At 39.8% G+C, this 57391-nt stretch carries 59 protein-coding genes and 5 tRNA genes (1 of these 64 cut by a window edge); 46 read left to right on the forward strand and 18 right to left on the reverse strand.

Annotation, left to right across the window (positions count from 1 at the left end; translation table 11 throughout):
- Nucleotides 1-495: 495 nt before the first annotated feature.
- The 3 genes from CQA63_RS05450 to gltX form a co-directional block, all read right to left on the reverse strand.
- On the reverse strand, nt 496-1359 hold the full coding sequence (locus CQA63_RS05450) for an ankyrin repeat domain-containing protein (RefSeq protein WP_115511839.1): 864 nt from the start codon (nt 1357-1359) through the stop codon (nt 496-498).
- 77 nt (nt 1360-1436) lie between these two features.
- Complete coding sequence (locus CQA63_RS05455; protein ID WP_104700023.1) at nt 1437-1646, reverse strand: TOBE domain-containing protein; 210 nt, start codon at nt 1644-1646, stop codon at nt 1437-1439.
- 49 nt (nt 1647-1695) lie between these two features.
- Nucleotides 1696-3087 carry a glutamate--tRNA ligase gene (gene gltX, locus CQA63_RS05460; protein WP_104700022.1) on the reverse strand — a complete coding sequence of 464 codons (1392 nt, stop codon included), beginning with the start codon at nt 3085-3087 and terminating at the stop codon, nt 1696-1698.
- Nucleotides 3088-3217: 130 nt separating this feature from the next.
- Here gltX and murG point away from each other — a divergent pair, with 130 nt between their 5' ends.
- The gene (gene murG / locus CQA63_RS05465) at nt 3218-4261 is read left to right on the forward strand and encodes an undecaprenyldiphospho-muramoylpentapeptide beta-N-acetylglucosaminyltransferase (protein ID WP_104700021.1); all 1044 of its coding nucleotides are present in this window, start codon (nt 3218-3220) and stop codon (nt 4259-4261) included.
- A 15-nt stretch (nt 4262-4276) separates the two neighbouring features.
- Here the strand turns inward: murG and CQA63_RS05470 are convergent, their stop codons facing one another.
- On the reverse strand, nt 4277-5383 hold the full coding sequence (locus CQA63_RS05470) for a CapA family protein (RefSeq protein WP_158655476.1): 1107 nt from the start codon (nt 5381-5383) through the stop codon (nt 4277-4279).
- Nucleotides 5384-5454: 71 nt separating this feature from the next.
- On the opposite strand from CQA63_RS05470, the gene CQA63_RS05475 reads away from it, so the two are divergent.
- From CQA63_RS05475 to CQA63_RS05500, 6 genes are all read left to right on the forward strand, one after another.
- Nucleotides 5455-5530, forward strand: a tRNA-Glu gene (locus tag CQA63_RS05475).
- Nucleotides 5531-5563: 33 nt separating this feature from the next.
- A complete protein-coding gene (locus CQA63_RS05480; RefSeq protein ID WP_104700019.1) occupies nt 5564-6319 on the forward strand; it encodes an exodeoxyribonuclease III in 756 nt (251 codons plus the stop codon).
- An 18-nt stretch (nt 6320-6337) separates the two neighbouring features.
- A complete protein-coding gene (locus tag CQA63_RS05485; protein ID WP_104700018.1) occupies nt 6338-6958 on the forward strand; it encodes a uracil-DNA glycosylase family protein in 621 nt (206 codons plus the stop codon).
- Nucleotides 6955-8208, forward strand: coding sequence for a hypothetical protein (locus CQA63_RS05490; protein WP_104700017.1), 1254 nt, complete (start codon nt 6955-6957; stop codon nt 8206-8208). The genes CQA63_RS05485 and CQA63_RS05490 overlap by 4 nt, the downstream gene beginning before the upstream one ends.
- Complete coding sequence (locus tag CQA63_RS05495; RefSeq protein ID WP_244916276.1) at nt 8180-8590, forward strand: YkgJ family cysteine cluster protein; 411 nt, start codon at nt 8180-8182, stop codon at nt 8588-8590. Before CQA63_RS05490 ends, CQA63_RS05495 begins: the two co-directional genes overlap by 29 nt.
- Entirely contained in the window at nt 8587-9876 is a 1290-nt protein-coding gene (locus CQA63_RS05500) for a tetratricopeptide repeat protein (RefSeq protein WP_104700016.1), read from the forward strand. Before CQA63_RS05495 ends, CQA63_RS05500 begins: the two co-directional genes overlap by 4 nt.
- Here the strand turns inward: CQA63_RS05500 and CQA63_RS05505 are convergent.
- Nucleotides 9873-11900, reverse strand: a complete 2028-nt coding sequence (locus tag CQA63_RS05505; protein WP_104700015.1) for an ATP-dependent helicase — start codon at nt 11898-11900, stop codon at nt 9873-9875. The two genes, CQA63_RS05500 and CQA63_RS05505, sit on opposite strands and share 4 nt — an antisense overlap.
- 12 nt (nt 11901-11912) lie before the next feature.
- Nucleotides 11913-12338 carry a flagellar assembly protein FliW gene (gene fliW / locus CQA63_RS05510; protein ID WP_104700014.1) on the reverse strand — a complete coding sequence of 142 codons (426 nt, stop codon included), beginning with the start codon at nt 12336-12338 and terminating at the stop codon, nt 11913-11915.
- Nucleotides 12339-12420: 82 nt separating this feature from the next.
- Here fliW and CQA63_RS05515 point away from each other — a divergent pair, with 82 nt between their 5' ends.
- Nucleotides 12421-15087, forward strand: coding sequence for a valine--tRNA ligase (locus tag CQA63_RS05515; RefSeq protein WP_104700013.1), 2667 nt, complete (start codon nt 12421-12423; stop codon nt 15085-15087).
- A gap of 19 nt (nt 15088-15106) precedes the next feature.
- The gene (locus CQA63_RS05520) at nt 15107-15763 is read left to right on the forward strand and encodes a rhodanese-like domain-containing protein (protein WP_104700012.1); all 657 of its coding nucleotides are present in this window, start codon (nt 15107-15109) and stop codon (nt 15761-15763) included.
- 20 nt (nt 15764-15783) lie between these two features.
- Here the strand turns inward: CQA63_RS05520 and CQA63_RS05525 are convergent, their stop codons facing one another.
- Complete coding sequence (locus CQA63_RS05525; protein ID WP_104700011.1) at nt 15784-16197, reverse strand: Fur family transcriptional regulator; 414 nt, start codon at nt 16195-16197, stop codon at nt 15784-15786.
- 150 nt (nt 16198-16347) lie between these two features.
- On the opposite strand from CQA63_RS05525, the gene ffh reads away from it, so the two are divergent.
- The 6 genes from ffh to rplS all read left to right on the forward strand — a co-directional run bounded on the left by ffh (nt 16348) and on the right by rplS (nt 19908).
- A complete protein-coding gene (gene ffh, locus CQA63_RS05530; protein ID WP_104700010.1) occupies nt 16348-17691 on the forward strand; it encodes a signal recognition particle protein in 1344 nt (447 codons plus the stop codon).
- A gap of 72 nt (nt 17692-17763) precedes the next feature.
- A complete protein-coding gene (gene rpsP, locus CQA63_RS05535; RefSeq protein WP_104700009.1) occupies nt 17764-17994 on the forward strand; it encodes a 30S ribosomal protein S16 in 231 nt (76 codons plus the stop codon).
- Between the two features lie 30 nt (nt 17995-18024).
- Nucleotides 18025-18264, forward strand: a complete 240-nt coding sequence (locus CQA63_RS05540; protein WP_104700008.1) for a KH domain-containing protein — start codon at nt 18025-18027, stop codon at nt 18262-18264.
- A gap of 64 nt (nt 18265-18328) precedes the next feature.
- A complete protein-coding gene (rimM, locus tag CQA63_RS05545; protein ID WP_244916275.1) occupies nt 18329-18844 on the forward strand; it encodes a ribosome maturation factor RimM in 516 nt (171 codons plus the stop codon).
- Between the two features lie 3 nt (nt 18845-18847).
- Nucleotides 18848-19549 (forward strand): tRNA (guanosine(37)-N1)-methyltransferase TrmD, encoded by a 702-nt coding sequence (gene trmD / locus CQA63_RS05550; protein WP_104700025.1) that lies wholly within the window; start codon nt 18848-18850, stop codon nt 19547-19549.
- 2 nt (nt 19550-19551) lie between these two features.
- Complete coding sequence (gene rplS, locus CQA63_RS05555) at nt 19552-19908, forward strand: 50S ribosomal protein L19 (protein WP_104700006.1); 357 nt, start codon at nt 19552-19554, stop codon at nt 19906-19908.
- Between the two features lie 110 nt (nt 19909-20018).
- Here rplS and CQA63_RS05560 read toward each other — a convergent pair whose 3' ends face one another.
- From CQA63_RS05560 to CQA63_RS05585, 6 genes are all read right to left on the reverse strand, one after another.
- Complete coding sequence (locus CQA63_RS05560) at nt 20019-22040, reverse strand: motility associated factor glycosyltransferase family protein (protein WP_104700005.1); 2022 nt, start codon at nt 22038-22040, stop codon at nt 20019-20021.
- Nucleotides 22041-22096: 56 nt separating this feature from the next.
- Nucleotides 22097-23146, reverse strand: a complete 1050-nt coding sequence (locus CQA63_RS05565; RefSeq protein WP_104700004.1) for a M24 family metallopeptidase — start codon at nt 23144-23146, stop codon at nt 22097-22099.
- Nucleotides 23143-23625 (reverse strand): type II 3-dehydroquinate dehydratase, encoded by a 483-nt coding sequence (gene aroQ / locus CQA63_RS05570; protein ID WP_104700003.1) that lies wholly within the window; start codon nt 23623-23625, stop codon nt 23143-23145. Before aroQ ends, CQA63_RS05565 begins: the two co-directional genes overlap by 4 nt.
- Before the next feature lie 103 nt (nt 23626-23728).
- Nucleotides 23729-24067, reverse strand: a complete 339-nt coding sequence (locus CQA63_RS05575) for a dihydroneopterin aldolase (RefSeq protein ID WP_104700002.1) — start codon at nt 24065-24067, stop codon at nt 23729-23731.
- A complete protein-coding gene (gene plsY, locus CQA63_RS05580) occupies nt 24064-24738 on the reverse strand; it encodes a glycerol-3-phosphate 1-O-acyltransferase PlsY (RefSeq protein ID WP_104700001.1) in 675 nt (224 codons plus the stop codon). The genes CQA63_RS05575 and plsY overlap by 4 nt, the downstream gene beginning before the upstream one ends.
- Before the next feature lie 39 nt (nt 24739-24777).
- Nucleotides 24778-25107 carry a rhodanese-like domain-containing protein gene (locus tag CQA63_RS05585; RefSeq protein WP_104700000.1) on the reverse strand — a complete coding sequence of 110 codons (330 nt, stop codon included), beginning with the start codon at nt 25105-25107 and terminating at the stop codon, nt 24778-24780.
- Between the two features lie 100 nt (nt 25108-25207).
- On the opposite strand from CQA63_RS05585, the gene CQA63_RS05590 reads away from it, so the two are divergent.
- Nucleotides 25208-25891 (forward strand): glycosyltransferase family 2 protein, encoded by a 684-nt coding sequence (locus CQA63_RS05590; RefSeq protein ID WP_170128379.1) that lies wholly within the window; start codon nt 25208-25210, stop codon nt 25889-25891.
- Here CQA63_RS05590 and CQA63_RS10405 read toward each other — a convergent pair.
- Nucleotides 25888-26016, reverse strand: coding sequence for a hypothetical protein (locus CQA63_RS10405; RefSeq protein ID WP_267891926.1), 129 nt, complete (start codon nt 26014-26016; stop codon nt 25888-25890). The genes CQA63_RS05590 and CQA63_RS10405 overlap by 4 nt on opposite strands.
- Nucleotides 26017-26070: 54 nt before the next feature.
- Between CQA63_RS10405 and CQA63_RS05595 the strand changes: the two genes are divergently transcribed.
- The 7 genes from CQA63_RS05595 to CQA63_RS05625 are packed head-to-tail and all read left to right on the forward strand — an operon-like array spanning nt 26071 to nt 33631.
- The gene (locus tag CQA63_RS05595; RefSeq protein ID WP_104699998.1) at nt 26071-27240 is read left to right on the forward strand and encodes an EpsG family protein; all 1170 of its coding nucleotides are present in this window, start codon (nt 26071-26073) and stop codon (nt 27238-27240) included.
- 9 nt (nt 27241-27249) lie between these two features.
- The gene (locus CQA63_RS05600) at nt 27250-27996 is read left to right on the forward strand and encodes a GumC domain-containing protein (protein ID WP_104699997.1); all 747 of its coding nucleotides are present in this window, start codon (nt 27250-27252) and stop codon (nt 27994-27996) included.
- Complete coding sequence (locus CQA63_RS05605; RefSeq protein WP_104699996.1) at nt 27993-29090, forward strand: glycosyltransferase family 8 protein; 1098 nt, start codon at nt 27993-27995, stop codon at nt 29088-29090. The genes CQA63_RS05600 and CQA63_RS05605 overlap by 4 nt, the downstream gene beginning before the upstream one ends.
- The gene (locus tag CQA63_RS05610) at nt 29083-31491 is read left to right on the forward strand and encodes a glycosyltransferase (protein ID WP_104699995.1); all 2409 of its coding nucleotides are present in this window, start codon (nt 29083-29085) and stop codon (nt 31489-31491) included. The genes CQA63_RS05605 and CQA63_RS05610 overlap by 8 nt, the downstream gene beginning before the upstream one ends.
- A 16-nt stretch (nt 31492-31507) precedes the next feature.
- The gene (locus CQA63_RS10055; protein ID WP_211305731.1) at nt 31508-32350 is read left to right on the forward strand and encodes an FkbM family methyltransferase; all 843 of its coding nucleotides are present in this window, start codon (nt 31508-31510) and stop codon (nt 32348-32350) included.
- On the forward strand, nt 32331-32717 hold the full coding sequence (locus tag CQA63_RS09825) for an FkbM family methyltransferase (RefSeq protein ID WP_104699691.1): 387 nt from the start codon (nt 32331-32333) through the stop codon (nt 32715-32717). Before CQA63_RS10055 ends, CQA63_RS09825 begins: the two co-directional genes overlap by 20 nt.
- A complete protein-coding gene (locus tag CQA63_RS05625; RefSeq protein ID WP_158655455.1) occupies nt 32714-33631 on the forward strand; it encodes a glycosyltransferase family 2 protein in 918 nt (305 codons plus the stop codon). Before CQA63_RS09825 ends, CQA63_RS05625 begins: the two co-directional genes overlap by 4 nt.
- Here CQA63_RS05625 and CQA63_RS05630 read toward each other — a convergent pair.
- Entirely contained in the window at nt 33615-34346 is a 732-nt protein-coding gene (locus CQA63_RS05630) for a carbonic anhydrase (RefSeq protein ID WP_233706583.1), read from the reverse strand. The genes CQA63_RS05625 and CQA63_RS05630 overlap by 17 nt on opposite strands.
- A gap of 622 nt (nt 34347-34968) precedes the next feature.
- Nucleotides 34969-36036 carry a polyphosphate kinase 2 gene (gene ppk2 / locus CQA63_RS05635; RefSeq protein WP_104699694.1) on the reverse strand — a complete coding sequence of 356 codons (1068 nt, stop codon included), beginning with the start codon at nt 36034-36036 and terminating at the stop codon, nt 34969-34971.
- A 100-nt stretch (nt 36037-36136) separates the two neighbouring features.
- Here ppk2 and CQA63_RS05640 point away from each other — a divergent pair, with 100 nt between their 5' ends.
- From CQA63_RS05640 to CQA63_RS05745, 22 genes are all read left to right on the forward strand, one after another.
- Nucleotides 36137-36673: a CinA family protein gene (locus CQA63_RS05640; protein ID WP_233706584.1), complete on the forward strand. Its 537-nt coding sequence runs from the start codon at nt 36137-36139 to the stop codon at nt 36671-36673.
- Between the two features lie 82 nt (nt 36674-36755).
- Nucleotides 36756-36831 (forward strand) — tRNA-Lys (locus tag CQA63_RS05645).
- A 13-nt stretch (nt 36832-36844) separates the two neighbouring features.
- A tRNA-Glu gene (locus CQA63_RS05650) sits at nt 36845-36919 on the forward strand.
- A 36-nt stretch (nt 36920-36955) separates the two neighbouring features.
- Nucleotides 36956-37031 (forward strand) — tRNA-Val (locus CQA63_RS05655).
- Nucleotides 37032-37076: 45 nt separating this feature from the next.
- Nucleotides 37077-37153: transfer RNA gene (locus CQA63_RS05660), tRNA-Asp, on the forward strand.
- Between the two features lie 227 nt (nt 37154-37380).
- Complete coding sequence (gene pyrH / locus CQA63_RS05665) at nt 37381-38091, forward strand: UMP kinase (RefSeq protein WP_104699695.1); 711 nt, start codon at nt 37381-37383, stop codon at nt 38089-38091.
- Between the two features lie 78 nt (nt 38092-38169).
- Nucleotides 38170-38394: a DNA-directed RNA polymerase subunit omega gene (locus tag CQA63_RS05670; RefSeq protein ID WP_104699696.1), complete on the forward strand. Its 225-nt coding sequence runs from the start codon at nt 38170-38172 to the stop codon at nt 38392-38394.
- A gap of 9 nt (nt 38395-38403) precedes the next feature.
- Complete coding sequence (locus tag CQA63_RS05675) at nt 38404-40554, forward strand: RelA/SpoT family protein (RefSeq protein ID WP_104699697.1); 2151 nt, start codon at nt 38404-38406, stop codon at nt 40552-40554.
- Between the two features lie 12 nt (nt 40555-40566).
- Nucleotides 40567-41775 (forward strand): tyrosine--tRNA ligase, encoded by a 1209-nt coding sequence (gene tyrS, locus CQA63_RS05680; RefSeq protein ID WP_104699698.1) that lies wholly within the window; start codon nt 40567-40569, stop codon nt 41773-41775.
- 10 nt (nt 41776-41785) lie between these two features.
- A complete protein-coding gene (locus tag CQA63_RS05685; RefSeq protein ID WP_104699699.1) occupies nt 41786-42871 on the forward strand; it encodes a nitronate monooxygenase in 1086 nt (361 codons plus the stop codon).
- A gap of 8 nt (nt 42872-42879) precedes the next feature.
- The gene (locus CQA63_RS05690) at nt 42880-44022 is read left to right on the forward strand and encodes an N-acetylmuramoyl-L-alanine amidase (protein WP_199770688.1); all 1143 of its coding nucleotides are present in this window, start codon (nt 42880-42882) and stop codon (nt 44020-44022) included.
- A 15-nt stretch (nt 44023-44037) separates the two neighbouring features.
- Nucleotides 44038-44895: a hypothetical protein gene (locus CQA63_RS05695; RefSeq protein WP_104699700.1), complete on the forward strand. Its 858-nt coding sequence runs from the start codon at nt 44038-44040 to the stop codon at nt 44893-44895.
- Between the two features lie 2 nt (nt 44896-44897).
- Nucleotides 44898-45617, forward strand: a complete 720-nt coding sequence (hisA, locus tag CQA63_RS05700; RefSeq protein WP_104699701.1) for a 1-(5-phosphoribosyl)-5-[(5-phosphoribosylamino)methylideneamino]imidazole-4-carboxamide isomerase — start codon at nt 44898-44900, stop codon at nt 45615-45617.
- Nucleotides 45618-45715: 98 nt separating this feature from the next.
- Nucleotides 45716-46093 carry a chemotaxis response regulator CheY gene (locus tag CQA63_RS05705; protein WP_104699730.1) on the forward strand — a complete coding sequence of 126 codons (378 nt, stop codon included), beginning with the start codon at nt 45716-45718 and terminating at the stop codon, nt 46091-46093.
- Nucleotides 46094-46105: 12 nt separating this feature from the next.
- The gene (locus tag CQA63_RS05710) at nt 46106-47077 is read left to right on the forward strand and encodes a 50S ribosomal protein L11 methyltransferase (RefSeq protein ID WP_104699702.1); all 972 of its coding nucleotides are present in this window, start codon (nt 46106-46108) and stop codon (nt 47075-47077) included.
- 13 nt (nt 47078-47090) lie between these two features.
- Nucleotides 47091-48995 (forward strand): ATP-dependent zinc metalloprotease FtsH, encoded by a 1905-nt coding sequence (ftsH, locus tag CQA63_RS05715; RefSeq protein ID WP_104699703.1) that lies wholly within the window; start codon nt 47091-47093, stop codon nt 48993-48995.
- Nucleotides 48996-49004: 9 nt separating this feature from the next.
- Nucleotides 49005-49646: a phosphatidylserine decarboxylase gene (locus tag CQA63_RS05720; RefSeq protein WP_104699704.1), complete on the forward strand. Its 642-nt coding sequence runs from the start codon at nt 49005-49007 to the stop codon at nt 49644-49646.
- Nucleotides 49636-50364, forward strand: coding sequence for a CDP-diacylglycerol--serine O-phosphatidyltransferase (gene pssA / locus CQA63_RS05725; protein ID WP_104699705.1), 729 nt, complete (start codon nt 49636-49638; stop codon nt 50362-50364). Before CQA63_RS05720 ends, pssA begins: the two co-directional genes overlap by 11 nt.
- Before the next feature lie 55 nt (nt 50365-50419).
- The gene (locus tag CQA63_RS05730) at nt 50420-51385 is read left to right on the forward strand and encodes a chemotaxis protein (protein ID WP_104699706.1); all 966 of its coding nucleotides are present in this window, start codon (nt 50420-50422) and stop codon (nt 51383-51385) included.
- Nucleotide 51386: 1 nt separating this feature from the next.
- A complete protein-coding gene (nspC, locus tag CQA63_RS05735) occupies nt 51387-52601 on the forward strand; it encodes a carboxynorspermidine decarboxylase (protein WP_104699707.1) in 1215 nt (404 codons plus the stop codon).
- Nucleotides 52602-53591, forward strand: coding sequence for a tRNA dihydrouridine synthase (locus CQA63_RS05740; protein WP_104699708.1), 990 nt, complete (start codon nt 52602-52604; stop codon nt 53589-53591). It abuts the gene before it with no gap.
- Nucleotides 53588-54295 carry a tetratricopeptide repeat protein gene (locus CQA63_RS05745; protein WP_104699709.1) on the forward strand — a complete coding sequence of 236 codons (708 nt, stop codon included), beginning with the start codon at nt 53588-53590 and terminating at the stop codon, nt 54293-54295. Before CQA63_RS05740 ends, CQA63_RS05745 begins: the two co-directional genes overlap by 4 nt.
- A gap of 35 nt (nt 54296-54330) precedes the next feature.
- On the opposite strand, the gene CQA63_RS10410 is transcribed toward CQA63_RS05745, so the two are convergent.
- Complete coding sequence (locus tag CQA63_RS10410; protein WP_280524193.1) at nt 54331-54462, reverse strand: hypothetical protein; 132 nt, start codon at nt 54460-54462, stop codon at nt 54331-54333.
- A gap of 592 nt (nt 54463-55054) precedes the next feature.
- Here CQA63_RS10410 and CQA63_RS05750 point away from each other — a divergent pair.
- Nucleotides 55055-56041, forward strand: a complete 987-nt coding sequence (locus CQA63_RS05750) for a cytochrome-c peroxidase (protein WP_233706585.1) — start codon at nt 55055-55057, stop codon at nt 56039-56041.
- Nucleotides 56042-56553: 512 nt separating this feature from the next.
- On the opposite strand, the gene glmS is transcribed toward CQA63_RS05750, so the two are convergent.
- Nucleotides 56554-57391, reverse strand: the 3' end of a protein-coding gene (gene glmS / locus CQA63_RS05755; RefSeq protein WP_104699711.1) for a glutamine--fructose-6-phosphate transaminase (isomerizing). 959 nt of this gene lie beyond the right edge of the window; the window shows 838 of its 1797 coding nt (coding positions 960-1797); its start codon lies off the right edge, out of view; its stop codon occupies nt 56554-56556.

Genomic DNA, 57391 nt, shown 5'->3' on the forward strand with positions numbered 1-57391 from the left:
CCAAGAGAATGTAGAAATCGCTGCTGCAAGTGCTCAAATCAGTGAGAGAGTAGATAAGGTAGCTAAAGATATATTAGATGATGTGAATAAGAAGAAATTCTAAGAAGATTTACTCAAAAACTCTATTACTTTATTAGCTTTAGATTCTGCATAGCAGGTAAGAAACTCTCTGTAGGGTTGGTAGAAAGTCTGCCACTTTGTCATATCTTTGGGCTTTATGCCCGAAGAATTGCTTAAAGAACACTACAGACTTTCTTGGTGTGTTAGCTTTTGTAGTAATATAAGGTGGAGACAAAGCATTCACACTGCAACCCCCAAGCGGTAGCTAAGTTTGTTAGCTCTAGCCCTTTGCAAAAAACACAAAACATCCCAGCCTGAATTACTCATCGTTAAAAGCAATTCTTCACCTCCTAGTAGTGGGAAAGATATAGCAATAAACTGCCTACATAGGGAATCTGAAGAATCTTCTATCCTTTGTAGTGGAGGTTAGGCCTGTTATTTGGAGTTGAGTTTATTGAGGCGGTTGCGATTGGCTTGAGAGACTTTCGCACCTAATTCAATGAGTTTTTTTGCACTTTGGAGTTGGGGTTTTTGGTTTTTTGTATTGAGTGCCCAATCAAGGGGTGTTTGACCTGATTTGAGGGAATCAACAGGGAGATGTTTGTGCGTGATGAGATATTCTAAAAGTGCTACATTGCCATCACGTGCAGCGATATGTAAAATCTTGCCTCCAGCAAAGCGGTAGAGAAAGCTCTCATCAAAGTGGAGCATAAGCTCTAAAATATATATATCACCAAAGGTAATAATGCCATTTGTTAAGGGGTATTTGGGGTTATTGTATTCTGCCCCCTTTTTAAGAAGTGCCCAAAACATACTATAGCGATGATACATCGCAGAGAGATCAAGCGCGCTTACTCCATGCACATCATAAATGCTATCTCCTAACTTAAAGGCTCTAAGTGGTATGTAAATATCAGAAATCACGCGGTTAATATCATAAAAGGGCTTTTTGGTAGAAAACATATCACTCTTATCAGAATCTGCCAAAATAAGCTCAAAAACCTTTGAAGCATTAAAAACAATTGCCGCCATAAGGGGCGTGATAATAAAACGTGGAGTTTGGGTAGTGTAGAATAAAAAGTATGCACAACATTGCTCATTTGCCTTTAAAAGCGTGTAAGTGTGTGTATCATCTTCAATGATAGCCTTGATAAGCTTTTGTTCGATGAGGCAATGGGCTATGGCTTTTTCACCTTTGTATTGGGATTTTGAGCCAATCCCTTTAAGAAACTCCACTTGCTGGCAGTCTATTTGCAGGAGAGATTCTAGGCTTTGCTCTAAGGTGGGGGGATTTCGCATATCCCATTGTGTATTAAAATAGTATCCAAAAGCAATATTGCATATACATATGCTTAGAAGAATACTCTTAAGCACATTTACTCCACACCTACCATGACCGAAGTCGCTTTGATGATAGCATAAGCACTTTTGCCGACTTCGAGTCCTAGCTCATCAATAGATTCTAAAGAAATAGTTGCAGAAATAATATTACCTCCACCAATATCAAGCTTAATGATTGCATTTACTGCGCCTTTTTGTATCGCTATAATCTTGCCCTTGATTTGGTTACGCGCACTGATTTTCATAACCTCTCCTTGAATTTTGGAAGTTTTCGCTTATTGTGTAGTATGTTTTTTAATGATTGTTATATAGCGTTAAAAAAGTATTGACCCTTCTTAGGCTCTCTTCTCTGCCAAGTGCGATGAGTGTCTCACATACGCCAATACCCCCGCTTTTACCCAATAGCGCACACCGAAGAGATGGCATAAGCTTGCCAATTTTAATACCTTTTTGCGCACTATAATCATGGAGATATGATTCCATATTTGGCACACTCTTCCATGCAGTGCTATTTGCTTCATTAAAGAGTTCTTTAAGTGTATGCACCGCCTCTATATCTAGCTTAAGGCGCATTTTCTCATCATATTCACAGGGGGCATTGGTTATTTCTAAAAGCTTTTGGGCAAATTCTACCAGTGTAGAGCAGCGCTCTTTTAGCGCAGGGTAGAGAATCTCCCGCGCAGTTTCACTTAAACTTGGTGCATGATATGCACTTAGCATATCCTCAAGCTTGGCATTATCCATTTGCCTTATGTAATGTGCATTAAGCCATAAAAATTTATCTTGATTATAAGCACTAGGGGAGCTATTAAGCCCAGAGGGATTAAAGAGTGAGAGCATTTCATCAAGTGAGAAAATTTCCTTATCTCCGCTACTCCAGCCCAAACGCACAAGAAAGTTTAAAATCGCCTCTGGCAAATACCCCATATCTTTATAATCCATAACATTCATCGCTCCATCGCGCTTGCTTAGCTTTTTCCCTTGAGGATTGAGTATCATAGGGACATGGAAGAAGCGAGGGATTTCAAAGCCTAGCGCATTATAAACGATAATTTGTTTTGGTGTGTTGCTTAGGTGGTCATCACCCCGAATAACATCACTTACCCCCATAAGGGCATCATCGATAGCGACAACAAAATTATAAGTAGGTGTGCCATCGCTTCGTGCGATAATAAAGTCATCAAGCTCCTTAGCCCCTATGCGAATCTCCCCCTTAATGCCATCTTTAAAGCATACATAGCCATCCAGCGGGGCTTTGATACGTACTACAGGCTCTCTATCGCTTGGAGGAGTACCCTGAAAGTCTCTATAGCGATTATCATAACGTGGGGTTTGCTTTTTTGCTTCTTGCTCTGTGCGTAATGCCTGAAGCTCCTCCTTGCTCATATAGCAGTAATATGCCTTTTTCTCCTCTAAAAGCTTTTGTATGTATTGTTTATAGAGGGGGAATCGCTGGCTTTGATACACAACTTCCCCATCATAATCTAAGCCCACCCATGCAAATGCCTCTAAGATAGCTTTTGTGGCTTCTTTAGAGTTACGCGCTAAATCTGTATCTTCGATACGTAATAAAAACTTCCCCCCATTTGCACGTGCATAAAGATAATTAAAAAGTGCCGTACGTAAGCCACCAATATGTAAATACCCCGTGGGTGAGGGCGCAAAACGCGTAACAATATGAGCCATTGTATCCCTTTGTGAAATGTGAGTTAAATGTGCGAGTATATAGAATCTTAACTTAATAGCCTTTTATGGGATTGCTAAAATATCGTTTTTCTACATTACAATAATGCAAACTTCAACCAAAGGGGAGCGTATGTATGCAATTACAGGCGGGGGCACGGGGGGGCATTTAGCCATAGCTAAGGCTCTAGCTCAAGCCCTGTGCAAAGATCATAAAAGTGTGATTTATATTGGCTCAAATCTTGGGCAAGATAGAGCATGGTTTGAGCATTCCCCCCTTTTTAGGCAGTGCTATTTTTTAGATTCTATAGGTGTGGTGAATAAAAGAGGTTTAAGCAAAGTAAAGGCTTTGTGTAAGCAGTTGGTTTGTGTGCTCAAAGCAAGGAAGATTCTTAAAAGCAATCAAGTCAAATGTGTTATTAGCGTGGGGGGCTTTAGCGCAGGAGGGGCAAGTATAGCAGCTATTCTTTCTCACATACCGCTTTTTATCCATGAGCAAAATGCCATTAAAGGCAAGCTTAATGCAATCCTTAGCCCATTTGCAAAGGCAGTGTTTGGCAGCTTTGAGGGCAGTGGGAAGCATTTTGTCCGCACTTCATATCCTGTACGTGATGAGTTTTTTAAATATGCTCGTGTGAGGGATGGCATTACCCAAGTGCTATTTTTGGGCGGTTCTCAAGGAGCAAAGGGCATTAATGATTTTGCCTTAAAGCTCTCTCCTCAATTACTGCAAAAAGGCATAAAAGTGGCTCACCAATGTGGAGAGAGGGATTATGAGCGAGTGAGGGGAGCATATCAGGCAATGTCTCTTTTAGATAAGGTTACGCTTTTTGCCTTTGATGGCGAGATTGTTAAACATTTAGAGAGGGCAGATATATGTATAGCGCGCTCAGGCGCTTCAAGTCTATGGGAGATGAGCGCAAATGGGCTTATTGGGGTGTTTGTGCCCTATCCTTATGCGGCAAAAGATCATCAATACTACAATGCCTTAAGTTTTGCTAAAGAGGGTTTGGGGCTAGTGATAAGAGAATCTGAACTTGATAGCACAGAGGTGCTGGCATTTTTAGAATCTATGCAGGGTGATAAGCTTAAAGAGTGCTCTCAAAAGGTTATGTCAAAAATCAAGCCAAATGGGGCAGAAGAGATTTTAGGGCATATTTATGCGTATGTGCGATAAACCAGCGCGATTAAGCTATTGGCTTAAAGAAGCGCTATATGTGTTCATTCGCTCTAAGATTCTCCGTTTTGCCTCGCCTTGTGCGATGATAGGCTGGTAGTTATTTTTATGTCTCTCTCCGCTAATAAGCACGGGGATAAAGCTATGTAATTCGCTCCATTTGGGTAATGTAGCAAATTTTTGCACTTTTTGATTATGAATAAAAATTGTATCTTTGCTTAGGGTTTTGAGTTGGCTCTGCTTTGCCCCAAAGGCAAAGCGCACTTGATAGATAATGCTATCTTTATCAGGAGGGTTTTTAGCCCCTCCATATACGAAGTTCCCTAAGCTATAGACAATCTTTTTACCTTTATATTCTTCTATGCCTTGCAAAACATGCGGGTGATGCCCTATGACAAGATCTGCCCCACAATCAATGGCATATCTCCCAAGCTCTTTTTGAATCCCATTGGGATAGTGCTTTCTCTCTTCTCCCCAATGAAAGCTAAAGATAATAATATCTGCGCCCCTATTGCGGAGTGCTTCTATCTCATTTTTGACTTGGGTTTTAATGGCAAGATTCCAACCACGATGCCCTGCCATACCAATTTTTTTACCCCTTATCTCATATATGCTTAAAATACCCTCCCCGCTATAGTGAATCTGTGCATTTTGCAAATGAAGTTGCGTATCCTTAAAGCCCTGCATACCATAATCTCTGGTGTGATTGTTGGCGATATTGACTGCCTCTATGCTGCCAAGTTTGAGAATCTCCACATAGCTAGGATCTCCCTTAAAGGCAAAGGGTTTGATAAGTCTATCTTTATCGTGTGTTGTGAGTGGTCCCTCAAGATTGGCTAAAGTCATATCATCATTTTGTAAAATCTCTTTTACCTCTGCAAAGAAGTAGCCATAGTCTTTATTGATTTTATGTGCAAAATACCAATTAAGCGTCTCTCCTTGGCTTCCATAATAATCCCCAAGTATGTTATCCCCTATAAAACTAAGCGTGAGTATATCGCCATCTTGTGCTTTTTCTACTTCCTCTATCGGGGGCGTTTGTGCAAGCTTAGAGCCAAAGCAACCGCCCAAAGCAAGGAGGAGTACCCCATATATCCATAATGTCCCTATATATCGCCACATGCTGCTACCCTTGCGTGTTATGTTTGCGTGCATTGTAGCGAATCTTAAATAAAGTTTGCTATACTTCCCGCGACCCTTTCATCTAGTGGCCAAGGATACCACCCTTTCTCGGTGGAAACGGAAGTTCAAATCTTTCAGGGGTCGCCATTTCTTTCAATTTTAATACATTAAGGATTATTGATGAGGCTTGTTTCATGGAATGTAAATGGTTTGCGTGCGTGTATGAATAAGGGGTTTATGGAGTTTCTCACGCAAAGCAAGGCAGATATATTTTGTATTCAAGAATCAAAAATGCACAAAGAGCAGGCTGATTTTTGCTTTGAAGCTTACCATACATATTGGAATAGCGCAGAGAAAAAGGGCTATTCCGGCGTAGTTGTGCTAAGCAAGAGAGAGCCACTCAAGGTAGAGTATGATATGGGTATTGCTCACCATGACAAGGAGGGGCGAATCATTCGAGCAGAGTATGAGGATTTTTATTTAGTGAATGTCTATACGCCCAATGCCCAGAGGGGGTTAGAGCGTCTAGAGTACCGCATGGAATGGGAAGATGATTTTAGGGCATTTGTTTTAGAGCTAAATAAACATAAGCCGGTGATTATTTGCGGGGATTTAAATGTCGCCCATAAGGAGATTGATTTAAAAAACCCTAAAACAAACCGCAGAAACGCTGGATTCACAGATGAAGAGAGGAGCAAGATAAGCACACTTTTAGAATCTGGATTTATTGATACATTTCGATATTTTTACCCTCAATTAGAGGGGGCATATACGTGGTGGAGCTATATGGGGAAAGCTCGAGCAAATAACACAGGGTGGCGTATTGATTATTTCTTATGCTCCCAAAGTTTGCAGCCTAAGCTCAAAAATGCCTTTATTTATGCTGATATTTTAGGGAGTGATCATTGCCCTGTGGGATTAGAGCTTGATATATAAGGTATAAAGAAGTGTAAGATGAAAGCCCAGATTTTAAAGCTTCTTTGGCTAAAGCAGCTTTATGGGAAGTCTGCTTGCGGGGAATGCTACACAGATAGCATACAAACCGCTTCCATAAAGCCCCCCATTGATAATAATCTAGAGCGAATGATTGAAAATTGTTCATTATGTAATCGCATTAAACATTCCCCCAAGCCAAGCATTGGCATTTTAAATACTAATGCGCCATTGTGCTTTGTGAGCGAAGTCCCGCTTATTGATGAAAAGGGACAATTTGTGCAAAATAAAAGTGCCATTATGCTTGAGAATATCATTAAACGTGTTTTCAATCTCAGCCCATCACAAGTGAGTATTCTCTCTCTTGTAAAATGTGGAGGCTCTCCTGCGGAGAGCAGTGAAATCCTCTCCTGCATGGACTTTTGCCTCCTTCAATTACAAAAAGCTAATCCAAAGGTGTGTATTTTACTGGGAAATCGAGTGTGCGAGCATATTTTAGGGCAGCATTTAGAAGGCGGTAGAATTTTATGGCACAATAATAGAAAGTTTCTAGTTACTTATTCATTAAATGAGCTAGTACGCAACCCCTCTTTGAAAGCACAAGCGCATAATCACTTTTTAGGCGCAAAAGGACAATTATGAGAAAACTCCTCAAATGCTATATATTGCTTTGCTTTGCTTGGCTATTTGCTTTTACATGCTTATTTTCTAATGTATATGCCAAAAGCTATATTATTTCTCCGCTTCCCCTGCCCCAACAAGAAATCTTAAATATAAGCACAGAGAAGTGTTCCCAGTCATGTTTGCTTGATCATTTCAATAAAGGGCAGCTTTTTTCATTTGTGGCGTTTTTTGAGCCTTATATGGATAATGTAGAGCTTCGCTCCAAACTCTCTGAAGTGCTTGGTGCGTTAGGGATTATGGATATGGCGATTCCCTCTAGTTTAGAGGGGAATGCAAAGATAAAGCTCGCCCTCTTAATGCCTAAAAAAATCATCGGGCGCTATAGCGTGAGTAGTATTGATACGATTTTAGCCTATCTTATGGCAAGGGGGAGTGATTTTGTGTTTGAAATCTTTGATACAGGTGATGAGAGCTCAGCAAAGCTTGAAGCGACTTATAAGCAAATTGTAGAGAATGGCTATGATTTTGTTATTGCTATCCTCACTTCTAAGGGTGCACAAGAGTTTGTAAAGCTTGATATAAGCCTCCCTACCTATCTGCCCACGATTAATAAAAGACATATCCAAGATACTCACTTTTCTAAAGAGCTCACTTTTGGGGGCATTGATTATGAAGCGCAAATTGAGCTTTTACTCACGCTTGCGGGAGATAAGCCTATTATTACCTATAATGATAATAGCTTTAGAGGAGCAGATTTAGGTGCTATGGTAAAGGCTAAAAGTCAAAATGTCATTCTTGAAGAAGTGATCGATTCCCAATCAGCTACGATGTTTTCTCAAAAGCTTGAAAAGCACGAAGAGCTTATTGATGAGAGTGTCATATTTTTTAATACGCCAGTGATGAAAACAGGACTTATGGCTTCACAACTCGCACTCTCTAGCAGTGTGCCAGATAAATTGCTCTCCACTCAAATTAATTTTGACCCATCATTATTGCTTTTGATACAAAAAGATGATAGGAAGAATTTATTTATCGCTAATGTTATTCATAATGCAAATGCGCAACTTGTAGAGTATGTCGCGCTTTTGGGCGGGGATTTACGCTATGACTGGGTGAATTATGCTACTGCTATAGGCGTGGAGCAGCTGATTTTAGGGCGCATTAATCTCAAGGCACGTTTTTTTACAGAGGGCATTAAAGATGCGCAAGTAGAGTATGTCAATAGAATCTACAAAAGTGATGCAAAAAAATTCTATGAGTATAGATAGAGATTATCCTTTTAGCTTTGAGGGCAGTAAATGTGAGGGTTGTGGCGGTAGATGTTGCACCGGAGAGAGTGGCTATGTGTTTGTAAGTGTGTATGAAATGCGATGTATCGCCGCTCATCTTGCACTTGGCTTTGAATCTTTTTGCTTGCAATATGTGCGTAAGGTGGAGTCTCGATTTTCACTCCTTGAAAAGCCCCATAAAAGCGGCTTGGCTTGTGTATTTTATGAGGAGGGCACGGGTAAATGCAGCATTTATGCTGTGCGCCCTAAGCAATGTGTGAGCTTTCCCTTTTGGGAATCTCACAAAACACTTGATAGTCAAGCCCTAAGTGCATTGCAAAAGGAATGTGTGGGTATATGTATTAAAAAGGATAATAAATGAGAGTTTTTCTAATTTTGCTTTGTGTGTTGTGTTTTAGTTATGGGGCTTTTAATGAAGATGATGCCTTGTTTGAAGCCCTTGATTATGAAGCCCAATCACAATTTGACAAAGCACGGGATATGTATCTTGTGCTCTATGAGGAAACGCATAAATTAGAGTATTTTAAAGAAGCTATTTTGCTCTCCTCTATGCTTGATAACCCGCAGGCGACACTTGATTTTGCCTATGAGTATATGGCACAAGGTGGGGAGAAGGATCTTGCTTTGCATAAGGTGTTTTTAGATTCATATTTAAAGTTAGGCTTAAGCCAGAGGGCGATTGAGGAGGCACTCTTTATTGCAAAAAGCGAGCAAAGCCCTATGCTTGATGATATTTTAGGCTCATTATATGCCAATGAGGGGCGCTATGAGGAGGCATTAGTGTATTTAAAACGTGCTTATGAGGAGACAAAAAGCCCCGATATTGTGCGTAAAATCATCACCATAGAGCTTGCGCAATCTCATAGCAAAGAGGCATTAGATATGCTAGATAAACATATTGAGGAATATGGTTGCAATGGGAATTTTTGCAAATTTAGTATTGAAGTTTATGCGAAATTTGCAAAAACCGCACAGATAGAATTGCTCCTTGAGCAAGCCTTTGAGCAAGACCCAACGATTGAAAATGCGCGTAATTTGATTTTGATTTACACCTATCAGAAAAAGTTTAAGCAAGCTTCAGATATTGCCTCACAATTTCCCTTTAAAGGGCAAATACTCCTTGAGCTCTATGTAGCTCAGCAAGATTATCCTAATGCAGCAAAGCAGGCAAAATACCTCTATGAGGAGAATCACAATCCCTATTTTTTGGCATTAGAGCAAGTCTATAGCTTTGAATCGCTAAATAACAAGCAAGATAAAGCGCAAATACAAAATATTATTAATAATCTCAAAACTGCCCTTCATCTTATGCAAACACCTGAGAAGGCTGTAGCTAAAGATTCTCGTCTTGATGCGTCACTAGAGAACCATCAAGGGAGTGAATTGGGCTTTTTCTTTAATTTTTTAGGGTATTTGATGATTGATTATGAGCTTGATGTGAAAGAGGGCTTAAGGCATGTGAAAAAAGCCCTAGAGACCCAGCCACTTAACCCTACATATTTAGATTCTTTGGCATGGGGATATTATAAGCTTAAGGATTGCCAAGGGGCGAAGCAGACCTTTAGCCTTATCCCTGAAGATAATATTCAAAAAGAGCAAGAGCTACAAACGCATAAGGCACTGATTGATAAATGCTCCCTCCCCTAGATTGTGCTTTCTTTATGGAGGAGCTCGCCCTCATAGAGGAAGATTGATGGTGCATAATCGATGTTTTTTAATGTATCCTTTTTGGCAAAAGAGAGGATAAGGTTTTCCTTAGCACGCGTGATAGCGACATAAAAAAGCCTCCTCTCTTCTTCTAAACTCCCGCCTTTACTGATGAGCTTGCGGTTTGGGAAGCGCCCATCCATTAAATCCACGACATAGACATTTTGAAATTCTAGCCCCTTGCTTGCATGAATGCTAAGCAAATTTACCCCACTTCCCTCTGCCATTTCCCCAGAGCTTAGAATCATCGCATTAAGAAACTTCCCCAAATCATTGTGATTTTTTGATAAATCGCTTAAAAGCATACATTTGCGCTTAATGGATTCTAAAGCGTTTTCAAAACGGGCATTATCTATGCTGCCGTCTTTGTTTTTGGCTCGTGCATTTGCGAGTGAATGCGTAATATGGGTAAAAAATGGCATTTGTGTAATTTGGCTTACAAGCACTTTGGGCGTTTTGTTGCCATGAAGGGCATGGAGCATTTCATAAAAATTGCTTAAAAAGACAGCCCCTTCTTTTTGGATTTTAGGATGGGCTAAAATCGGGTGAGAGGCAAAAGATGGGGCGATGTGTTCATTAAATCTACCTTGAGATTCTAAGATAGCAAAGTCATCAAAAAGCCCAAGTTGCGTGTTTTTATGCTTTTGCTTATAGGCTTTGGTTTGTGCGGGGTGGAAAATACCTTTAAAAATATCTCCCTCTCCTAATGTATGGAATGCTTCATAAATATCTTTTGCCATAGCTTCACCTATGCCTTTGCCATAGCTGAGTGTGTGAAGATACGCCATCATATCATGGGGATTATGAATCATCGAGCAAATATCTAATACAAGCTTGACTTCTTTTGTGTCAAAAAAGCTCGTTCCACCCTTGCGTTTGGAGGGGATATTAAGCTCTCTTAAGCTTGCTTCAATGCCATCAGCACTTGAATTATTACGAAAGATAATAGCAGTATCTTCATAAGGAATATTACTTAGGGAGATACGTTTGGCAATGCCTTGATATTGCGAGAAAAGCTCATCATAAACAATTAATTTGGGCGGGCTAAACTCTCCTTGCTTGACTACTTCTAAGCTTTTAGGGTAAATGCGCTCATTTTTTTCTATCACTTTATTTGCAAGTGCTAAGATATGCTTGCTTGAGCGGTAATTTTTACTTAATGTAAAAACCCTTGCATCGTGGTATTTGTGCTTAAAATTGCTAATAATGCTAATATCTGCACCATTAAAGGCATAAATGCTTTGGTCATAATCCCCCACGCAAAATAAACTTGGAGGAGAGAGGGCATTGAGTATAGAATCTTGCAAGGGGTTAGTATCTTGGTATTCATCACAAAGCACTTCTAAAAATGGCGGCTGTGGTAAGCTAAGGAGAGCCTCTCTATAGAGCAGTAGCAAGTCGTTGTAATCTGCGTATTTGTGCGTTTTTTTAAGGGCGTCAAATTCTGCAAGTATGTCTTCATAAATGGCTATATGGGCTTCTTGCTGGGGGACTCTCTCTGTGAGCCAAGCGCCAAAGGTGGCTTTGCTTGCAGAATTTACAAAAAGACAATAGCTATCATAAAGATATTGGGCAGAATAAGCCTTTACTTCATTATCCATAAACACGCGTTTCCCATAGAGGCTTTTAAAAAGCATTTGTAATTCTCTTGGTTGTTTGAGGTGGATATGCTGATGTTCCCTTAAATAGCGGTAAGCTACCGCATGAAATGTGCCAGATTCTATATTTTTAGCAAGACTTTCACCAAAGATTTTGCCCACGCGCAAAATCATTTCATTACTTGCTTTATTGGTAAAGGTAAGGAGGAGAATATCCTTTGGGGTATAGCCATTATGCAGAAGATGTGCTATGCGCCCTACGATGGTAGATGTTTTACCCGTGCCAGCTGAAGCGATAATGAGATTATGCCCACTAGGAGCCTTTGCCGCCTCTGCTTGTTGTGCATTAAGCTTTGAGAGTGGCATAAGGCGGGCTTATTATTTGCCAAGAGTTTGGAGAATCTCTTTTGAGAGAAATTCCTTTAAGGGTTGTACTCTGCTGAATTGAGGATATTGTGCTACAGGCAATGTAGTAACCTGCAAAGCTGTGGCATTAGCGGGATTAAACACAAAGGGAGAGAGGAGATTCACTATAGAATCTTCAATGGGATTTTGGAGCACCACTACGCAATATACCTCTACCTTATCCCCTCGTGATTCATCAAAGTCAAGGAGCTTTTCATCAGCTGTGGGAATGGTAATGTCATAATTAGGCAGAAGCGAGAAAGGATTGATAAGTATAATCTCAAAGGGTGTTTTGCCATCAAGTGCCTTAATCTTGCTAAATGTTTCATCGATTTTTTCTAGCTCTACTTGCTTTACATCTTCAAAGCCCAGCATAGGAATCTTTAACTCATAAGTCATATCTAACCTCCGTTTATTTTTAGCATTTTGGTATTATAATATCTTAAGGTTTAAAGCAAATTAAATACCATAAAGGGACTTTATGAATCTTGAAGATAAAGACACGCAAAAGGCTAAAAAGGGCTATCAGCCAGATATTGTAGAAAAAACATTTTATCAAATATGTGAAGAGAGAGGGTATTTTGAAATTGAGGGTAATCAATCCCTCTGGGGAGCAAATCCTGCTTGTTTTAGCATTATGATGCCTCCGCCAAATGTAACAGGCGTGCTCCATATTGGGCATGCCCTTACCTTTACACTCCAAGATATTATCACACGCTTTAAACGAATGAATGGCTTTAAAACGCTCTATCAGCCCGGCTTAGATCATGCGGGGATAGCTACGCAAAATGTCGTTCAAAAACAGCTTTTAAGCGAGGGCATAAGCAAAGAATCTTTAGGCAGAGAAGCGTTTATAGCCAAGGTATGGGAATGGAAAGAAAAAAGCGGAGGGGCTATACTTCATCAAATGCGAAAACTCGGTATCACCCCTGCGTGGTCGCGGTTGCGCTTTACTATGGATCAAGGTTTGCAAAATGCCGTGAAGAAGGCATTTGTGCAGTGGTATAATCAAGGCTTTATCGTGCAAGATTATTATATGGTGAATTGGTGTGTGCATGATGGGGCACTTTCAGATATTGAAGTAGAATATGAGGAAAATCATGGCAAGCTCTATTATCTGCGCTATCCCATAGAGGGGAGCAGCGAATCTCTTATAGTAGCTACTACGCGTCCAGAGACATTCTTTGGCGATAGCGCTGTAATGGTAAATCCCCAAGATAGCCGTTATGCGCATTTGGTGGGTAAAAATGTGATACTTCCGCTCTTAAATCGTCCTATTCCTATTATCGCAGATTCGCATGTAGATATGGACTTTGGAAGTGGCTGCGTGAAAGTAACGCCCGCCCATGATATGAATGACTATGAAGTGGGCAAAAGGCATAATCTTAGCTTTATTACGATTTTTGACCAAAAAGGTATTTTAAATACCCATGCAGGAGAGTTTGCGGGTAAGGACAGATTGCAGGCACGTCCAGAGATTGTCCAAAAGCTGCAAGAAGAGGGGTTTATTGAATCTATAGAGGACTATAGTAATCAAATTGGCAAATGCTATCGTTGTAACAATGTCGTAGAGCCTTATATTTCAAAGCAATGGTTTGTCAAAAAAGAGGTAGCAAAGCACGCCATAGAGAGGGTGAATAATGGAGAATTGCACTTTTTCCCCCCACAATGGTTAAATAACTACAATGCGTGGATGAGAGAGCTCAAAGATTGGTGCATTTCTCGGCAGCTTTGGTGGGGGCATAGAATCCCCGTGTGGTATTGCCAATGCGGGCATAAGATAGCTTCAGAGGTTGATAATCCTAAATGCCCTAAATGCCTTAAAGAGGCTACAAAGCAAGATGAAGATGTGCTTGATACGTGGTTTAGCTCCGGGCTTTGGGCATTTAGCACGCTTGGTTGGGGGAATGATATACAAGCAAATGCGCCCTATAGAGATAGCGATTTGCATGACTTTTATCCTAACTCTTTGCTTATTACGGGCTTTGATATTTTGTTTTTCTGGGTGGCTCGTATGCTTTTAAGTGGGGAATCCCTCCTTGGGATTTTGCCTTTTAAAGATGTGTATCTTCATGCACTTGTGCGCGATGAATCGGGGCAAAAGATGAGTAAATCTAAAGGCAATGTGATAGATCCTTTGGAGATGATAGATACTTATGGGGCAGATGTTTTGCGCTTTAGCTTAGCTTATCTTTGCGCGCAAGGCAGAGATGTGAAGCTCTCTAAAAGTGTGCTTGAAAATACAAAAAACTTCACAAATAAGCTCTATAATGCCACGCAATTTTTACTTATGTATTTAGAGCAGCTTGGCGGGCAAGGGGGCTTTGCAAATCTTGGGGCAATAGAGATTCACACACCGCTAGGGCGATATATGCTTGCTCGCTTTTATAATGCTACAAGTGAAGTGCATCAGGCTTTAGAGGCTTATCGTTTTGAGCAGGGGGCGAATATTTTGTATCGCTTTTTGTGGGGAGAATTTTGCGATTGGGGGATTGAGCTTGCAAAGGCAAGTAAAGATTCTATTTATGAATTAGGTGCTATTTTTAAATCTGCTCTTTTGCTTTTGCACCCTTATATGCCCTTTATTACGGATTATTTATGGCATAGCTTAGATAAGAGTGATATAAGATCTTCAGATTCTATTATGATTGCTGCCTATCCTAAGCCACAAGGGCATAAAGAGGGGCAATTGCAACATAATTTTGAAATTATGCAAGATGTGATTGTGTGTATTCGGCGATTAAAAGCTATGCTTGAGCTGGGCTCTGCGCCCATTAAGGAGATATATATTAAGCTTAATGATGAGGTGGATAATGCCCTATTAAAGCAATTTGTATGCAAGCTTGCTCGCGTAGAGAATCTTCATATCATAGCACAAAAACCCGATGCAAGCGTAGGTGATGTGGGTGAGTTTTGCGAATGCTATTTGTGTTTAGAGGGCATAGATTTAAGTGCGATTACCTCGCGCTTAAGTGCACAGAAGCAAAAGCTCGAAAAAGAATTACATAAATTTAAAGGTATGCTAAGCAATGAAAAATTTGTGCAAAATGCCCCTAAGGCAGTATTGGAGCAAAACCGCGCAAGCTTGCGTAGCGTGCAAGAAAAATATGATAAAATCTGTGCAGAACTTCAAGCGTTAAATCCATAACACATATAAAGGAGTTGGTATGAAAAGATTAGCTTTGCTGGTGCTAGGTCTTGTATTATGTGCTTGCTCAAACACACATAAAGAGCAAAATGCTTCCATACAGCTTGTGGAGATTTATCCACAGGTGCAAATGCTACTTGCAAAAAAGGCAGCTGGCGATGAAGAGGGCGCAAAGCAAATACATGATTTTTTAAATAAAATGGCAAATCAACATATTATTGATGATACGATTTCACTTATTACGCGCGCTTCTGTGTCTGGGTATGAGTTGATTTTGCCAAGTCAGCTTGAAGCAGAACGTGATAGCTTTGTGATTATCTCTACTTTGCCTCGGGGTATTTATAACCTTGGGTTTATTCCTCAAGCTAAACATTTTGAGTTTGCGCTAAGCCCTAATCTCAATGAGAATGGAAGTGAGTGGAATTGGGAGGCTGATGCGCTCTCGCGTGAGATGGAGGATTTTATCCATTTGCTTGGAGGAGATAAAGATGCCAAAATCGTGTTTTACGATAGTGGGGAGCATATATTTGCCCCTATGGGAAGTGCGCACGTAGGGCTTATGTGGGCAAGACATTTAGGCTATAAAAATCTCTATCGTCTTGTGGGTGGATTTGAAGCTTGGAAAGGGCTTAAACTCCCCATAAGCACAGAAGTCCCACATTGCTGCGAGATGTAGGAGCCCTGAAGCGGGAAGCCTTAGGCTTTATTTGCCTTGCATTGTGGGCATAGCCCGATAAGGACAGCTGAAATATCAGAGATAGCATATCCGCTTTTTTCTCCGCAATCAGCCTCTAAATAGCCTGTTTCAAGCTTAATGTCTTCAAGTGCTCCGCATGATTCACAATATACATGTAAATGCCTATCACTGCTTAATTCATATTTTTGCTTATCTTTTGGGGCTTTAATTTCTCTTAAAATATTTGCTTCACAAAGCGCATTGATATTTTTATATATGGTAGCAAGCGAGATAGAAGGATAAATAGCTTTTATTTGGTCATAAATTTCTTCTACACTCATATGCCCGTTGTTATAGATTTGATTTAACATAGCAATGCGTTGAGGAGTAATCTTTAAATGTTTTTCTCGTAAATGTTGTTCAAAGCTCATCATAATACTAATTCCTCACTTTAAGTAGAATAGCAGGATATTTTTACATTCAAATAATAAACTATGAGCAAATAAGGAGTATGAAAGCATAATAAAAGTGATTTTTATATAGAATAAGACATTTTGGATTCTAAGATATATGGAGAGAATGATATGTTTGATACCCTAACAAGTTCTTTTAAAAATGTTATGAATAAAATTCGTTTTAGCGATGATGAAAAGGCACTACAAAGGGCTTGCGAAGAGCTTAAGAAGACATTATTGAAAAATGATGTTTATCATAAAGTCACGAAGCATATTGTCCAAATTGTGCAAGAGCGCACAAAGCAAGAGGGCATTGGCAAACAAAGCTTTAATGCCGCATTGCAATATGCTTTGGCTGAGATTTTGCGCTCATCAAAGGCTTATGGACTTAGCTTTTCACCCACGCCTCCAACGACCATTGTAATGATGGGCTTGCAGGGAAGCGGTAAGACTACCTCAAGTGCTAAACTCGCCCTTTATTTGAAGCAAAAGGGCAAAAAAGTCCAGCTTGTGGCTTGTGATTTGCAGAGAATGGCTGCTATAGAGCAACTCAAGCAATTAGCTAAAAGTATTGAAGTAGATATTTTTACCCCAGATATGGCAAGCAAGCCCCAAGATGCAGTATGCGTGGCAAAAGAAGCAAAGCAAAAGGCTACGCTTGGGCATTATGATGTGTGTATTATCGATAGTGCGGGGCGCTTGAGTATAGACGAAGCCCTTATGGAAGAATTATTACAGATAAAAAACGCTATTGCCGCTACAGAGTGCCTTTATGTGGCAGATTCTTTAAGTGGGCAAGATGGAATCCGCTCCGCCCAGCACTTTAATGAAAAAATTGGCATTGATGGCGTTATACTCTCTAAGTTTGATAGCGATAGTAAGGGCGGTATAGCTCTCTCCATTGCGTATCAAATCGGCGTTCCACTGAAGTTTATAGGCAGTGGTGAGAAAGTGGCAGATTTTGATATTTTCATTCCTGAGAGAATTATCTCTCGCCTTATGGGAGCGGGGGATATTGCGACCTTAGCAGAAAAGACAGCAAGTATTATAGACCAAAATCAAGCTAAAGACATTGCAAAAAAAATCAAAAAAGGTCAATTTGGCTTTGAAGACTTTATCGCACAGATTGAAAATGTCAAAAAACTTGGTTCAATGGGGCAAATTGCCTCGATGATTCCCGGGCTTGGTAATATGGCAAGTGCGCTTAAAGAAGTGGATTTAGATAAATCAAAGGAGATTAAAAATATCCGCGCTATGGTGAATTCTATGACAAAAAAGGAGCGTGAGAATCCAGATTTGCTCAATGGCTCAAGGCGCAAACGTATCGCACAGGGGAGTGGTTTAGAAGTGAGTGATATTAATCGCATTATTAAGCAATTTGACCAAGCTGCTAAATTTGCTAAAAAGCTTTCACAAAAAGGCGGGCTACAAGAGTTAATGAGTATGATGGGCAACTTGAGAATGCCAAAATAAAATAATGATGATTTAAGCAAAACACATTATAATGCCGCTACCTAACACAATGCAAAACTTCAAGGAGAGCAAATGGCAACAGTAATTAGACTTACAAAAATGGGACGCAAAAAGAAACCTTTTTATCGTATTGTTGTAACAGATTCCCGCAAAAAACGCGATGGTGGTTGGATAGAATCTTTAGGTTATTACAATCCTTTAGTGGAGCCGCCACTTGTGAAATATGACGCACAAAGACTAGAGTATTGGAAAAGTGTAGGTGCAAAAATGAGCGAGAGAGTATCAAAGCTTACCTCAAAATAGCTCTCTTAAGCCCTGAATAAAGAAGTAATGATGATTGAAGATTTTATTAGAGAATATGCAAAAAAAATAGCCAACAAGCCCGAAGCCATAGATATACAAATACAAGATGCAGAAGATAATACAAGAGAAATACTCATCTTGGCAGATTCCCAAGATGTGGGGAGATTGATAGGGCGAGATGGGAAAATGGTAGGCTCGCTTAAAACATTTATTTCTGGCACAAAAGCTAAAGATGGTAAAAATTATCGAATCGCCGTGCAAGCGCATTAATACTTACCTTGCATAGCTCTCACTTTAAGAATTTAATATGCCTAAAGCCCCCTCCTTTCTTCTTGTGGCAAAAATAGGTCGAGTTGTTGGAATACATGGAGATTTAAAACTTCATATTGTAAGTGATTTTCCCTCTATTTTTATCCCCGAAGCTATATTTCATACTTTGTCATTTGGCACATTATGTATCTCCTCATTTGATACTAAAAGGAATCTGGTGCGTTTTGTTGGCTTCACTTCGCGTGAGAGTGCTGCTAAATTAGTTAATTGTGAGCTTTACTCTACACTTGAAGAGAGCAAGGCAATGTGTGTGCTTAAAGAGGGGGAGTTTCTTTGGCAAGAGATGATAGGTGTAGGCGTGTATGATACATGCAATGGAGGGGAGCTAAAGCTAGGAGAAGTCAAGGATATTGAACGTATAGGGGCATTAGATTATTTGCTGATTGCTACAGATTCTAAGCTTGTGTCTTTGGGCTTAAGGGAGGAGTTTTTTATCCCTAATATCGAGCATTATGTGCGAACGCTCTCAACGGAGGCGGTTATCACATGTGATGCCCTAAAACTCCTTGAGCAGAGTTAAGTGATGAAATTCTCTTTTCTCACACTTTTTCCTGCCCTTATAGAATCTTACTTCACAGATTCTATACTCAAAAGAGCCATTGACAATGGGCTTATGAGTGTAGAATGTATTAATATCCGCTCCTATGCGCTTGATAAGTATAAAAAAGTTGATGACCCTCCTATAAGTGGCGGTGCGGGGCAAGTGCTTAAAGCAGAAGTGCTAGATAGGGCTTTAAAAGACTTGGAGCATTCTCACATTATTTTTCTCACTCCTTGTGGGAAGCCCTTTAAACACACTGACGCAAGACGTTTGAGCCAAAAACCTCATATAAGCTTTGTATGCGGGCGATATGAGGGCTTTGATGAACGTGTGATTGAGCGGCATGCAAATGAAGTGCTAAGTATAGGTGATTTTATCCTTACAGGGGGGGAATTACCTGCATTGATGATGTGTGATAGCATTTCGCGTTTTATCCCCAATGTGCTTGGCAATGCCAATTCTTTGCATAATGAAAGCTTTGAAGATAATCTCCTTGCCCCGCCGAGTTTTGCTAAAGTTACGCATAGCGATATGTTTTCCCCTGTGCCTTCAGTGTATTTAAAGGGAAACCATAGTAAAATCACCAGCTTAAAACGACACTTAGCATTGTGCAAGACAAAATATTTTAGACCAGATTTGTATCAAGCTTACATACATTCAGAGCATGAGAAGAGAAAGGAATAGCCATGAGAAATCGTTACATACAGAGTTTTAATGACGCGCAAATTGCTGGGAAGCAGGTCCCTCAATTTAAGGCTGGAGATACATTAAGATTGGGCATTAAGATTCAAGAGGGTGATAAAAGCAGGGTGCAGTATTTTGAGGGTGTGTGTATTGCTATTCGTGGAAATGGTGTAGATAAAACTTTCACTACAAGAAAGATAGGCGCAAATAATGTCGGCGTTGAAAAGACATTCCCGCTTTATAGTGTGAGCTTGGAGAGTATAGAGGTTTTGCGTATAGGGCGCGTTAGAAGAGCAAAGCTCTATTACCTCCGCACAAGAAGAGGCAAGGCAGCACGTATTAAAGAATTGCGCAAATAAGTTTTATTAGAGTTACGTGCTTAGGTGCAAGTGTTTAATCACACTTCTCTCATAAATATTTAAATCCCCATTCCTTTTTATATTCTCTCAAGGGAGTTTCTCTCCTCCCTTTAATCTTTATTTGCTGATATGCAAAGCATCTTATAGCTCATAATCATTTTGCTTAGAGTGTTTTCTATAATCTCCACACATCGCCCATAAAAGGGTAAGATATTATCACCGGGAATATGCAGGGCACATAACATCATAGTATGCAGCATATGCGCAATGCTCCCCTCGAGCAGCACTCCCACAAAAGGGCTCTTTGCAGATTCTCTAAGTGTTATGGCATGGATTTTATCAATACGAGTAAAAAGCTCTTGTTTGCTTTGTGGAGGCTTGTTTGTCTCTTTTATGTTTTCACACAAGGCTTGCAAGATAGTCTTTTTGTAGCCCTCAAGCTCATTTTGGTAGAAGTTATCGTGTTTAAAGACCTTCGCTTTCTCTTCACACATATAGCTTTTAAGCTCTTTTACATACTTTTGTTTATCGATTTTGCGCAAGCTAAAGTCTTGCACTTTTGCACAACGCGTGCCATAAATATAGGCTCCATCTCCTAGATTGATAACAAGTTTTGGCGTGAATGCTTCTATAGCCCTGCTCATCATCGCACTTGATAAGCTAAATAGCGCATCTGCATAGACTTCATATTCTCCATTGCCCTGCACCATATAGGCATTTTGCGGGATAATGCTTTGCTCCTCCCCATAATATGAGCCCTTTGCGTGCTTAGCTTTGCCTTTAATATACCCGCAATCAAGCCCACATATTATGACCTCTTCGCTTAGCAAACATGCAAGTGCAAAGCCCGCATTCCCCACATATGGCGCAGCAAATTCTATGACGCTTCTAGGGCTACCAAAATACGCACTCGCACTCCCCCCACGCATAAATATATACGCCTCTTTGGCAAGGCTTATTGCACTAGGTTGTACCATATTGCCACATAAAAGTGTGCTATCCCCCAAGGGAGCAGATTCTAAGACATCTTTAAGATAGCTAATGCGCTCAATTTCAATTTGAAAATCAGGCATAATGCCCGCATTTTTAAGCACTTTAAGCGCAGTCCCGCAGCTAAAGATAATCATCTTATGCGCATTTGCCTTAATAAAATCTAGCAAATGATCTAAACTCGCTCCATTGCCCACCACACAAATAGGGGCATTCACGCGCTTAGGGAGATGAAGGATAGGATATTTGCTCCTCCCCCCATTACCTAGATTAATAAACGTGTTTCTTACCCCTATCATTTCATCATCAAAGCTCCCCCACCCGCGCGAATTAATCGCATAGCTCTCTGCGACTTGGTCTTTCACTGCTTGGAGTTTCGGGCTATCATAGAGGCATAGCTCTAAGCGGATGAAGTTATTGGTAATACGCCTCTGCGTGAAATAATTTTGCACAAATTCTCTATGCAATATATCTTTTACAAAAAGATAGCACGAGCGCTCGCTTACGCGTTCAAACAAAAGGGGGTAATCTATAAAATAAAGTGAGATTCGAAACAAATCTATATCTTCCTCAAAAAGGAGTAATGAATGGAAGCGATAGCCCTTTTCAAGTAAAAATTGTAAAAACATTCCCCCAAGTAAGCCAAAAAGTGTCACATTGGGCAAAAAATATGGGGGCAAACTCATATGATTGCTTCCTTGAAAATCTCTAAACAGCATATCAATCATAGGATTACACGCACTTGCGGTAAGTGGGAGGGTTTTTTCATCAAGTTTGTGGAGGGCTAAGTGGTTGGTGTAGATTCTATATGCGGGGTTGTTAAGCGGGTTTTCGGAGAGGGCGAGATTGCGCTCATACATACTATGTGAGGTGGCATTATCTCGCTTTTGTGTGGGATATACAAAAACCTTAGAATGCACATCAATGATATTAAGATGGTCCTCATGCAAATAGAGATTGTATTGCTTAATGGGTGCATTCAGCTCATTGCTAAGCTTTGCGTTTAATGAAGCAAAAAATTCCATATTAAGCGCATATCGCCTAGCAGTGTAAGATTCTAAAAGCTCAAAGCGATTTTGGCAGATATGAAGTAGGGAATCTGCACTAAAAGTTGAGCTTGCTCCTTTTGTATCCTCTTGCATTGGCGCACTTTCATTAGAGTAATATCATCATAGTGCCTCTATCGTAGTACTTTTCATCACAATACTTCCGGGCGACCATTTTTCATAACCACAAGGTCTTCGATTCTAATGCCAAACTTTTGGGGGAGATAAATACCGGGCTCAATGGAAAATACCATATTATCTTCAATAATATCCTCGCTTAGGCGGGAAATGCGAGGGAGCTCATGTATATCAAGCCCCACACCATGCCCTGTGCTATGCACAAAATACTCACCATAGCCACTTTTTTCAATAACTCCCCTTGCAATAGCATCAATTTCTTTTCCACTCATACCTGTGCGTGCCTTTTGAATCGTCTCTTCTTGTGCTTTCAGCACAATGTCGTAGATTTTTTGCACAAAGGGGTCTTTAAAGTGTTGTTTTTTGCTAAAGTTTATATCCCCTCTTATACTTGCTGTGCGCGTCATATCTGAGCAATATCGCTGGTATTTAATCCCCGCGTCAAAAAGCAGCACATCATTTTTATGTAGCAAACATTTAGGGCTAGGGAGGGCATGGGGTTTAGCCGCATTGGCATTAATCCCAACGATAGGCTCAAAGCTTAGCTCATAATCTCCAAAATGGCTTAAAAACCCCATAGCTTGGTAGTGTAATTGCTTTTCATTTGGAGATTTTTTCAGCATTTTTTGTAATGCATTTCCAAAGTGTTTGAAAGCCTTTTTATTGAGTTTTTGACTTTTTGCGATTTTATCAATCTCATCTTGCGTTTTGATGATACGCAAATATTGATGAAAGTTTGCCTTAGGCTTTAGGCTACAAGATATGGCTTCACACCTTGCCTCTAGGGATTGATAGAGCGCGAGACTAAGTTCTTGTGGGTTAAAGATAAGCTCTTTGACTTGTGCTTTTTTAAGCACTTCTTGTGCGCTTTGGAGAAAGTCGCTAGATTCTATCACTTGCGTATGGGGGAATGTGCTCTCTTTTGCCTCTAAGCTATAGCGAGCATCGGTAAAAAAATACCGCTCATCGTCTATGCGTAAGATAAGCGCATTATCGCAACTAAAGCCACATTCATAATATTGGGCGTTTTCATTGAGTGTGATGTAAATAAGCGGTGTTTTCATTTGTTTTTGTCTTGTTGGCTTTGCTGGGCTTTAAGGGCTTGTATTTCATTGGCAATTTGCAAGATTCCCATGAGCGCTAAATGATAGCCAAATGCACCAAATCCTGTAATCACCCCCGCACTTACTGCCCCTGTGTAGCTTTTTGTGCGGTATTCCTCACGCGCGTGGATATTGCTAATATGCACTTCAATCACAGGCACCCCACAGCTTGCAATGCTATCGGCAATGGCAATAGAAGTATGAGAAAATGCCGCAGGATTGATAATAACTCCCACATATTCTCCGCCAATACACTCTTGAAGTTTGTCAATAATCTCTCCTTCAAAATTACTTTGAAAAAACTCCAATTCTGCGCCATTTTGCTTAGCTTGTGCTGAGAGATTCTGATGTATTTGCTCTAATGTGAAATGCCCATAAATCTGTGGCTCGCGATGTCCTAAGATATTGAGATTTGGTCCTTGAATCACTAAGATTTTCATATTACCCCTTTTGTTAGCTTTGCCTCCATTATAGCAAATAAAAGCACACCATAGCTTAAAGAGCCTTTGTCGTGCGTTTGTGAATTGAGGCAGCACATTAGGCTTAAAATACTTTTGTGATACTCGCTCCCACAACACAAGGGGCTAGGATTTGAGGCTTTTTAATGCACAATGTGAGATGTGTGATATTACTAAAATGGGCTTTAAGTTTATGGCTTATATCAATAAGGGCAGATTCTAAAAGCCCATATGTATTGCTTTGTATGTAATGCTCTATTTGCTCGCAGATTTTGGCATAATTAAGATAGCACTCATCATCATAAATATAAGTAATATGGGCTTCTATGATGAGCTTTTGAGGCTTGATGCGCTCTTGTGGTAACACCCCAATGATCGCCTCAAAGCAGAGATTTTCAATGTGTAAGACAATGCTCTCATTCACAAAACTTTACCCTCTTGCCCGCTAAAAAGTCGCCTGATATTAGGGATATGTGTATAGAGGATTAAAAGCCCTATAAGCACTACAGGCGTATGTGTGTGGATTTGAGAGACTATAGAGATAGCATCTGGCAGGGGCAAGCTATAAGGCAGCACAAAGGTAAGGGCAATGCCGCTTAAAACTCCTACAAGTGAGGAGATAGAGGAGATTTTAAAGACTTTGCCTACAATGCCCCAGATAATAAGCCCACATATACCCTCACAAGGGATAAGCAAAAGTACAGAGCCAATCGCCGTAGCCACACCCTTACCGCCTTTAAAGCCCAAAAATGGGCTATAGCAATGCCCTAAAATCGCCAAAAATGCGATAGTCCATTGCGTTTCATAGCTAAGAGAAAAGGCTTTAGCAAGGGCTACTACAATAAGCCCTTTTGTCGCATCAAGCACGATAGTGAGTATTGAGAGAAACTTTGCATTTTTTTCATCTTTCTCTTTGAGTGCGCGATAGACATTTGTCGCTCCAATGCTGCCCGAACCAATTTCTCGTATATCTGTCTTAAGGCTAAGCTTGACTAAAAGCCACCCAAATGGAATCCCTCCAATGATAAATGCGAGGATATAAAAAATCACATTGATATTTGAGAGGATATACAGCACGTTTGATAAAACACTCATTTCTTTCCTTTTAGCGGGGTTAAAGGGCGGATTATAGCATTATTTCGTGATGAGTTGGACATTTGCAGAGGCAAGGGAACTAAAATCATCATCATAAAAATACACATTCTCTAAGCCCTCTTGCACAAGCTCTGTGCCTAAAATACTCGCTGTATGCCCAGAATAGCACACAAGGGCACATTTTTTACTAGGATTATTTTTAATAAAAGCATAAATATCATAAGGATTATTGAGATGATGAGAATCTTTAATATGGCAAAGTGTGTAATCCTCCACATAGCGCATATCAATAATGCAAAAACTTTCATCTAAATCTTTAGCATATAAGGGTGTAGCAAGGCTAAGATTGTTTTTCCCTTTGAGTTCCATATATTTCCTTTGTGGGTAATTTGATACATTGTAACGTATAAAAACGTATGTCAAGTGTTTTTAAGACAAACTACACTACAATCCCTGCCATTTTATATTATTGATATTGGGCATTTACACACCCAACACCAATGCACAAAGGGCATATTTGAAAGATAAAACACATAAAGCGCATAATTCTTGGCTTGTTTCTATCATCATTCCTAGCTTTAATACTGCTGCATTTTTGGATTATGCGCTTTGCTCTGTTTTAAATCAAAGCTACCTCCATTGGGAGGCGATTGTGGTTGATGATGCTTCGGTAGATGATTCTAGAGACATTATAGAATCTTATGCCAATAGAGACAAGCGCTTTAAGCCTATTTATTTGCAAAGCAATCAAGGTGTGAGTGCCGCGCGTAACCTCGCCCTACTTGCTGCCAATGGGCGATTTATTGCGTTTTTAGATTCTGATGATGTATGGGAAAAACATAAATTAGAGCTGCAAGTAAAAACAATATTAGAGCAAGATGTCGCCTTAAGTTATGGGGCTTATCGTGTGATTTCACAAGATGGAGTAGGTTTGGGTGATTTTATCCCAAAGGGAAGTTTAGATTATGAAGATATGCTTAAGACTTGTCAAATCGGTAATTCCACCGCGATGTATGATACTTATAAGGTAGGGAAGATTCAATCCGGGAGCATTCGTCATGATTATGAGCTGTGGCTAAGCATTTTGCGTCAGCATAGTTCATGTATTGCCCCCCCCCCCTGTGTGCCTCAAAGCCTAATCCCACATATCTAGCTGCTATTAGAATCCGCAAAGGCAGCGATACTTACAATAAACTTAAAGCCGCATACCGCCAATGGTACGTTTATCGAGAAGTGCTGGGTTTGGGCTTTTTGAGAAGCGTGTATTATTTTAGCCATTATTGCTTTTTTGGCTTTTTGAAACGTTATTCTTACTTTCATAAAAGATTCTAAATGGCTCAAATATCTTTAAGACTTCAGTATGCCCTTTGGATTTTTCTATGTGTATGCTATGTGCTCTTAGCTTTTAGCCCGCTTTTGAGCTTTATTTGTGCCTTATGTGTGCTTTTTGGCGCATATTGTGTGCTCTCTTCTCCTATGCGCATATCTTTAGGGGTGTGTATTATTCTAAGTGGGAGTATTATTTATGCGAGTAGGGTGTATTTTCATTGGGAGGGAGATGATTTTATCCGCTATTTTCAAGCCTATTCCTTGCTTGCTAGAGAGGGCTTTGGGCATATTAATATATATGGCTTAGAAGCGGGGTTGCCCCTCTTTTATATGGCTTTAGTGGGGCTTTTTGGGGAGCTTTCTCCTGCTGGCGTGCTTTTTTGGACTATTTTATTCCCTAGTGTGCTCTTTTTAGTGTGGTTAGAGCAATATGCCATGAAGCATTTAGATAATGCCAATAAAGCCTTGTGCGTGTTTTTTACATTTTTGTTTTTTGATTTTTATATCCCCACAGAATACACAAGGCAATGTATAAGCAGTATTTTTATACTCTATGCCTTGTGTGTGAAGGGCGCATTTTGGAGATATGCACATATTATATTTGCCCTTTGCTTTCATTTAAGTGCAATTTTATTACTCCCTCCACTTTTTATGCTGAAAAAATACCCCAAATTCACACTCCTTGCTTGCTTTGGGCTTGTAGTTGTGCTTAGCCTTAGCTTTGCTTGGCTTTTAGGCTTATGGCAAATGGGCATTATCTCAAGGGATACTCCACTTTTTAATAAACTCGGATTCTATGCTCTGGGCTTTGGGGACTTTCGCCCTAATGTTATTGAGCTTTTTTTCATTACATTTTTAGGTGCGCTTTTTCTTATCCCTAGTGATGATTCTCACAAAAAGCAATGGCGGTATTTTGTGTGGCTTTTTATTATGCTGTATTTCTCGCTTTATTTGGTGAGCGGGGGGATTGCTCATAGGGCAACCTTGCTTTTAAGCACTATTTTGCTGGGATTCTTGCTTTTTATGGGCTTTAGGGGCTTTATGATGTGTGCTTTGGGCTTTGGAGGATTGTGCTTTATCTATAAATGCAAGGTCTTGCTTTTTGGCAACAATGCCTATGAACTATGGCATAGCTATCCTGCTTATGGTGGGTGGTTTTATTATCTGTTTTAAGGAGAGAATATGAATGAAGTACGTGTTTTTGGGTTGATATGGGCTTATAAATGGCTTTTTTTGGGTGTTTTTGGGCTTGTGTTTGCTCTCGGGGGCGTGTATATCAATACAACAAGCAAAGCCACGATTCAAACAATAGAGCTTAAAAATTATGCGTTTTTTATTACACAAAAGGTAATCCACCAATCTTCTCATAACCACAATGCGTTTTTTGTGAATAATAAAATCTTAAATCCTATTTTAAACCGCCTCCTTGCTGCGCCATTGCAAAGTGAGGAGACTAACGAGACAATAGTCCTAAGCATTAAAAATCATCTCCATATAATCGCCCCTAGCGGCTATTCTATGGGTTATCCTGATGTGTATTGGTTTATCTACCCCGCACAAAGTAAAGAGCAGGCAGAAGCGATAAGCGATTTTATTAAAGACTATATTGCTACTTCGCCTGAAGTACAAGCATTGAGGGCTTATCTTGAATCTTTCACACCTTTACTCAAAGCACAAAATCTATGGAGTGCAAGTGTGAATGACATATTAGAAAATGGCTTTTTTATTAGCTCTGCTCCACAACTAACTTATACCAAAGGCTTTAAAGAGTTGGCTATTTTTAAAGATTCCCTAACGCAGGGGTTTAGCAAGAGGAGTATGTGGATTTTACTTTGTGTGAGTGCCTTTGTGCTAGCGGCTTTAAGTGTGTTTATAGCGGCATTTGTGCGCACATTGCGCAAATCCACATATATGATGGCAAATAAATGAGCGGGCAAATGAATATGCAAGAAAAAGTGTATTTGATGTGCTGTAGCGATGAAGCGTATGTAAAATACGCAAGTGTAACCATCCTCTCTGTACAAAAGTACACAACTTGCACTATAGAGTGCTTTTTTATCACTCCTAAGCCCTTAAGCCCTAAAGTACGCAAGAAGTTAGAATCTTTATCCGATCCATCTTTTGTCTTGCATATTATTGTGTGTGAAGAAACGCCATTTTTGCACTTACCTAGCCTTGGAGGGAGCTTTAGTACGTATTTGCGCTTGCTTTTGGGCGAATTTCTGCCCTCTTATGTAGAAAAGATTTGCTACATAGATTGCGATGTGCTTGTTTTGGCTGATATACAAGAGCTTTATCGCATAGATTTAGGAGATAAGCTCTTAGGGGCAGTGCGCGATATTGCCTATCAAGAGCCCTCATCTGTATGCCCTAATCATTTGGGATTTTATTTTAATGCGGGGGTGGAGCTTATTAATGTCAGCCTTTGGCGTAAAAGTGGGGCATGGGAGAGATTGAGTGAGTGTATAAAGCATAAAAGCTATGTTGCCAAGGGCTATCATGATCAGAATTGCTTGAATTTTTGCTTTTGGGATGAGGTGCTTGAATTCCCTTTAGAGTGGAATATGATATATCTTGCCCCATTTTTATTGTCTTTTGATGAAGAATCTCCTTTGGAAGATTCTCATTTGCAGGAAAATTTGCCCAAAGAATCGCAAGATTTATGGAGCGTAGAAGCATTGTTTGAGAAGCAAAGGCTAAGCTCTCGGCATACAAAAGCCGTGTATGAGAGAGCCTTAGCAAAGCCTAAGATTGTGCATTTTGCTTCTATACCTAAACCATGGCAAAGGGTATGCTACATAAGAGAGTATTTAAGCCACCCCGTGCTTGTAAGCATAGAAAATCCTTATGCCAAGCTATGGCGCAAGATGGCTAAAAAGTCTCCATTTTACAAAGAAATTAGGGCTGTGTATATGCCATATGTTTATGCAGAGTGCAAGACCCGCTTTGTATATGTGCTAAAGCGATTTTGCCCTAGGCTTTATGCTTTTTGCATAGGTGTATTAAGGAGTGTTCGTGGCTAGGCTAAAAGTCGTATTTTATGCCTTGCCGCTTAAAGATATGGGGCAGCACAATGCCTTTAGAAGTGGCATAGCCCTAAGTAGCTATCATATTTTGCTCCATTTAGCACAAATATGTGATGTAGTCTTATTCGCAGATGTGGAGCATTATGAAATATGTAAAAGACAATGCCAAAGTATAGAATCTTTAGCACATTTTAAGTTTATAGGGGATTATGGTTGGTTTTTAAGGCTTATATCTAAGATATGTTATTTTAAATTTTATTGCAAGAGCCATTTTGGCGGGACTTTTAGGGATTATCTTGGGCGGGCTTTAGCTTTCCCCGCGGTGCTTATAAGCAGACATACCCCTTTAAGCAAGCGCACACTGAAGAAAATAAGCCAAAATGATGTGATATTTTCACCCTATCACGCCCTCCCTAAGCAGATTATGAGCCTTAATATGCTGCGATTTATGCTTTTGCATGACGTGATACCGCTTATTAATAAAAAAGATTATGCAATGAGCAATAAAATTATAGATAAATTATTAAGGAAATTATTAAGGAAATTATTAAGGACGCGCCATGACTTTTATGATATTGTAAGCTCCTTAAATACGCATGATTATTACATAAGTAATTCTGCTTTTACAAAAAATGATTTTTTAAGGCTATGTGGGGATAAGCTTAAGGCTAGCCATATTAGTGTGGCTTTACTAGGTGTAGATAGAGCATACTTTCACCCGCATAAGGATTTAGAGCTAAATCTTACTTTGAGGGAGAAGTATCATATCCCTAAAAATATGCGCTATATTTTTTCACTCTGCTCCCTTGACCCGCGTAAGAACTTGCTTTTTGTGATAGAGAATGTTTTAGAGACTTTGGCGCGCTTTTGGATAAATGATGTCGTGCTTGTGCTTGCTGGCGGGGCATGGGAGGGCTTTGTAGATATTTTAGAGGCTAAAATTGCCTCTTTTGGCGCACGAAGTCAAAGCATTATCCGCATAGGCTATGTAGATGATACGCATTTAGCCAATCTCTTCTCTTGTGCGATGTGTAGCATTTATCTCTCTACCTATGAGGGCTTTGGACTGCCGGTTTTAGAATCTATGAGTTGTGGCTGTCCAACTATAGCCTCTAATACGACTTCAATCCCTGAAGTACTAGGCGATGGAGGCATAGCACTTCACCCGCAAGATGCACTAGGACTGCAAGAGGCGATTTATCGCATTTATAGTGAGCCTCAATATGCAAGCCTGCTTTCACAAAAGGCATTAGCTCGTGCCTCCTTATTTAGCTGGGAGCAATGCGCACAAGATATTTTGCATGCTTTTATGAGGGCTAAGGCGGATAGGGGAGAAGTTTGTTCCCTATTTACCAAAAACTCTAACAGAGATTCTTCACCTTCTGTGAGGGCTCAGAATGACAAAATGGGCAAAGTCGATGGTGATTCTAACAGAGATTCTTTGGTCGTTGCCGCTCCCGCAAGAGGCGACAATGAGTCCAATAATTCCTGCAAAGATTCTTCTACAAATAAAGACATAAAAAGCATTCACAGAATCTTCTTTGGCTTTGGTGGAGAAGAGGACATTTATAGGCGGTATGTACAGAATTGGCAGGAGCAGCTGCCAGATTTTGAGATAATTTTTTATAATGCTTCAAACCTCCCCCTTGGGGTATGTGAATACACAAAGGCATTAAGTAAGCTAGAAGATGGCGTGTTTTTGGGGGATTATTATCGTTGGTATTTGCTCTATCATTATGGGGGTGTGTATTTTGATGCAGATATTGAAGTCTATAACGGGGCGAAGTTTAGAGCGCTTATCGATGAGCTTCAAAGCAGCCAATATGAGATGATAATAGGCATAGAGGATAGGCTAGGAGGCTATACAAGCCATGCTATGGCGGCTAAAAAGGGTGCGAGATTAGCAAAATTTATGTGTGAGCTCTATGAGGGCTTGGGCAAGCTCTACTTGCTTCGTAAAGAAATACTCATAAGCCCCAAATTAGTGGGATTGTATTTTATGGCAAATGGGCATTATATTAAAAATCGGGGGTTTGTGGGAGATATAAGCGAGCCTTGCATTTGTGAGGGGGTGAAGATATATCCTAAGACATATTTTTCTCCCTTAAGTATAGGTGCTCCCCCGAAATTAGAGGATTTAAGCCCTTCTACATGTTTGGCTCATCATTGTGCGAGCTCATGGTGGGAAGAGGGGAGTAGATTCTATGCCCAAAAGCTAAGTTTTGCCTCTTCTCCAAAGCTTTTGGCAGATTATATCGCCCTAGAGGCTTCAATGCTATATAAAATTAAAACCTTACCTAAAAGGCTATTTATCGCCTTGCTTTTCCCGCATGGAAGTAAAAGGCGCGCATGGGCAAAGGTGTTAGCAACCAAGCTTATACACTTTGGTTTAAGATGATAAGAAGGAGAGCATTATGGTATTAAGATTCAAATTTTGGCTTAAAGGTAAGCTACCCTCTAAGTGCTGGCAATGGTTAGTTTGGGCTAAGGCTAAATGCAAGGGTAGGGCAATATATAGGCATGCGAGTTATTCTATAGAGGGTGAGGATAGAATCTTAAGTGCGCTTATGGGTGATAAAGAGGGGAAAAGTGGCTTTTATGTTGATGTGGGGGCACACCATCCTTTTAGATATTCAAACACATATTTGTTTTATACATGGGGTTGGATGGGGATTAATATCGATGCTACGCCCGGGAGTATGGCTGCCTTTAGGAAACACCGCCCAAGGGATATAAATATTGAGTGTGCCATAGGGAATGTAATAGCAGACAATAAGGAATCTCAAGCTTTTAGCTCTCCTTTAGTGCGAGGCAACACTGCCCCTTGTTCCAAGTCTTGTAAAGAAACTCCGCCCGAAATACTAACGACTTTCCAAGTTTGTCATGTCTTAGGGAAGGCACGCCTGATCGAAGAATCTCTCTTAAAAACACCAAAAAGCACGACTAGTGATTCAAAGAGCAATTCTTCGGGCTTTCAAGCTCTAAGACATGACAACAGGGACAGAGTTGCTGGTGATTCTAACAGAGATTCTTCACTTGTTTCACAAGCTCAGGATGACAAAATTTCTAACATATCTTGGCGAGATTCTGTATATGAATTTACTTCTCCTATCAAAGGCTCCCCGCAGGGCTTTAGGCGTGATGTGGAATTTACTTCCATATCACAAGACCTCGCGGCGATTTATCGCAATAGCGAGGATTCAATGGGGGGGGGGGGGATTATACCCTCAAAGCTTTGTGGAATATTATATATTTAATGAGAGTGCTTGGAATACTTGCAATAAAGATGTGGCGGCACAAAGTGAAGGGATTTTACAAAAGATAGTCAAAGTCCCTATCTATAGGCTTTGTGATGTGTTTGATATATATATGCCAAAAGATGCGGAGATTGATTTTTTAAGCGTAGATTGTGAGGGATTTGATTTGAGTGTGCTATCAAGCAATGATTGGCAGAGGTATCGTCCTAAGTTTGTTGTGGTTGAGATTTTGAGCAATGTTTATGGAGAGCTAGATATGTTTGCTTTAGAGAAAAATGAGATAGCCCAATTTTTATTTAGCAAAGATTACGCGCTTGTGGCTAAGGCGCATAATAGTGTGATTTTTAAGGATATAGCTTTATTGTGATAAAGGTATCTATCATTGTGCCTGTGTATAACACGCAAAAGTATATAGAGCGATGTTTAAGCTCACTTGTATCTCAAAGTATGAGGGATATTGAAATTATTATCGTTGATGATTGCGGGAGTGATAAGGCTATGGAGGTGGCTAAAGCATATGCTGCAAGAGATTCTCGCATTCAAATTGTACGTAATGTGTGCAATCGAGGTTTGCTTCATACGAGGATTATAGGGGGTAAATATGCTAAAGGCGAGTATATATGCTATGTAGATTCTGATGATTATATATCTTTAGATACGTGCTTGTTAGCCTATGAGGCTGCACTTAGGCAAGGGGCAGATGTGGTGGCATTTGGGGCGGTATGTGAGGGCTTTTATCGGCGCACTTTTTATACATATAAGGAGAGCATTTACGCTGATAGCTATAAGCTTTTATTCCCCACAAGAGGGAGCTTTACCCCTTATGTGTGGAATAAGCTCTATAAAAGGGAGCTTATATGCTCTGTAGATATCCTGCTAGAGGGGGCAGCTCCTATGAATATCGCTGAAGATGTGCTTAAAAGCTTTGTGCTTTTAAGTTGTGCTAAAAGAGTGGTGGGGATACCCCATAGGTTATATGTGTATTGCGCAAATAATGCTTCAAGCACGCAGCAAAGCCCTAGAGCGCATATTGCAGCTTATAGTATATGTGTGAAAAATATAGAATACGCACTAGCCCACATGAATAATGTTGATATAAATAAAGCGAAAAAACTCTTTAGGGTGTTGCAGTACCTTAAACTCAACGCCATGGCAAAGCAAGGGCGGTATTTATACTATATGTGCGCTTCGCTTAAGGTTTGGTTTCGATTTGAGAGCCTTATAAAAATAGCACTTTATATCTGCAGTGGCATAAAACGTTCAATTAAGGGGCTTCTTTAATGACTCTCTCATGCAAGGGCTGTGTGTCTCTTGCATTATTTCCAAAGGCTTTGTGGAGGCTCATAATTTGCTTTTTAGAGGCTTCTAGCGGGGTTTTAAGCACTATCCATTGTACATTATCGGTGCAAGGAGGCGTGGTAAGAGAGCCGCTAAAGGCGTAATAGCCTTGTTTTTTAGGCAAGAGATCAGCCACATTGAGTTCAGTTAGGGCTTTTGGCTCATTAATGTTATTTGGGATATTTTGGACAATATTTTTTAGGGCGAGGTTTTCTTTCTTTTCTTTAAAAAGCACAGAGAGCACAAGAAGGTGGTTTTGCTTATCTTTGTGCAAGAGGTGCATTTCCATAGGGAAAGATTTGTGGTTGATTTTGGTCTCAGATGGTGTATGGAAGTGAAGCTGCACTAAGGAGTAGTGCGTATCTTCAAATGTAATGCCACCTGCGTCGTTGAAATTCACTTGCACGCTATGCCCGTTATTGATGATGTCTTTTGCATTGTTTTTATAGAGGATGGTGAGCTGGTTAATAGTGGGCGTTGTGTGCTGGGTTGAAATATCAATGGGAGATTGGAGTTCATTTAATTTACATGGGGCGTATTTTGGATTTAAAGAAGCCCAAGAGTTTGGACCATTTTCTTTCCCATAGCCCCAATCTGAAGCATGGGCGAGGTTTATAAAGCATAAAAGTATCAAAAATAAAAATTTTCTTTTCATCATAAATCCTTTGAATAGAGAGTATTTGTGAGTTAGATTGTAACCTTTACTTTAATCGTAAGTATAATGTATGTAGAAAATCGTAATTTTATATTTTTGTATGTTACTTATATCTACATAATACGTACACAATGCTTTTTGGCTTTGGGTGTTGCTAAATATATGCCAATGGGTTTGAGTGGGGGTTTAAGGAGATTTTTGCCTCCTCTCACGCTCTCACGCTATGGGCGACAATTAGCCTTATCGTGCGGGTAGCCAAGTTAGTTATGTTTAGAGGGAGTGGTAATGACCGAAGAATCTCTAAGAGAATCACTAGAAAGCCAACAGCAATTCTTCACCCCCTAGCGGGCGTTCGTGATGACAAAATAACGGAGTCGTTAGTGGATTTATAATTGAGATTTTTTATTTGTGGCTAGGAGATGGCAAACTCCCCATAAATTAAGATTTTTCTTGCAGATAAGAGATGACGTAAGGTAGAGATTTCAGGCTTGCAGGCTTGAAGATAAGAATCAATGCAAGGAATTGTAAAGAGAAAGGATTTGGCTTTTATAATGAGTGTGAGCTTGTTTGTATTATTTAAGGGTAGCCTACCCCCTACTATTAGGGGGAGGGGATTAATGTAAGCTTATGATTGAACTAAGCTATCTTCTGCTTTGGGAGATTCTTTTGGGGTTTTTGTTTGAGCACTTTTAGGTTTAGGCGGTGTTTTTGCCACTTCTTTTGTATGTTTAGCTTGCTCCTTTTCTTCTCTTTCTTCTTGCTCTTTCTTTTCCTTAGCGGCAGCTTTTTGAGCCTTTTTCTTTGCACGTTTAGCTTCTTTGGCGTCTTCTAGCTGTCTTTTAATCTCTTCAGTGGGATCAAGGTGTGTCAATTGATATTGAGAATATGTCCATACAATGCTTGGGTCTGGCAATAAGCATACGCTGGTTTGGTCTTTACCCTCATAGTCAATTTTGCTTAGAATATCTCTAGCGATATTTAAGCGCGCGCGCTTTTTGTCGTTGGTATTGATAATAGTCCAAGGGCAGATATGTGTATGCGTGCGGGCAAACATTTTTTCAAACACTTCTGTATATTGCTCCCATAGGTCGAGTGATTTGCTATCAATGGGGCTTAGTTTCCACATTCTTAGTGGGTCTGTTTTACGACGTAAGATTCTACGTTTTTGCTCTTCTTTACCTACATCAAGGAAATATTTAAAAATCATCATACCGCTTGAGATAAGCATTTGCTCAAGATTGGAAACTTGAGTGATGAACTCTTTGTATTGCTCTTGAGTACAAAAGCCCATGACTTTCTCAACTCCTGCGCGGTTATACCAGCTTCTATCAAAGAATACTATTTCACCCCCGCTTGGCAAGGCACTGATATAGCGCTTAAAATACCATTCTGTTTTTTCTGTTTCTGTAGGTTTAGGTAGGGCTACTACTCTGCAACTACGGGGATTCATACGGCTGGTTAGGGCTTTAATCGTGCCCCCTTTTCCTGCTGCGTCACGTCCTTCCATAATAATGACAATTTTTTGATTTGTTGCCTTTACCCAATTTTGCAATTTGAGAAGTTCGATTTGTAGTTTTGTGAGCTCTTTGAGGTAGAAGTCCTCTTTCATGCGTCCGCTTTTGCGCTTATATATCTCTTCGATATTGCCCTCATTTTCCGGTCGAATAACGATGTGTCTGTCTTGTTTCCCCATGATTTGTCTCCTTAAAAATGAAATTATGGCTATTAGTGTAGTATTTATTGTTTAATATATAAATGAATAAAGTGAGATTTATTCTTATAGGAGTTACCAAATGAAGCCAAAAAGCACATTAGAATCCGCAGATTCTATACATTTAAGCCAAATGTCCCTAAATCTAGCTCTTGCAGAGCAAGTCTCTTTCCATCTTAGATATAAAGGGCTGAAAATAGCTATCGCAGAGAGCTGTACAGGAGGGCTTTTGAGCTACCATTTTAGCGCACTTAGTGGGGCTTCGTCTATTTTTAGCGGAGGTATGATTACCTATAGTAATGCTATGAAAGCTGCATGGCTTGGTGTGGAGAGCGAGGATTTAAACAAATATGGGGCAGTAAGCGAAGTTGTGGTAAGGGGTATGTGTGAGGGGATACTTAGGCAAAGCGGAGCAGATGTGGCTTTAGCTACAAGTGGCATTGCTGGTCCAAGCGGTGGAAGTGAGCAAATTCCGTTGGGTTGCGTGTATATCGGTGTGCAGTTTAAGGCAAGCCAAGCTTTGGTTGGGGCATATCAGTTTCAAGGTGATAGAAATAGCGTGCAGATACAAAGTTGCACCCAAGCACTTGAGTTGCTACTCGCACTTCTTCAAGCTTGACAATTAAAGGCAAACTTACTATAATTCCCCTTGCTTTAAACCACAGGTTCAAGTTCTCTTTACATTTCATCATCATAGTTTAGACCCGTTAGCTCAGTTGGTAGAGCAATTCCCTTTTAAGGAATGGGCCGTTGGTTCGAATCCAACACGGGTCACCACCAGAATAAAAGTGGCCCCGTCATCTAGCGGTTAGGATACCACCCTTTCACGGTGGCTACAGGGGTTCGAGTCCCCTCGGGGTCACCACTTTTGTTCAACATTTCTTTTATGGTCTTTCAGCTTGGTCGCTTAGCTCAGTTGGTAGAGCGCCACCCTTACAAGGTGGATGTCACAAGTTCGAGCCTTGTAGCGACCACCACTTTTTATGAATCCGCTTTTGCTGTGTCGCGGGTTAGCTTTTTATGGAGCGGTAGTTCAGCTGGTTAGAATACCTGCCTGTCACGCAGGGGGTCGCGGGTTCGAGCCCCGTCCGCTCCGCCACTCTCATATATAGTCATAACTTTATAATTCATAATTTCCTTATCTAGCAATGATAGCTTGATTGCATTACTTCATATTACTTTCCATATTTCATTTTATATTTCTTGGCACATTCAAGGCAGCAAAGATGTTTGTGCTTTATGCCATTTTATTTGCATAAACTAAGCTGATAGTTGTAGTTTAAGCTTTTAAGTTAGAATAGCAAACTTAAAATGAAAGGATAGGATATGGGCTACAAACGCGTGTTGGTGAAGTTTTCTGGTGAGGCACTATCGGGAAGTAGCGGATTTGGCATTGATGTGAAAGTCTTAGAATATATTGCAAGTGAGATTAAAACACTTGTTGATAGTGGTATTGAGGTGGGTATTGTCATTGGCGGAGGTAATATCATTCGCGGCGTATCTGCTGCCCAAGGGGGCATTATCCGCCGCACAAGTGGAGATTATATGGGTATGCTTGCCACGGTGATTAATGCTGTGGCTATGCAAGAGGCGTTAGAATATCTAGGTGTAGATGTACGTGTGCAAAGTGCGATAGAAATTAAAGAAGTGTGTGAAAGCTACATTTACCGCCGAGCAATCAGACATTTGCAAAAGGGACGAGTGGTGATTTTTGCTTCTGGGACGGGTAATCCATTCTTTACTACTGATAGTGCCGCAACTTTGCGTGCTGTAGAGATTGGTGCAGATGTGATTATCAAAGCCACAAAGGTTGATGGCGTGTATGATAAAGATCCACAAAAGTTTAGTGATGCCAAAATGCTTGAAAGTATTAGCTATGATGAGGCATTGCGAGACCATATTAAGGTAATGGATGATACAGCAATTGCGCTTGCTAAAGATAATAAACTCCCCATCCTTGTGTGCAATATGTTCAAAAAGGGGAATTTGCTTGATTTGGTGAAATACCATAAAGGCATTTATTCGATTGTCAAGTAGTCAAAGCAAAATCAAATGAAAATAACGATACAATCCGCAACTTTACAACTTCTAAAGGATTTACATTAAAGGATTCACATGGATACATTACGGACAGAAGAGATAGCAGCTCTTGCACTTAAGAGGGTTAATGATGATAGATATGTGCTTGCAAGCTTGATTTTTGAGCGCGTTAAGGAATTAGGCAATGGTGCAAAACCGCTTGTGGATATGGATATTAAAATCCACAAATTACCTGATATTGCAATGCGTGAAATTGCTGAGGGTAAGGTAGAGCTTACTTCCATTGAGGATAGAGAATAGGAAGAAGTTTTGGACTTTTTTGCCCAGATTGCTCAAATTGATACTATACAATCCGCTATTACTCAGCTCCAATCTTTAACTGACATTACTCCCAATGTCCAAAAAGCCATTGATATGGCAATAACTGCTCATCAAGGGCAATTTCGCAAGAGTGGTGAGCCTTATGTTGTGCATCCACTTTGTGTGGCATGTATTGTGGCATTTTATGGTGGTGATGAGACAATGCTTTGTGCGGCACTATTGCATGATGTGGTAGAAGATACATTATGCTCGCTCGATGATATAAGGCTTGCCTTTGGTTGGGACGTAGGACATTTAGTTGATGCTTTGACAAAAATCGTAGAAATTCGTAATGAAAAACTCAATAACCATTCAAATGATAAGCTTATCGCCTCTGCCTTAAGCTTTCGTAAAATGCTCCTTGCCTCAGTAAAGGATATTCGTGCTCTTGTGATTAAAATTAGCGATAGAATGCACAATATGCTAACGCTTAATGCCCTCCCAGAGCGTAAGCAGCATCGTATTGCAGAAGAAACGCTTATGGTGTATGCGCCCATTGCTCATCGCTTGGGTATTTCTTCACTTAAAAATGAGCTAGAAGATAGAAGCTTTTTTTATATTTTCCCCCAAGAGTATAAAAAAATTGAGCACTACATTAGTGAAAATAACCAATCTATCACATTAAGATTGAATGAATTTACACAGAAAATTACTACGATTTTATTGCAAAATGGCTTTACGCAAGCAGATTTTGTCATTGAAAGTCGCGTGAAACGTTACTATTCGATATTTTTAAAAATGCAGCGCAAGGGGGTAGGCATTGATGAGATACTTGACTTACTTGCTGTGCGTATTATTGTGCCTACAAATTTGGAATGCTACAAAGTTTTAGGCTTATTACATTTGCAGCTTAAACCTGTGGTGTCCCGTCTTAAGGATTATATTGCTATCCCTAAAGAAAATGGCTATCAAACCATACATACAACCATTTTTGATGGAGCGAGTATTTATGAAGTGCAGATTCGTACTTTTGATATGCACAAATCTGCACAATATGGTGTGGCAGCTCATTGGAAATATAAAAGTGGTGGAATGGAGCCAAATTTAGAATGGCTGAATAATTTGCAATACCAAAATGATACGATTGAAGAGTTTTATGAGCTAGCAAAAAATGATTTATATAAAGAGGATATGGTGGTTTTCTCCCCTGTGGGGGATATTTATAATTTGCCTGTAGGGGCTGTGGCATTAGATTTTGCCTATGCGGTGCATAGTGATATAGGAGATAATGCAAAAGAAGTACTTATTAATCATCAAAAAGCCTCATTATTACAACCGCTTAAAAATGGTGATATTGTGCGCATTATTGTGGCTCAAAATGGAGAGAAAATCCGCCCGCGTTGTACTTGGATTGATGCGGTAAAAACTTCTCGAGCAAAGAATCATATGAGGATTCAATGTCAGGCAAAATTAAAAGAAATTGATAAAAAGGTAGCCTGCCGTATTTTGCAAACAATTTTTGATAGCTCTAAACATACCATTGTGAGTTATCTTAAAGAAAATAAGCTTGAAACTCATATCCACAGGGCGGCATCAGATTTAGTGTTTTTGAAAGAGGTTAAAAATAGCATTAGAGGGAACTTCGCAAGAGAGGCAAATTTTTTAGGAAAAATTAAAATCAATATGTTGAAGTTAAAGCCTCTCAACTTTGATAATATCATTGTGCAAACTAATCGCAATATCGATGAGGTGATTTTTGATTATTGTTGTCATCCCAAATATGGTGATAATATCTTGGCTATTAAGATTGCTCAAAAAGCCTATATTCATCATAAAATGTGCGAGAGGGCATTAGGTGAGATAGAAGAGGGGAGTGAAATGCTTTTTGTGCAATGGGCAAATGAGCAAAAAGCGACTTATAAGGTGATTATCGCGCTTGAAAATCAAAAGGGCACTCTAGCGCAACTATGTGGGATACTTGCTAAGTATGATTGTAATATTTTAAGTGTAGATTATGATGTGCTAAATAGGCAGTTTTCGACATATTGTGAGATATGCTTTGAAAGTAAGACACATGATATTAAAACCTTAAAAGACATACTTCATAAAAAATACAAGATTATTGAACTTAAAAATCTTAAAGATGCGTATTCGGGCTAGAAAGGATAGTATATGAACACACAAGTTAAGCGGGCTTTACAAGAAATTTCTCGAGGTTGCGTGGAGTTTATAGGGGAAGATTATATTGCTTCTTTACTAGAGAGATTTTTCACTACAGGGGAGAGATTTTCTGTCAAAGCGGGATTTGACCCTACGGCTCCAGATTTGCATTTAGGGCATACTGTGCTTTTGCAAAAGCTTGCGACCTTTCAACGTTATGGTGGGGATATTAAGTTTCTTATTGGTGATTTTACAGCGACTATTGGCGATCCTAGCGGCAAGAGTGAAACGCGCAAACCACTAAGCAAAGAAGAGGTTTGTAAAAATGCCATTACATACAAAGAGCAGGTTTTTAAAGTGTTAGATCCCGCATATACGGAAGTATGCTTTAACTCACAATGGTTAGGGGAATTGGGTGTGGCTGGAATGATCATACTTACTTCAAAGTTTTCAGTAGCACGTATGCTTGAACGTGATGATTTTACCAAACGTTATAAGAATAATCAGCCTATTTCGATTGTGGAATTTATATATCCATTATTGCAAGGCTATGATTCTGTGGCATTAAATTGTGATATTGAGCTTGGAGGGAATGACCAGAAGTTTAATTTATTGGTTGGTCGGCATCTGCAGAGGGCTTATGGCTTAGATAAGGAGCAGGCTGTAATGATGATGCCTTTATTAGAGGGGCTTTGCGGTGTGCAAAAGATGAGCAAATCGCTCAATAACTACATTGGCGTAACAGAATCTGCAAATACGATGTATGCAAAGATTCTAAGTATTAGTGATGAGATGATGTGGCGATATTATGAGCTTTTATCTAGCTGCTCGATTGAAGAATTAGAGCAGCTTAGGGCTCAAGTGCAAGCAGGGGAATTCCACCCTAAGGCTGCAAAAGAGCAGCTTGCCTTAGAGATAACTGCGCGCTATCATAACATTGATTTAGCAAAACAAGCTAAAATAGAATTTGACAATGTGTTTAGTAAAGATGAAATTCCTGCAGATTTAGATGTATTTACATGCGCTCCAAATGAATGGATAGCCAAGGTGCTTACGCAAACAGGTCTTTGTGAATCTACCTCACAAGCTCGGAGGGACATTCGTGCTGGGGCATTGAAAATTAATAAAGAAAAAATAACCGATGAAAAACTGCAATTGTCAGTGGGTGAGTATATTATTCAAATTGGCAAAAGACGTTTTGCAAAAGTGATTATATCATAAGGGGTAAGTGATGGGATTAAAGCCACTTAAAATAGGAAAGCATACGATTAAATATCCAATTTTCCAAGGAGGCATGGGTGTGGGTATTAGTTGGGATAGGCTTGCTGGGAGTGTCTCCAAAGAAGGGGCTCTAGGTATTATTAGTGCGGTGGGCACAGGGTATTACCAAAAAATGCAATTTGTTGAAAAACTCGCTAATTCCAAACCTTTTGAAGCAATAAATTTTTATTCTAAACAAGCCCTCAATGAAATTTTTAAAAATGCTCGTAAAATTTGTGGTGATAAGCCGCTGGGGGCAAATATTTTGTATGCTATTAATGAATATGGACGTGTCGTACGTGATGCGTGTGAAGCAGGGGCAAATATCATCGTAACAGGGGCGGGACTTCCTACCAATATGCCAGAATTTACAAAAAACTTCCCAGATGTCGCTCTTGTGCCCATAGTATCTTCTGCAAAAGCATTAAAGATTATTTGCAAACGTTGGATGGATAGATATGCGAAGGTGCCTGATGCTGTCGTTGTGGAGGGACCTTTGAGCGGGGGACATCAAGGTTTTAGCTATGAGGATTGCTTTAAAGAGGAATGTCAGCTTGAAAATGTGCTCCCGCAAGTGGTAGATGAGGTTAAAAAATGGGGGAATATCCCTGTAATCGCTGCTGGAGGGATTTGGGATAGGGCTGATATTGATAGAATGCTACATTTAGGTGCAAGCGGTGTGCAAATGGGGACACGATGGCTTGGTTCTGAGGAGTGTGATGCGCTAGCTTATAGGGATTTAATGCCTCATGTTAAGAAAGAAGATATAGAGCTTGTAAAGTCGCCCGTTGGCTACCCCGCACGTGCTGTGAAAACAGGTATTTTTGAGGCAATGGCACATGGTGATGCACCAAAAATACGTTGCATTAGTAATTGTGTATCTCCTTGCCATAGGGGAGTAGAGGCAAAGAAAGTGGGCTATTGCATAGCAGATTCTTTAGGGCGCGGCTATATGGGTGATAGAGCGTATGGTCTTTACTTCACTGGTGCAAATGGATATAGAATCCGTAAGATTCAATCCGTGAAAGAAATCATTGCAGAATTAGTTCAAGATTAGGGGTATAAATGTTGCGGATTGTGGCAAGTTTATGCCTTGTAGTGCTGTGTTTATGTGCTGAGCATCGTATTATAAGAATCGTCCCCTTTGGTGATTATAATATGAAAATTGTGTTTGCTAATGATATTAGCGACCTTAAATGGCAAGTAAAAACCCTGCAAAATAATAAAAGCTTTATAGATTTTGAAGCCAATCTTACCCTCCCTAGACGCAATTTTATTTTTAAAGATAATTCGACACTACAAATAGCACAAAATACCCCACAAGTCGTTCGTATGGTAATTGTCCTCCAACCACAATCAACCTATGAAATAGTGAAAGAAAAAGAGAATTTGTATGTTTTTTTTAAACCAAAAGCTAAAGCCCAGCAAATTCAGCCAAAGCAACCTTCAAAAGAAAGCAAACCAGAGCAAGCAAAAAGCCCTAAAGATTCTCAAAATACATCTCCCCCCAAGTCGCCTAGCAAGCTTGCTTTGAGAAAAAAAATAGTTGTTGATGCTGGGCATGGAGGCAAGGATTGTGGGACAAAAAGCGTAGAGGGGATTTGTGAGAAAACTATTGTGCTTAGTGTCGCAAAAATGCTTAAAGAAGAGCTTGCAAATCGTGGATATATAGTCTATATGACACGCGATAGTGATATATATATTGATTTACGCAAGCGCACAGAATTTGCTAATGCTAAAAGTGCTGATTTATTTATATCTGTACACGCAAACTCTATGCCCAAAGATTCTGCAAAAACACCAAATGGTGTGGAAACTTATTTCCTCTCTCCTGCCAGAAGTGAGCGCGCCGAACAAGTAGCAAAAGCAGAAAACCAAGGTGATATTGAAACCATGAGCTATTTTGCGACAAAATCATTTTTAAATACCATTAGCGCGTATCATCTTGTCGCTTCACATAAGTTAGCCATTGAGATTCAATCAGGCATACTTAATGTCGTGCGACATCGTCATAATACCCACGATGGAGCAGTAAGGGAAGGTCCATTTTGGGTGCTAGCAGGTGCTCTTATGCCCTCTGTGCTTATTGAAATTGGTTATGCCTCTCATAAAGATGAGGGGAAATTGATTGCTAAAAAAGACTATCAAAAGCTCCTTGCTAAGGGCATTGCCGATGGTATAGATGGATACTTTTTAAGAAACTACTGATTGTAAGGAATGTGTATGAATCAACCCACACGCGTGAGTGTTATCTTTTCTCTTTGTTTTTTTTCACTTTTTATTTTTACGAATCTTACGCTTTTTACTTCCCAATTTTCACATTCCTTTTCACATCTCTTTTCTATTTTTATACGCGAAGATCATTTTTATGACCATTTAAGTATGTTTCTTTTTTTATGTGGTTTTGTATTATGCGGTGTTTTTATCATTATAAGCAGTTGGTATCAAACGAGCAATACCCTGCAGCGGATTTTAATGCTTATTTTGAGCATTATATTTATCTATCTTTTTATCCTTAAGGGGACATATGTCCCTAAGAGCGAGGATATTATGGATATGTTTGCTATTGAGGGGAGTATTTATCATCGTGATTTTTTTGAGCTTTTAGATGATTATTTGCCACATATTATATTAATCGCGTGTGCGTATGTATTTTTTGTATATATTCCACTTTTATTTGAGATTCTTGCTTTACGTCCCAATCATAATAGCCAAATTGCTAAATTGCTTTATGGTATGCGCCCATCTATAAATGTCATTATTTTTATGCTTTTTGGGCTTTCTTTGCAGCCCTATTATTTCCGCGATAATTTATATGCGTATTTTGATATTTTTGCATTTCTTGTAGGTATTGGCTTGCTTATATGGGTGATGATAAAGCATAGGGAGCTTTTTTTGTTCTATGAGTATGTGAATTTTTCACTCCTTGCGCTCAATGTGATTATTTGCTTTATTTGCACTTCTGTACTTTCTATATCAGATAACTATTTTAATGCACGTTATGCGTTTTTGGTCTTTGGTTTTGTGGGCTGGTGTGTTGAGTGGATGTATAATGATATTGTAAAACCCATAAAGGAGTAGGCATGGCACTTGATATTTACCCTGCGATAGATTTAAAAAATGGAAAAGCAGTGAGGCTTTTAAAAGGTGATATGGGGCGTGCAACTTTTTATGGAGAAGCCCTTGATTTTGCAAAGAAGTTTGCGGATATGGGGGCAAAATATTTGCATATTGTTGATTTAGATGGTGCGATTGCCGGCTCGCCACAGAATCAAGAAGTGATAGAAAAGATTGTCAAAACCACATCGCTTAAAATACAGCTTGGCGGGGGGATTCGCAATGAGGAGACTATTAAAAGCTATTTAGAGATGGGCATAGCAAGGGTGATACTTGGCTCTATTGCTATACATAATTGGGCGTTTGTGAAGCAAATGGCAGAAATTTATCCCATAGTGGTGGGCATTGATGCCCGCGAGGGTAGGGTAGCCGCACAGGGCTGGGTTGAGGAGAGCGGTGTGGATTCAAATGAGCTTGCTAGGAAATTTGCAGGAAGCCAAGTGCAAGCTATTATTTGCACAGATATTAACCGCGATGGCGCACTTAGTGGCGTAAATATGCCCTTTGCGCAAGAGATTGCCTTGCATAGTGGTATTGACACTATTGCAAGCGGTGGATTTGCAAGTATGCGTGAGCTTGAAATGCTTGATTGTAATCCTCATATTAGCGGGGTGATTGTGGGAAAAGCATTCTATGAGGGTAGGATTAATCTCCAAGAAGCGTTCCAACTTTTTTGCAATAAATAAGAAATGATTTTTGCTAAAAAAATAAAAGGATTAATCTAACTTATGCAAAAGATATGTTAAAATACTACATAGTAGCCACTTTTAAAGAAGGAGATAATTTGAAACTGCTGGTTGTTGATGATAGCTCTACAATGAGAAGGATTATAAAAAACACGCTCCAACGTTTGGGATATGAAGATATTTTAGAGGCTGAGCATGGCGTTGAAGCGTGGCAGATTATGGATACTACTGAGGGCATACAAATACTTATTACTGACTGGAATATGCCAGAAATGAATGGATTAGACTTAGTGAAAAAGGTGCGTTCTGATGAGCGATATACATCTATCCCTATTATTATGGTTACCACAGAAGGTGGTAAAGCGGAGGTAATTACCGCACTTAAGGCGGGGGTAAATAACTACATTGTAAAACCATTTACACCTCAAGTGCTTAAAGAAAAACTTGAAGTGGTGCTAGGCGTTAATGAAGATTAGGCTTAAGATTTTATGTATGGATTGGATAAACAAACATATTGGGAGATTATTGTCCATCCGAGCAACTTTGTAGAATTATTCGCTGATTTTATCATTCAAAAAACTTCTTCTGCTATCGAATACAACGACATATCAGCACAATCTAACCCTTTTACCATTATCTACGATGAGCGTTCATGGCAGAGTGTGGGTTTTGATATTCTCCAAGCCAAACAAAGCACTCAATTAACGCAAATCATCGCTCGCCTAAGTAGAGATGAGGTTAATATTTTCTTATTGATACAATCAATCGAAGAATTTGCCTCTAGGTTGAGTGAGGTTATGCAGGAGGATGTGGGCTTTTGCTATCATATTGAGGAGAAGCACAATAGTGATTGGATAAAGGCATATCAAGATTCTATCCAGCCTCTGCGGTGCGGGAGATTCTATATCCGTCCTTCATGGGAAAAGCCCATTGAAGGCAAGGATAAAGACAAGGAAGAAATCATCATCGACCCAGCCCTTGCTTTTGGCTCTGGTCATCATGCGAGCACTTTTATGTGTCTTGAGTTTTTAAGCGCAATGGATCTTAAGGGGAAAACCTTGCTTGATGTGGGTTGTGGAAGTGGGATTTTGAGTATTGCTGCTTGCAAGTGCGGGGCGAAAGTCTTTGCATGTGATACTGATGAGTTTGCAATACAAGAGAGCAAGAAAAATGCAGCACTCAACAACACTCATTTTGATACATTATGGCTAGGCAGCATTGATAAAGCCCCTCTTAGCACACCTCCAACCTATGATGTGATTGTTGTCAATATCGTGGCTTTTGTTGTGAAGCTTTTACACAACGATTTGCGCGCAAAATGTGCAAAAAATGGGCTTTTGATACTTTCTGGGATACTCGATGAATATAAATTTGATATAATAAATTCATTTTATGATTTTAATGTGCTAGAAACTCGCTCTATTGATGGGTGGATAGCTCTAAGATTAACTTTGCAGTAAATAAAGGGACAATATGGAAAATCCTAATGATAAAAAACCACCATTTAAACAGAATCCTTTTCTTACCTTTGCTATTTTTGTGATACTCGCTTTGCTTTTGTTTAAATTATTTTCACCAAGTGGAGGAGATTCTTTCACGGATAGACTATTGGGTGGGAGTGTTACTAAAGAAATTACTTACAATGAGCTAAAAGAGCTTATCACAAGGGGTGAGATTGGCTCTGTAAGTATAGGACAGACTTATATCAAGGCATATTCTGCAAGTAGCTCGCCGCGGATTCTTTATACAACCAAAAAAGTTGCTGATTTAGGACTCGTGCCTTTACTTGATGAGAAAAAAATCGAATATAGTGGCTTTAGCGAAGGGAGCTTTTTAGGTGATTTAGTGAATATGCTTCTTCCCATTTTTATTATCCTTGCTTTGTGGATGTTCCTTACTGCACGTATGCAAAAGAGCATGGGCGGGGGGATTTTTGGTATGGGTAATGCTAAAAGGCTTGTAAATGCAGAGAAGCCTAAAGTACGTTTTGATGATATGGCAGGAAATGCAGAGGCAAAAGAAGAGGTTGTAGAGATTGTAGATTTTTTAAAGTATCCCGAACGTTATGCTGCAGTGGGCGCTAAGATTCCAAGAGGAGTGCTTCTTGTGGGTCCTCCTGGAACGGGCAAAACACTTCTTGCAAAAGCGGTGGCTGGTGAAGCCAATGTGCCATTTTTCTCCATGAGTGGAAGTAGCTTTATTGAGATGTTTGTGGGATTAGGTGCGAGCCGTGTAAGAGATTTGTTTGAAATGGCAAAAAAAGATGCACCTAGCATTATATTTATTGATGAAATTGATGCAATCGGCAAAAGTCGCGCAGCTGGCAGTATGGTGGGCGGTAATGATGAAAGAGAGCAAACACTTAATCAACTTTTGGCAGAAATGGATGGTTTTGGCTCAGAATCTGCTCCTGTTATTGTGCTTGCTGCGACCAATCGCCCTGAAATCCTTGACCCTGCGTTATTGCGACCCGGGCGCTTTGATAGGCAAGTACTTGTAGATAAGCCCGATTTTGAAGGGCGTTTAGATATACTCAAAGTACATATTAAAAATGTAGCCCTAGCTCGAGATGTGGATTTGCATGAAATTGCTAAATTTACTGCTGGGCTTGCGGGGGCAGATTTAGCAAACATTATCAATGAAGCCGCTCTTTTAGCAGGGAGAGAAAATAAAAAAGAGGTAAGCCAAAAACACCTCAAAGAGGCAGTGGAGCGAGGCATTGCTGGTTTAGAGAAAAAATCTCGCCGCATTTCTCCTAAGGAGAAAAAAATTGTTGCCTACCATGAGAGCGGGCATGCTGTGGTATCTGAAATGACAAAGGGTGCTGATAGAGTAAATAAAGTATCTATCATTCCGCGTGGAATGGCTGCTCTTGGTTATACATTGCACACACCTGAAGAGAATCGCTACCTTATGCAAAAGCATGAACTTATGGCAGAGGTTGATGTGCTTTTAGGCGGTCGTGCAGCTGAAGATGTGTTTTTGGGTGAGATTTCAACTGGGGCGAGCAATGACTTAGAACGCGCTACGGGTATTTTAAAGTCGATGATTAGTTACTATGGTATGACAGATGTCAGTGGTTTAATGGTGCTTGAAAAGCAACGCAATACTTTTCTTGGCGGTGGTGGAGCACAAAGAGAATTTAGCGAACAACTTGCACAAGAAATTGATACGCATATTAAAAAGACACTTGATGAACGCTATGCACATGTGAAAAAGATTCTGAGTGATTACAGAGATGCGATTGAAAATATGGTAAAAGAGCTTTTTGACAAGGAAGTTATTGATGGTGCGCGGGTGCGGGAGATTATACAAGAGTATGAAGCAGAGCATAACTTGCAATCACGGCTTGTTCCACTTGAAGAAGAGGAAGAATAAGGAGAGCTTATGACAACTACACAAATTATTGCAAAGCAAGGCTGGTTGGGTGCGTTGATATTGCTTATAGCCTTTTTATTAATGGTGTTTTTTGATTGGGATAGTGCTGCATTGATATTGTTCATAGCACTTGTGCTATGGCTAGTGATGTTTCGGAATCCAGAGCGCATACCAAGCAGTGAGGAAGAGAATGTGTTTGTTTCTCCAGTAGATGGAATTGTAAGAGATATTAATGTAGGTAATGCAGAAATAAGAATACTCATTGAAACGCGTTTTATTGATGTAGGTGTAATACGCGCTCCATGCGATGTTTTACAAAGCAAGTGTTATGAGAAAAAGGGTCTTAGTCTTACATATTGCAGCAAGGATAAACGCGAGGTGCTTAATGCATTTATGGAGTTTGAAAGTTTGCAAAATAGAGCATTTTCTATGAAGTTTTATCCTATCTTTTTCTCCTCTAGCGAGTTGTTTATTTCTGATAATTTAGATATGGGAGAACGTATAGGCTTTATGAAAGCGGGTATGACGCATATTATTATCCCCTTAAAGGGCAAAAAATCCACACAATCTAGCGAAGTAGAAATCAAAGTAGGCATTGGCGATAGAGTAAGGGCATTGCAGAGTGTCATAGGGTATTTTCATGAAGTTTAACCCCCTTTTTATCTTGCCTAATCTTTTCACTGCCGGAAGCATTTTTTTGGGTATTGTAAGTATTGTTTATGCTTCAAAGGCAAATTTTGAAATGGCTTGCTGGTTGATTTTAATCTCAATGATACTTGATGGGCTTGATGGTAGAGTAGCAAGACTTACCAATACTACCAGCAAGTTTGGTGTGGAGTTTGATTCACTTGCTGATATAGTGGCATTTGGTGTATCACCCGCCCTTTTGCTTTATTTTTACATTGGTGCGGATTATGGACGTTTGGGTATGGGTATCTCGGCGATTTTTGTCATACTTGGAGCAGTGAGATTAGCAAGATTCAATATCACTTCAAGCTCTGAACCAAACTTTTTTATAGGATTGCCCATTCCTTCTGCTGCACTTATTGTGATGTTATGGGTGCTTGTCGATTTGAAGTATGAATTTATTAAAACATATGGTTATGAATATATCATGTTATGTGCGAGTTTTGTTATAAGTATTCTTATGGTGAGTAATATTCGCTATCCCAGTTTTAAGAAAATGCAGTGGAATTTTAAATCTTTTATTCTTCTTATAGTGATTCTTGGTGTGATTTATGTCAATCCCCAAGAGATTCTATGTGCATTAATGAGTGCGTATGTGGTCTATGGTATAGTGCGTTGGATAGCGATTGTGCTTAAAATGCGTTTGAGCACAAAATCTAGCCCGCGAAGCAATGGTGCATAAAGTTAGATTTAGTGATTTTATGTTAGAGTAAGCTATCTTTAAATTGAGGTGTGATATGTCTAAAACGAGTATGGCAAAGATTGACCAAGTAACAAGCCTTCATAAAAATAATGAATTACAACTTCTTTGTTTTCGTTTAGAAAAAGGTAAAGATTTATATGCTGTTAATGTTTTTAAAATTCGAGAAGTTATTAAATATAGCGGTGCGCTCACGGTTGTTACACATGAAAATAATAGTCTCGTGGAAGGCTTGATTACCATTCGTGAATTAACTATCCCGCTTATTGATATGCGCAAGTGGTTTTATTATGATAGTAGCAATAAGGGAAAGAATCTACGCGATTATGGGGTAAAAAGAGCTGCGGGTGAGGAAGACATTATTATGATTTGTGAGTTTTCTCGCTGGACTATTGGTGTGAGAATCTACGAAGCAGATAGAATCTTAAACAAGAAATGGACAGAAATAGAGCAAGGCGTTGGCGTTGGTGGTGGAGGTCATAATGGCAAGCTTGTAAGTAGGACGCGCTATTTTGACGGACGTTTAGTGCAGGTTGTGGATATTGAAAAAATGCTTATTGATGTATTCCCATGGATTGAAAAAGACAAAGAAGAGGGTATTGCTAAAATTTCTCAAGTTCAGACAAGTAAAAGCATACTGCTTGCAGATGATAGCCCAACGGTGTTGCGCACAATGCAGCTTATTTTAAATAAGCTAGGAGTGGTTCATCATGATTTTATTAATGGGAAGCATTTGCTTGATTATCTTTTTGCACCCACTACAGATATTAACTCCGTAGGTATGATTATCACAGACCTTGAAATGCCAGAAGCAAGCGGTTTTGAGGTGATTAAACAAGTGAAGGGAAATCCAGCTACCGCACATTTGCCTATTGTTGTGAATTCTTCTATGAGCGGCAGTAGCAATGAAGATATGGCTCGCTCACTTGATGCAGATGATTTTATCTCAAAATCAAATCCCGTAGAAATTGAAGCTGCAGTAAGACGTTTTGCCCTTAAATAAGATGAGATCCCCATCTACACTTTTTGCTATTCCTTCTCCAGCCTATGTGCTAGAAGAAGAGAAGCTTAATGCCAACCTTGCTCTATTAGATTCTATTCAGCGACAAAGTGGAGCTAAGATTCTTCTTGCATTAAAGGGCTATGCGTTTTGGCGTGCATTTGATAGACTTAAGGCTACTTTAAGCGGTAGTACAGCGAGTGGCTTGTATGAGGCACGATTAGGCTATGAAGAGATAGGAGGTCGCGAGGAAAATAAAGAAATATGCGTTTTCTCCCCTGCGTATAAGCTTAAAGAAATGCAGCAGATTGTGCAATATGCTACACATATTATTTTTAATTCCTTTACCCAATGGCAAACTTTTAAGCCACTCATAGACACTACAAACCAAGCATTAAGAGATAAGAATCTCGCTCCTATTGAGGTAGGCTTACGGGTTAATCCACTTTATAGCGAGGTAGAGCCGCCTATTTATAACCCCTGCATAGCGGGCTCACGTTTGGGCATTACCCCTAAAGCTTTTAGCGAGGGTGTGGCAAGCTATGGTTTGGATGGCATTAGTGGGCTACATTTTCACACGCATTGTGAGCAAGATAGCACTGCATTAGAGCGGACTTTGCCATATTTTGAAAAACATTTTGCCAAATACATTCCGGGTAAAAAGTGGATTAATTTTGGCGGAGGTCATCATATTACGCGAGCAGATTATAATCGCGACTTGCTTATTAAGCTTATTAGAGACTTTAGGGCAAAGTATGATGTGGAAGTTTTTTTAGAGCCCGGCGAGGCTGTTGGCTGGGGCGTTGGATTCTTAATCGGGGAGGTTGTAGATATTGTCTATAATGAAATGTCCATAGCCATACTTGATGTGAGTGCTTCTGCACATATGCCAGATTGCCTTGAAATGCCCTATCGCCCAAATCTCACAAAACTCTCTGCTAATGGCTTAGAATCTGATAAAGGCATAGGGGTAGGAGAGTATGCTTATCGCTTGGGCGGTCCTACATGTTTAGCTGGAGATGTGATAGGGGATTATAGCTTTGATACGCCCTTAAATGTGGGCGATAGAGTGATTTTTGAGGATATGCTCCATTATAGTATTGTGAAAAATAATACCTTTAATGGTGTGCCACTTCCCTGCCTTGGTATGATTGGCACACAAGGGGTTTGGCGCTTGCTTAAAAGCTTTGACTATATGGATTACAAACAAAGAAATTAAATGATAAATTTTAACAATCTGCTTATGCTAGCCCCTCTTGCAGGATATACAGATTTGCCCTTTCGTAGTGTGGTTAAGGGCTTTGGTGTGGATATTACCGTGAGTGAGATGATAAGCTCTCATGCTCTTGTTTATAATAATATGCACACACTCAAAATGATTGAAAAAACACAAGAAGAGCAGCCCTATAGCGTGCAAATCTCTGGCTCAAAAGAAGAGATTGTTATTCAGGCAGTGGAGATTTTAAATGCCCAAACAGGGATTGATATTATTGATTTAAATTGTGGTTGCCCCGCCCCTAAGGTCGCTAATCATGGCAATGGCAGCGGTTTGCTTAGAGATTTAAAGCTCCTTGTGAAAATCGCTAATCTCATCAAAGAGAAAGCAAAAACGCCCTACACAAGCCTGAAACTTCGCTTGGGGTTTGATAAAAAGATTCCCCATGAGATCGCCCAAGCCCTTAAAGATGTGTCCTCTGATTTTGTTGTGATACATGGGCGCACACGTGCAGATGGGTATAAAAAAGACAGAATCGATTATGACGCGATAGCTTATATTAAAAGTCAAGTTTCCATCCCTGTAATTGCTAATGGTGAAATTGATAATCTCCATAAAGCAAAGCAGGTCATTAATCACACAGGAGCAAATGGCGTGATGATAGGCAGGGCAGCCATTAGCTCTCCTTGGATCTTTTGGCAGATTAAGCATAATACGGAGGAGATTCCACCAATTGTGAAAAAAGAGCTCGTGTTAAAGCATTTTGAGAAAATGGTGGAATTTTATGGAGAACGTGGGGCGATTATCTTCCGTAAAAATCTTCATGCTTATGCCAAAGGGCATGAGGGGGCAAGCGAGTTTCGAAACCTCGTCAATAGCTTAGAAAATGTGCATGAAATGAAGTCTCACATAGAGCAGTTTTTCTCACATCATCAAATGGTAGAGCATAGTTTCCCCCAACTTGTGCATTTAAATAAAAGGACAAGCCAATGAAAAGGCTTTTTTTAGTCTTTTGTATGCTTATTGGCTGGGCAGATGAGCCAAATGTGCAAAATAGTTCTTTGCTTGCAAGCATACGTGGTGCGGATTCTGAATTTTATCAAGGTGTGGTTATGTGGGTGAAAAATAGCGATGAAGCGAGTAAATTTTTAGAGAGTGCTTGCCAGAAGCGCCACCCCGGAGCATGCCTCTATTTAGGTAATTACTATGAGATAAAATCTCAAGATAAACGCGATTCACAAGCCAATCTTCTCAAATCCCAGCAATATTATCAAAAAGGCTATGAGAACAGCCTAGAGGCATGTAAAGATGGGGGTGTTGAATGGTGCACTATACAAGCAGTTGCCCTCATTGATGGGCGAGGTGTGGCAAAAGATATTGCCAAAGGCATGGAATATTTGCACATTATGTGTGATCACAATATGGAAAATGCGTGTTTTATGTTGGGGTCGTATTATTTTTATGGCACAAATGTAGAGAAAGATTTGCAAAAGGCAGAGGAGTTTAATCACAAGGCATTGGAGCTAGATTCTAAGGCGTGTGATGAGCGTAAAATGTATGCGTGTATTCTAAGTGCGGAGATTTATCAACAAGGCTTGAGTGTGGATATGGACTTGCCTAAGGCAAAAGATTTTTATCATCGTGCGTGCAAGCTAGGGAATCAATTTGCCTGCGATTATGTGCAAAAATTGAAATAAATATACCCAAAAGGCTTTTGCTCTCATTTAGTTTGCTAGGGAATCTTAAGGCTTTGTCGCCCTCTAGTGTGAAGCCAATAAACTCCCTTAGAGTTACCAAAAAGTGCGACTAGTGATTCCTTTGTGAATTCTTCGGTCAGGCTTTGCTTTCCCTCTAGAGATGACAAACTAGAACTTCTCTTGCGGGTAGCCAACTTTGTCATACTCAACCCCATGCAATAGGTGAAGAATCTCTATTTGGAATTACTAACGACTCTCTAAGTTTGTCATGTCTAGAGGGAGTATGAAATATGACCGAAGAATCTCTACTCGATTTACTATAAAGTCAGCCACTTTGTTATGTCTTTACCCTTTAGGGTGAAGAATCTCTGTTGTCCGCTAAAGACTCGAGTAGAGATTCTTTAGCCTTGCACGAGGGATAACAAGAGGGAATAAAATGACAACCCGCCAAACTTTTAAAAGAAAGTATGAACCCAAAAAATGAAAGAAAATGTGCATACATTCTCAATTTATTATCTCTATGATAATAGAATTATCTATTCATTTTAAGAGCTTCCCCCCGATTAAAGTCTGCGATTTATTGCAATAAAAATAGCAAAAAAGTATAAAAAGATAAATATTATTATAATTTTATATTTATCCTATAATTAATTTTATTTGAATCTAAGTCTAAAAATATATGATTTCAATCCAACAAATTTGGAAGGAGCTTAACTAATGAAAATAAAACTATCACTCAAGTTTTTATTTGGTATTTGTATGATTTTTAATCTAGGGTATGCGAATTCACTGATAGATGAAGCAAAGGCAGCTGGATTGGTGGCTTTACCTAAAAATCAAAAAGAAGTAGATGCGATGTTGAAGGCAAACAATATCAAAGCAAGCCCATTTAGTGAGGCAAAGGTAGAGCTTGGCAAAAAGCTATATTTTGACCCACGTCTTTCAAAAAGTGGATTAATTTCTTGTAATACCTGCCACAATTTGGGCTTAGGCGGAGCTGATGGCATACCCGCAGCTGTAGGGCATAGATGGAGTCCAAATCCACATCACTTAAATTCTCCCACCGTGTATAATTCAATTTTTAATACCACGCAATTTTGGGATGGACGTGTAGGTACTCTAGCCGATCAAGCAAAGCAACCCATAGAATCTGAATTTGAAATGGCAACCCCCGCAAAACTCGCCGTGGAAAGAATCTCATCTTTGCCTGAATACGTGCTTGAGTTTAAAAAGATTTATGGCAAAGTGAGCTTTGATAATATCGCTGATGCGATTGCTAACTTTGAGCGCACATTGCTTACTCCCTCTCCATTTGATAAATTCTTAGAAGGAGATGAAAAAGCTCTAAGCAAAGAGCAGCAAGCAGGCTTAAAACTCTTTATTGATAAAGGCTGCACCGCTTGCCACACAGGTGTGAATCTCGGTGATTCTATGCAGGCTTTTGAAGTGGCAGGGAAGTATAAATTTGCACATATTGGCGACTTTAAGGGAGATGAAAATGGTATGGTGAAAGTTCCTACCTTAAGAAATGTCGCCGAGACCGCACCTTACTTCCACAATGGAGCGATTTGGTCTTTACAAGAAGCGATAAAAGAGATGGGAAGCATTCAATTAGGTATTGAGATCACTGATAAGGAAGCCCAAAGTATAGAGGCATTCTTACACGCTCTTACAGGTGATAAACCAGTCATTACTTACCCTCAACTCCCTGTTTCTAGGGCGAAAACTCCAAAACCAGAGCTATAAGTTACTTAGGGCAACTCCTTTGCCCTAAGCTTTGTGATATTTCTACCCCAATTTCTTGCAAACCTTTTATCATCTCTAAAGCGAAGTTAAAGAGCTTTAACAGACTTTCTTAGCTTTAGAGATAATAAACTTTGCTACCTCACAAAGGAAGCCCATACATAACAGATACAATCGCCTACAACGGAAATGAGTTTGTCGCCTCTTGTGGGAAAGCAAAGCCTGAGCGAAGAATCATTATTAGATTTACCAGCAACTCTGCCCCCCTTATCATTCTGAAGTCCCGCTATGGGCGAAACATCTCTGCAAGAATCACTAGTCGCCAACACAACCTCTCTGGTCATATTTCATACTTCTGCTAGAGCCGACAAACAGAATCGTCAATGAAACTTGCAGAGTTTCTTCACCCTAATTTCACTAATGAATCTGTTGGTGTTCAAAATGACAAGGAAGAGGATTCTTTAAACTCCATATGCACGTGCTTTTATTCTCATATTGTACATTTGTAGTAGATACTATTCCACGGTAACGCTTTTAGCGAGGTTGCGTGGCATATCTACATCATTTCCTAAGCGGATAGCCACTTCTAGGGCGAAAAGTTGGAGTGCAACCATCATTGCAAAAAATTCTTCCATATAGCTTTCACATACGGGTATATAAATCATATCATCAACCCCTCTTATAGCCTCAGAGCTTAGCGCACAAATGGTCGCATCGCGGGCACTTAGCTCCTCTACATTGCTTTTAATCTTATCAAAGAGTAAATGCTTTGGCATAAGGGCTAAAGTAAAAAGCTCCGCGTCTGCTAGAGCAATGGGACCATGCTTCATCTCTCCGCTAGGGTAGCCCTCTGCATGCAGATAGCTAATTTCTTTTAATTTTAATGCCCCCTCAAGCGCAAGAGGGTAGAAAATATCCCGCCCGATAAAGAAAAATCCATGCCCATGCAAGTATCGCTTGGAAATTCGCTTGATGTGTTCGTGCATTTGTGTATCTACTTCTGTGATTTTAGCAGCCCTTAACATTTGGGCAATATGCTCCTTAAGCTGTGTTTGAGTGATATGCCCCCTTTGCTCTCCTATATAAATACTTATAATCCAAAGTAACATCATTTGCGTAGCAAAGGCTTTAGTGCTTGCTACGCCCTTTTCAATCCCCGCCCTTGTGAGTAGGGAGACTTGGGATTCCCTCACAATAGAGCTATTATCCACATTGCACAAAGCAAGCGTTTTTAAATCATTGGCTTTAGCGAGCTTTAGGGCTTCAAGTGTATCTGCTGTCTCGCCACTTTGGGAGATAACAATAAAAAGTTCATTTTTACTCATCACAGGCTGGGCATAGCGAAACTCACTT

Origin of the sequence: Helicobacter marmotae, assembly GCF_003364255.1 — a bacterium.
GTDB classification, from domain to species: Bacteria; Campylobacterota; Campylobacteria; order Campylobacterales; family Helicobacteraceae; genus Helicobacter_C; species Helicobacter_C marmotae.

Excerpts from the sequence above, each read along its gene's own strand:
- CQA63_RS05450 (WP_115511839.1), bottom strand. The coding sequence starts at position 1,359 with ATGCGAAATCCCCCCACCTTAGAGCAAAGCCTAGAATCTCTCCTGCAA.
- CQA63_RS05455 (WP_104700023.1), bottom strand. The coding sequence starts at position 1,646 with ATGAAAATCAGTGCGCGTAACCAAATCAAGGGCAAGATTATAGCGATA.
- gltX (WP_104700022.1), bottom strand. The coding sequence starts at position 3,087 with ATGGCTCATATTGTTACGCGTTTTGCGCCCTCACCCACGGGGTATTTA.
- murG (WP_104700021.1), top strand. The coding sequence starts at position 3,218 with ATGTATGCAATTACAGGCGGGGGCACGGGGGGGCATTTAGCCATAGCT.
- CQA63_RS05470 (WP_158655476.1), bottom strand. The coding sequence starts at position 5,383 with ATGTGGCGATATATAGGGACATTATGGATATATGGGGTACTCCTCCTT.
- CQA63_RS05480 (WP_104700019.1), top strand. The coding sequence starts at position 5,564 with ATGAGGCTTGTTTCATGGAATGTAAATGGTTTGCGTGCGTGTATGAAT.
- CQA63_RS05485 (WP_104700018.1), top strand. The coding sequence starts at position 6,338 with ATGAAAGCCCAGATTTTAAAGCTTCTTTGGCTAAAGCAGCTTTATGGG.
- CQA63_RS05490 (WP_104700017.1), top strand. The coding sequence starts at position 6,955 with ATGAGAAAACTCCTCAAATGCTATATATTGCTTTGCTTTGCTTGGCTA.
- CQA63_RS05495 (WP_244916276.1), top strand. The coding sequence starts at position 8,180 with ATGCAAAAAAATTCTATGAGTATAGATAGAGATTATCCTTTTAGCTTT.
- CQA63_RS05500 (WP_104700016.1), top strand. The coding sequence starts at position 8,587 with ATGAGAGTTTTTCTAATTTTGCTTTGTGTGTTGTGTTTTAGTTATGGG.
- CQA63_RS05505 (WP_104700015.1), bottom strand. The coding sequence starts at position 11,900 with ATGCCACTCTCAAAGCTTAATGCACAACAAGCAGAGGCGGCAAAGGCT.
- fliW (WP_104700014.1), bottom strand. The coding sequence starts at position 12,338 with ATGACTTATGAGTTAAAGATTCCTATGCTGGGCTTTGAAGATGTAAAG.
- CQA63_RS05515 (WP_104700013.1), top strand. The coding sequence starts at position 12,421 with ATGAATCTTGAAGATAAAGACACGCAAAAGGCTAAAAAGGGCTATCAG.
- CQA63_RS05520 (WP_104700012.1), top strand. The coding sequence starts at position 15,107 with ATGAAAAGATTAGCTTTGCTGGTGCTAGGTCTTGTATTATGTGCTTGC.
- CQA63_RS05525 (WP_104700011.1), bottom strand. The coding sequence starts at position 16,197 with ATGATGAGCTTTGAACAACATTTACGAGAAAAACATTTAAAGATTACT.
- ffh (WP_104700010.1), top strand. The coding sequence starts at position 16,348 with ATGTTTGATACCCTAACAAGTTCTTTTAAAAATGTTATGAATAAAATT.
- rpsP (WP_104700009.1), top strand. The coding sequence starts at position 17,764 with ATGGCAACAGTAATTAGACTTACAAAAATGGGACGCAAAAAGAAACCT.
- CQA63_RS05540 (WP_104700008.1), top strand. The coding sequence starts at position 18,025 with ATGATTGAAGATTTTATTAGAGAATATGCAAAAAAAATAGCCAACAAG.
- trmD (WP_104700025.1), top strand. The coding sequence starts at position 18,848 with ATGAAATTCTCTTTTCTCACACTTTTTCCTGCCCTTATAGAATCTTAC.
- rplS (WP_104700006.1), top strand. The coding sequence starts at position 19,552 with ATGAGAAATCGTTACATACAGAGTTTTAATGACGCGCAAATTGCTGGG.
- CQA63_RS05560 (WP_104700005.1), bottom strand. The coding sequence starts at position 22,040 with ATGCAAGAGGATACAAAAGGAGCAAGCTCAACTTTTAGTGCAGATTCC.
- CQA63_RS05565 (WP_104700004.1), bottom strand. The coding sequence starts at position 23,146 with ATGAAAACACCGCTTATTTACATCACACTCAATGAAAACGCCCAATAT.
- aroQ (WP_104700003.1), bottom strand. The coding sequence starts at position 23,625 with ATGAAAATCTTAGTGATTCAAGGACCAAATCTCAATATCTTAGGACAT.
- plsY (WP_104700001.1), bottom strand. The coding sequence starts at position 24,738 with ATGAGTGTTTTATCAAACGTGCTGTATATCCTCTCAAATATCAATGTG.
- CQA63_RS05585 (WP_104700000.1), bottom strand. The coding sequence starts at position 25,107 with ATGGAACTCAAAGGGAAAAACAATCTTAGCCTTGCTACACCCTTATAT.
- CQA63_RS10405 (WP_267891926.1), bottom strand. The coding sequence starts at position 26,016 with ATGGCTAAAATAATACACGCTTCTCAAAAAGCCCAAACCCAGCACTTC.
- CQA63_RS05595 (WP_104699998.1), top strand. The coding sequence starts at position 26,071 with ATGGCTCAAATATCTTTAAGACTTCAGTATGCCCTTTGGATTTTTCTA.
- CQA63_RS05600 (WP_104699997.1), top strand. The coding sequence starts at position 27,250 with ATGAATGAAGTACGTGTTTTTGGGTTGATATGGGCTTATAAATGGCTT.
- CQA63_RS05605 (WP_104699996.1), top strand. The coding sequence starts at position 27,993 with ATGAGCGGGCAAATGAATATGCAAGAAAAAGTGTATTTGATGTGCTGT.
- CQA63_RS10055 (WP_211305731.1), top strand. The coding sequence starts at position 31,508 with ATGGTATTAAGATTCAAATTTTGGCTTAAAGGTAAGCTACCCTCTAAG.
- CQA63_RS05630 (WP_233706583.1), bottom strand. The coding sequence starts at position 34,346 with ATGATGAAAAGAAAATTTTTATTTTTGATACTTTTATGCTTTATAAAC.
- ppk2 (WP_104699694.1), bottom strand. The coding sequence starts at position 36,036 with ATGGGGAAACAAGACAGACACATCGTTATTCGACCGGAAAATGAGGGC.
- CQA63_RS05640 (WP_233706584.1), top strand. The coding sequence starts at position 36,137 with ATGAAGCCAAAAAGCACATTAGAATCCGCAGATTCTATACATTTAAGC.
- pyrH (WP_104699695.1), top strand. The coding sequence starts at position 37,381 with ATGGGCTACAAACGCGTGTTGGTGAAGTTTTCTGGTGAGGCACTATCG.
- CQA63_RS05670 (WP_104699696.1), top strand. The coding sequence starts at position 38,170 with ATGGATACATTACGGACAGAAGAGATAGCAGCTCTTGCACTTAAGAGG.
- tyrS (WP_104699698.1), top strand. The coding sequence starts at position 40,567 with ATGAACACACAAGTTAAGCGGGCTTTACAAGAAATTTCTCGAGGTTGC.
- CQA63_RS05685 (WP_104699699.1), top strand. The coding sequence starts at position 41,786 with ATGGGATTAAAGCCACTTAAAATAGGAAAGCATACGATTAAATATCCA.
- CQA63_RS05690 (WP_199770688.1), top strand. The coding sequence starts at position 42,880 with ATGTTGCGGATTGTGGCAAGTTTATGCCTTGTAGTGCTGTGTTTATGT.
- CQA63_RS05695 (WP_104699700.1), top strand. The coding sequence starts at position 44,038 with ATGAATCAACCCACACGCGTGAGTGTTATCTTTTCTCTTTGTTTTTTT.
- hisA (WP_104699701.1), top strand. The coding sequence starts at position 44,898 with ATGGCACTTGATATTTACCCTGCGATAGATTTAAAAAATGGAAAAGCA.
- CQA63_RS05710 (WP_104699702.1), top strand. The coding sequence starts at position 46,106 with ATGTATGGATTGGATAAACAAACATATTGGGAGATTATTGTCCATCCG.
- ftsH (WP_104699703.1), top strand. The coding sequence starts at position 47,091 with ATGGAAAATCCTAATGATAAAAAACCACCATTTAAACAGAATCCTTTT.
- CQA63_RS05720 (WP_104699704.1), top strand. The coding sequence starts at position 49,005 with ATGACAACTACACAAATTATTGCAAAGCAAGGCTGGTTGGGTGCGTTG.
- pssA (WP_104699705.1), top strand. The coding sequence starts at position 49,636 with ATGAAGTTTAACCCCCTTTTTATCTTGCCTAATCTTTTCACTGCCGGA.
- CQA63_RS05730 (WP_104699706.1), top strand. The coding sequence starts at position 50,420 with ATGTCTAAAACGAGTATGGCAAAGATTGACCAAGTAACAAGCCTTCAT.
- nspC (WP_104699707.1), top strand. The coding sequence starts at position 51,387 with ATGAGATCCCCATCTACACTTTTTGCTATTCCTTCTCCAGCCTATGTG.
- CQA63_RS05740 (WP_104699708.1), top strand. The coding sequence starts at position 52,602 with ATGATAAATTTTAACAATCTGCTTATGCTAGCCCCTCTTGCAGGATAT.
- CQA63_RS05745 (WP_104699709.1), top strand. The coding sequence starts at position 53,588 with ATGAAAAGGCTTTTTTTAGTCTTTTGTATGCTTATTGGCTGGGCAGAT.
- CQA63_RS05750 (WP_233706585.1), top strand. The coding sequence starts at position 55,055 with ATGATTTTTAATCTAGGGTATGCGAATTCACTGATAGATGAAGCAAAG.